Genomic DNA, 43,009 nt, shown 5'->3' on the forward strand with positions numbered 1-43,009 from the left:
TTTTCACTTTTGTTAACTTTAAGTTACTGTGAAACTTCTATCCGAAGCTTGTTTTTCAAACATACTAACTCTATGCTATACCGAGCGGATTTGCTTATTGGGGATTGCTTCGTACCTCGCAATGACGCGTGGAGAGGAAGTGTAGTAGCTGATGAGAGGGTACCCGCACCTAGCAACGGGCGGGTGAGTCGACACCGCGTGAAAATTTAAAATGCGCCCTACATCAACGTACCTTTTAACCTAAATTTTAGAATTGTAACTTCGCGAAAAATTTAAAACTGATGCCAGCAAAAAATAAAGCCGTTTTTTTAGATCGTGATGGGGTACTTAACCAGGAAATGGGCGACTATGTGCGCCGCCTGGAGGATTTTCATATACTCGACAATTTTGAAGCCCTGAAAACCCTGCAGGATCGCGGGTACCTGTTACTGGTGGCTACTAACCAGGGCGGCCTGGCCAAAGGCTGGTATACCGAAGAGGAGCTGGCTAAAATGCACGCTCTGCTGAAACAAACCTACCACGAACACGGTGTAGAGATAACCGACTTTTTTTATTGCCCGCACCACCCCCTGTTTACCGGAGATTGCGATTGCCGCAAACCAAAACCGGGACTATTATTACAGGGCATTACCAAATATGATATCGACCCGGCAAAATCATACTTCATTGGTGATCGCGAACGTGATGTAGAGGCAGGAACCGCAGCGGGCGTTAAAGGTATATTAATAAACAGCGACCAGCCGATAAGTACAGTATTGGATTTGATTGATTAAATAATTAATCAAAGATGTCATAAAAAATAAAACGCGTCATTTGCGAGCGTAGCGTGGCAATCCCCGATTAGCAGGGCAAATATGCAAAGTCGCTCTGTAGAGTTAGGGATTGCCACGCTACGCTCGCAATGACGTGTTATGAAATGTATATTTTTAAAACATTTTCGCCCTGTACAACTTTTATCCCTATTAACCAGTAAAACATCACATGCAACTAAACCGCTACTTAAAAAATTACGATACTTTTATAGCCGCGCTACTTGGTTTTTTTGCCGTGCGTATATTTTGCAGTTATAGTGGTATAGGGATCTCGCCCGATTCGATCATGTACGTGAGCGCCGCCCGGAGTTTGAATACCAACGGCACGTTGCAAACCTTTAACCACCTGCCTATAGTTGATTTCCCGGTGTTTTACCCTATTTTCCTGGGTTGCATCAAATTCATCACCCGTACTGATCCGGTTATTTTCGGCTCGGTATTGAACGGGTTGATGTTTGCTACCCTAATATATATGAGCGGTTGGATCATGCACCGTTTTGTACCCACATCACGGGTTTATAAATGGTTAATACTGGTGGCTATTGTACTGAGCCCGGCGCTTTTACAAGTATACTCCTATTTATGGTCAGAGACCTTGTTTATTTTTGAAACGCTTTTGTTTCTCGTCGCTTTCCGGCAATATCTTTTAAAACATACCCTTCAACCCTTATTAGTAGCTGCTATTATTGCCGCTATAAGCTGCATCACCCGTTATGCCGCGGTTACCATTGTAGGTACGGGTGGCTTATTGTTACTGCTTGATAGGGTTTTACCACTTAAAAAGAAGATCGTTCATATTATTATATACGGCTTTGTTTGCATATCGCTGCTGGTGAGCAATCTGTTGTTCAACGCGTTTATGTCGGGTACTACAACCGGGCCGCGTGAGCCTTCTATCACCCCGTTCGGTAAAAACCTATATTATTTTGGCACTGTGATGTGCGACTGGGTGGGCTTTACTCCAAACCAATACTACCTGGCTACTCCCATTGCTACGGTGATGTTATTGGGCTTTATAGCAGCGCTGGCCTATAATTACTATCGCCGCAGGCTGGACAGTTTTGAGAACCTGGCCATTACCTTTGCCTTGGTTTATGGTTTATTTATCATTATTTCCTCTACCTTTTCTCGTTATGAACGCATCAATCACCGTTTACTGGCGCCTATTTTCATACCCGCGCTTTGGGGTTATACCAGCTGGGGGCTATTGATCCTGAAAAAGATCAGTAATATCACAACCCGCCGCATGGTAGCCGCCGTATTTATAGTGATGATGCTGGGCTTTGTAACCAAGGAGTTTTTTATAGATAAGCAGCGCTACAGCGAGCAAATAGCCGATGATTACGGCGTACCCGGCTATACTTCTGACGATTGGCTGGAATCGCCCTTTGCGGCTTATTTGAAACATATTGATAAAAGTATGTTTAAGCCCAAGGTTACCATTTATACCGATGCGCATGAGGCGGTTTATTTCTTCTCGGGCATGTCCTCATACCTGGTGCCGCACCGGTTCTTCAAAAAGGATATCGCCAGTTTTTATAAAAAGAAACATTTTTATCTTATCTGGTTCAACGTACTCGAAAATCCGGAATTGATCAATCTAAAAGATATCCAAAAAGTAAAAACACTCAAGCTGATCAAAGATTTTGGCGAAGAAGGTGGTATTTATGAATGTGAGGAGTAATCTTAACTCGAATTACGAGAATTAAAGAATGAACAGAATTAAAACGCCATAATCCAGAATTAAAAAATTCTGGGCATTCAATAATTCGTTTAATTCGAGTTAAGACAATTTCACATTAAATTTTGATTTAAAAAACATCTGTCTATATTTGCGGCAGCTAATCTATAGTTTTACTATATAAAAATGAACGGTATCGCACTACATCATCTTCATCTGCATCACCACCTTGTGGTGATCAGCTAATATGTATGTTTCTACGCGAAATAACAACCTCCGTTTATACTCTTTTTTATCATAGTTTCTTAAATTCAATCTTTTGAAAACACTTAAAATAGCGATCCAGAAATCTGGTCGTCTCAACGAAAAATCTGTTGAATTACTAAAAAATTGCGGCTTAAATTTCGAAAATTACAAAAGCTCGCTTATCTCCCCCGTTTCCAACTTCCCTTTAGAGATCCTTTTTTTGCGCGATGATGACATTCCCGAATATGTTCAGGATGGCATTGCCGATTTGGGTATTGTAGGCGAAAACGTGATACAGGAAACCGAAGTTGAGGTAAGCTACCTGCAACGTTTAGGCTTTGGCAAATGCTCGCTAAAAATAGCCGTACCCAACAACAACGATATTCAAAGCCTGAGCGACCTGAACGGTAAAGCCATCGCTACCACCTACCCGGTTATTTTAGGTAAATTCCTGAAACAGCAAGGTATCCAATCAGATATCCGTACCATTTCGGGTTCAGTGGAGATTTCTCCAGGCCTGGGCCTGAGCGATGCCATCTGCGATTTGGTTTCGACAGGCGGTACACTAAAAAGCAACGGATTGAAACCATTTGCCGATGTAATGTCGTCAGAGGCGGTATTGATCGGCTGTAAAACAATAGAAGGCAACCACCTGGTACAGGAATTGATCCAACGGATTCAGTCTGTTTTACGCGCCAAAGAAACTAAGTACGTGGTACTTAACGTTCATGTAGGTAACCTTGAAGCAGTAACCGCTTTATTACCAGGCGTAAAAAGCCCATCGGTAGTAAACCTGGCCGAACCGGAATGGGTGGCGGTACATACCGTGATCCCTGAGCGCGATTTCTGGGACAGGATAAGTCAGCTGAAACAAGCCGGCGCCCAGGGCATTGTAGTCATGCCGATTGAGAAGATAATTTTATAGTTAGTGTGCAGTTGGCGGTTTGCAGTTAGCATTTTGAAACTGTAAATAAAGCAAACTGCCAACTGAAAACTGCAAACCGAAATGAAGACATATAATTATTCAGATTTAAGTAGCACCGATATTCAGAAACTGGTTCAGCGCAATGTTGATCCGGCTAATGAGATCCGCACTATTGTTGAAGAGGTTATCGATAACGTGCAGCAACATGGCGACCGTGCCTTGTATGATTATGCCCGCAAATTCGACAAGGTTGAATTAAGCAACCTGTACCTTGACAAAACCGATCTGGAAGAACTGGCCGGATCGGTATCTGCAGAGCAAAAATCCGCGTTGGAAACCGCCTATAACAATATCTATAAATTCCATCGCACACAGGTAAAAACCGAAGATAAAGTAGAGACCATGCCCGGCGTTACCTGCTGGCGCGAGTTAAGACCGATTGAAAAAGTTGGCCTGTACATCCCAGGCGGAACAGCTGTTTTGCCAAGCACTTTTTTAATGTTGGGCATCCCCGCACGCATAGCAGGCTGTCATGAAATTGTGGTGTGTTCGCCGCCGCAAAAAAACGGCAAGGTAAACGCTTTTATAGCCTATGTAGCCTTGCTATTAGGTATCGATAAAATATACCTGGCCGGTGGTTCACAGGCTATTGCAGCCATGGCCTACGGAACTGAAAGTATTACTAAAGTTGATAAGATATTTGGACCTGGAAATCAATTTGTTACAAAATCAAAAACCATTATCCAGTCGACCACCACAACGGCTATTGATATGCCTGCGGGTCCATCAGAAGTATTGGTGATTGCCGATGAAACCGCTACCCCGGCCTACATTGCTGCCGACCTTTTGGCGCAGGCCGAACATGGTATCGACAGCCAATCGGTATTGGTATGTACCTCTGCTAAAATAGCGCAGGAAACCCTGGCCGAAGTAGAAAAACAACTACCTACTCTGCCACGTGCCGAGATAGCTAAACTGGCCATAGATAACTCGTACATCGTGGTTACTTCCAATCTGGAGCAAGCTATGGATTTCAGCAATCAATACGCACCCGAGCATTTAATCCTGGCAACCGAAAGGTGGAAAGAGATCACTGGTTACATCATCAACGCAGGCTCAGTATTCCTGGGTAATTTAACCCCAGAGAGCGCCGGAGACTATGCCTCAGGCACCAACCACACCCTGCCAACCAGCAGCTATGCGCGGGCCTATTCAGGTGTATCCGTTGACTCTTTTGTCAAAAAGATCACTTTCCAGCATATCACCCGTGAAGGGATTACCAACATAGGTCCAACGGTGCAAACGCTGGCTGAATTAGAGGGCTTGCATGCACATGCTAATGCAGTATCAATAAGGAATAAAAATTAAAATATAATTAAAGAACAGCGTTTCTCTATCAAATATGTCATTGCGAGGAGGAACGACGAAGCAATCTCATCGTATACATAGACGCGAGGAGATTGCCACGCTACGCTCGCAATGACATGATTAATATTACAATGTATAACATCAACAATATACTCCGCGAAAACATCAAAAACCTAACTCCCTACTCTTCCGCACGTGACGAGTACCAGGGTGAGGCCAGTGTTTTTCTGGATGCTAATGAAAACGCGTTCGGGTCGCCGTTGAACCAGCAGTTTAACCGCTATCCTGATCCATTGCAGTATCAGTTAAAAAAACGCATTACCGAAATTAAAGGGGTACCGCCCCGCAATATTTTTATAGGTAATGGCAGCGATGAAGCTATCGACATCCTTTTTCGCAGTTTCTGCAATCCGGGCGTTGATAATGTGATCATCGTGCCCCCCACTTATGGCATGTACCAGGTATCGGCCAATATTAATGATGTGGAGGCACGCAAGGTTTTGCTTACTGAGGATTACCAACTTAACCTGGAAGGCATTGCCGAAGCTATCGACGAGCATACCAAGCTCATCTTTATCTGCTCGCCCAACAACCCTACCGGCAATTCTATCAATCGAGCGGATGTGGAAACCCTGCTGGCCAATTTTAACGGACTGGTGATTGTTGATGAAGCTTATATCAATTTCAGTCGCCAGAAAACTTTCATACAGGAGTTAACCGAATATGCCAACCTGGTGGTTTTACAAACTCTGTCAAAAGCCTGGGGGTTAGCTGGTTTACGAGTGGGCATGGCCTTTGCCAGCGAAGAGATCATTGAGGTAATGAACAAAGTAAAACCACCTTATAATGTGAACGAAGCCTCTCAGCAACTAGCATTGGAAGCGCTGGCCAATATCGACCAGATCAATAGCTGGATCAAAGAAACATTGACACAGCGCGACAGGCTGGTGCTTGAACTTAAAAACTTTGATTTTGTACTGGATATTTATCCATCGGATGCTAACTTTATCCTCGTGAAAACAACCGATGCCAACCGTATTTACGACTATCTGGTGAGCAAGGGCATCATTATACGCAACCGCTCCAAAGTGGAGCTTTGCGAAGGCTGCCTGCGCATTACTGTCGGGACACCCGATGAAAATACTACACTACTTCAAACGCTACAAAACTTTAAATGAAACGGAAAATATTGTTTGTTGACCGCGACGGTACACTGATCAAAGAACCTGCCGATGAGCAGATAGACTCTTTTGAAAAGCTGGAGTTTTACCCCGGCGCGTTAACTTATCTGCCTAAAATTGCCAAGGAGCTTGATTTTGAACTGGTGATGATCACCAATCAGGATGGTTTGGGTACAGCTTCTTACCCGGAAGATACCTTTTGGCCGGTGCATAATTTCATCCTGAAAACATTTGAGGCCGAAGGGGTAAAATTTGATAACATTGTGATCGACCGTACCTTCCCGGCCGAAAAAGCGCCGACGCGCAAACCGGGCACTGCACTGCTTACGCAATACTTTGATACCGAAAAGTATGATCTGCCAGGTTCATTTACCATCGGCGACCGTAAAAACGATGTGCTGCTGGCTCGTAATTTAGATGCAAAGGCCATCTGGATCAACAATGAATCGGGTTTAGGTGGCGCTGAGTTTACCGAAGCCGACCATCTCGGCGATACCATTGCCCTGGAAACAACCGACTGGCAAAAGATCTACGAGTTTCTGAAACTGGGTCAGCGTGTGGTTGAACACCGCCGCGCCACTAAAGAAACCGACATCTATATCAAAATAAATCTGGATGGTACCGGCGAGGCCAAAGTATCAACCGGTCTGCATTTTTTTGATCACATGCTGGATCAGATCGCACGCCACGGCAGTATCGACCTGGAAGTAATTGCCAAGGGCGATCTGCATATTGACGAGCATCATACCATTGAAGATACCGGCATAGCTTTAGGCGAGGTTTTTGCGGAAGCTTTAGGTAATAAAAAAGGTATTGAACGTTACGGTTTTTGCCTGCCTATGGACGACTGTCTGGCACAGGCGGCCATTGATTTTGGCGGCCGTAACTGGATAGTTTGGGAAGCAGAATTTAACCGCGAAAAAGTGGGCGATGTACCAACAGAAATGTTTTATCATTTCTTCAAATCGTTCTCAGACGCGGCCAAATGCAATCTGAACGTAAAAGCCGAAGGACAAAACGAACATCACAAAATTGAGGCTATATTTAAAGCCTTCGCCAAGGCAATAAAAATGGCCGTAAAGCGTGATGTAGATAAGATGGTTTTACCAAGTACTAAAGGGGTACTATAACCCCCCCGCCCCCTGAAGGGGGAGTAAGTAAACAATATGCAAACTAACGATCAAAATACAGCCGCTACTTCAAAAGCTCCCCCTTTAGGGGGCGGGGGGGTCGGCATTATTTTATACGGCGCTGGCAATATATTTTCTTTAACGGCGGCTTTGGAGCGGCTGGGTATTCCTTATGGCTTTATCAATAGTCAGGAGGATTTTGAAAAGTTCGACCGTTATATCATTCCCGGGGTTGGGCACGCAGGCGCGGCTATGGACAAACTGGAGAAAACCGGCTTGGTTCCAGCTATTAAAGCGCTTAAAAAGCCTACTTTGGGTATTTGCGTAGGTATGCAATTGCTTACCTCCTACTCCGAAGAAGGCGATTCTGATCTGTTAAATATCTTCCCGATCAAAACTTTAAGGTTCCAGGATAGTGCCGAATATAAGGTACCTCATACAGGCTGGAACCAGGTGTATCCTGAAAAAGACAACCCTTTATTTAAAAATATACCGTCAGGTTCACATTTTTACTTTGTACATTCATACTTTATTGAGTATGACAAAACATATACTTTACTATCAGCAAATTACAGCACCGAATTTTCGGCATCAATTTGGCATGATAATTTTTACGGCGTACAATTTCACCCCGAAAAATCTGGGGTGTACGGCGAAACGCTATTAACTAATTTTTCAAAACTATAAAAGACATGTACATTATCCCTGCTATTGACATATTGAACAAAAAGGTAGTGCGTTTGCGTGAAGGCGATTACGGTCAGGTTACAGAATACGATGTTACATTGGAAGAAATGATTGAGCGCTATCAGAGCAATGGTACCAATTTTATCCATGTTATTGATCTTAATGGTGCCAAAAACGATTTCAGCAACCAGCAATACCTGTTTGATGTAATCCGTAAAACCGACATGAAGGTGCAATACGGCGGCGGTATCCGCAGCATTGATAAAGTGAAAGAGCTGATAGATGCAGGTGTTCACCGCGTTATTGTAGGCACACAAGCCCTCACTAACCCAAGCTTTTTACCCGAACTGGGTTCTGAAATTTGCGGTAAAGATAAATGCTCAGACCAGGTAGTTATTGCCATCGATGTGTTGGATGAAGTGATCAAATACTCCGGCTGGATGGAAAGCTCCCCTATTAAACTGATGGATTACGTTGATAAATGCCTTTCCTTAGGCTTTTTCCGTTTCCTATGTACCGACATCAATAAAGACGGTAAACTGGGTGGTGCAGGTATTGAGCTGTATGAAAAGCTGCTGGATCATTCGCCTTTTATTAAATTGATCGCTTCGGGTGGTGTAAGTTCTATGAAGGATATCGAACAGTTGAGCCGTCTTAAGGTTGAGTCATGCGTAGTGGGCAAAGCCATTTACGAAGGTCATATCACTATAGAAGACGTAAAAAACTGGAACCTGGAATCTTTGATCTCCATTTAACCCCCCAGCCCCCTGAAGAGGGAGCTTATATGCATACGTAACTTTAGATTGATGAAAAAAAAGTTATTTCTTGGGGCCAATGCTGAAATATTTGCAAATGCTAAAGCACTAAGATACAGCATGACCCCTGCTGAAAACTTTTTATGGAGCCAGCTAAATGTTTATTTGAGCGATACAAAATTCAGAAGACAACATCCTCTCGGAAGTTACATAGCTGATTTTTATAGTCATCAGCATAAGTTGGTAATCGAAGTAGACGGAAGTATTCATGCTCTTCCAGAAGTGAAAGTAAATGACTTTGAAAAACAAACATTTCTTGAAAGTCAGGGACTAAAAGTATTAAGATTCACAAACGAACAAGTATTCAACAACCTAAATAAAGTATTGGAAGATATAACCAAGCAAATCAAAAGCACCCCCTTTAGGGGGCGGGGGGGGTTATCAAAGCGCATTATACCTTGTCTTGATGTTAAAGACGGTCGTACGGTAAAAGGTGTAAACTTTGTCGACCTGCGCGATGCCGGCGACCCGGTTGAACTGGCCTGGAACTACTCGCGCCAGGGTGCCGACGAACTCGTTTTCCTGGACATTACCGCTACCGTGGAGCGCCGCAAAACCATGGTTGAGCTGGTAAAATCAGTAGCAAGGCAGATCAATATACCCTTTACCATAGGTGGTGGCATCAATGAAATTGCCGACGCCGATGCCTTATTAAATGCAGGAGCAGATAAAATATCTATCAATTCTGCCGCGGTCCGCAACCCGGCCCTCATCGATGAACTGGCCAAAGCATTCGGCGTGCAGTTTGTGGTAATAGCGGTTGATACCCGCCTCATTGATGATAAAAATATAGTACACCTGAACGGCGGTCGTCTCCCAACAGAACGTCAAACTTTAGAATGGATAAAAGAGGCCGAAAGCCGTGGAGCAGGTGAAATACTGCTAACCTCCATGGATCATGACGGCACCAAAAATGGTTTCGACAACGGACTGCTAAAAATTATTAACGATGCCGTGCATATCCCGGTCATAGCGTCGGGCGGTGCGGGCGCGGTGCAGCATTTTGTTGATGTTTTTGAAAAAACAAATGTAGATGCGGCACTGGCGGCATCCGTATTCCATTATGGCGAGATACTGATACCCGATTTGAAAGCGGTGTTAAAAAGTAATAATATTGAGGTAAGGATATGATTAAGTGCGGGTGTGCAGTGTGAAGAGCGAGAGTAGAATAGTTACATACAAATTGCTAATCCACTCTGGCTTCTTGCACTTCGCACACTCACACCTCATAACAGGTAATAAAAAATGAATATAGATTTCAACAAAACCGACGGATTGGTTCCGGTGATCATACAGGATGAGCAAACACTTGAAGTGCTGATGCTGGGCTATATGAACCAGGAAGCCTATGAAAAAACCATACAGGAAAATATCGTAACTTTCTTTTCCCGTTCCAAACAACGTTTGTGGACAAAAGGCGAAACCAGCAGCAACTTTCTGCATGTAAAAAACATCAGCATTGATTGCGATAACGATACCCTGCTCATCAAAGTTAAAGCCGATGGCCCAACCTGTCACACCGGTTCGCGCAGCTGCTTTAAAACGGAGTTTAATCAGAACTTTATCCTGGAGCTGGAAAATATTATTGCTGATAGGTACGAGAACCCGGTTGAAGGCTCGTATGTAAATAAACTGCGCAACAAGGGCCTCAACAAAATAGCCCAAAAAGTAGGTGAAGAAGGCGTTGAAACCGTTATAGCGGCCCTTGCCGAAACCGAAACAGACCTGATCAATGAATCGTCAGACCTTGTATTTCATTTATTAGTGCTGCTTCGTGAAAAAGGACTCGACCTGAAAACAATAGCCAAAAACCTGGAATCAAGACATAAATAGTTTTTTTAGTTCATGGTTCATAGATAATAGTTCATGGTAAAACTTTGATTACTAATTTTCATCTATGATCCATGAACTATTAACCATGAACTAAAACAATGACCGCAGAAAAAATAGCAGAATTGACCGGGCATGGCAACCCCATTTTCACATTAGAACTTTCGCAAAAACCGGGTATATTATTTACCGGCGGCAACGATAAAGGCCTGGTGGAATGGAACCTGGAAAGTTTCTCGTTCATTAAAGTGATGTTCCCGGTTAGGGCTTCTATTTATGCTATACATGGCCCTGTAGGCTATCCTATATTATTGACGGGCCTACGCAGCGGCGAGGTGCTGGTGTTTGACTTTATACAGCAAAAACTTCTGAAATCGCTTGCCCATCATCTTAAGCCGATCTTCGATATCAAGTCGGTAAGTACTAAGAACGAATTACTGATAGCCTCCGAAGATGGTACAGTTTCGGTATGGAGCCTGGCCAGTTTAGAGATGGTGCACAGTATCAAAGTATCTGCCGATACAGTACGCTGCATAGCCATATCGCCAGATGAAACACAAGTAGCTTTTGGCTGCAGGGATAATTCCATCAAAATTTACGATCTGCATGATTATACCTTACTTAAATCGTTACATGGCCATACTATGTCGGTTTTTGCATTGGCTTATAGTCCCGATGGTACTTACCTTGCATCGGGTGGCCGCGACGCGCAGATCAAGATCTGGGATAGTGTCACTTATCAGCCTGTCAAAAATATTCCGGCGCATTTATTTGCCATAAATCACATCCTGTTTCATCCTACAAAGCCCTACTTTGCCACCGCCAGTATGGATAAGGGCATCAAGATCTGGGGAGCCGATGATTTTAAATTATATAAGATCATCAGCCGTGAAAAAGGCCATCCGGGTCATGTATTATCAGTCAATAAACTGGCCTGGAACGGAGATCAGCTGCTATCTGTAAGCGATGATAAAAGTGTGCTGGTGTGGGATATTAAGTTTGATTGAGGGAACTGCAGGACAAATTCAAGAGACACATGTAATGTGTCTCTACAAAAACAAACCGTAGAGACGCATTACATGCGTCTTTTTCATTTACATAAACCTTTTGATACTATGCAATTTATGTGTATGCCGTTTCTGTTCTTTCGAGTAAATACCCTCTGTATCTATCGCATCAATTTTAACTTTTCCTGAGGCATGGATAATGTGTTCATTGTTCAGCATAATACCTACATGGGTTACCTTGCCAGCCTCATTGTTAAAAAAGGCCAGGTCGCCCAAGCGGGCTTGTGCAATATTTTCAACCAGGATACCTTCCTCCACCTGCTGACTGGCATCACGTTTGATTTTAATATTGTTAAGGCTAAACACCACCTGTGTAAACCCCGAACAATCAATACCAAAATGAGTTCGCCCTCCCCATAAATAGGGCGAATTTAAAAATGATTTGGCTGTGGTAGCTATATCTTCCCGTTCACCTATTTCACCGATGATCTCAAAACGCTCGGTGCCTATGCGGCAGGTGGTACCTTCCAAAAAGGCTAAAGAGCTACCTGCTGGCAGGTAAACAACACTGTTGTCGGCAACTTTCCAGGCTTGTGTTACCGCCCGGTAGGTAAGCGGTGGTTTTACATGCTTGAAACTTTTGTAAGCGATATGACCCAGCATAGTAAACTGCAGGCGACCGATCCAACCTTCATAGCCATCATTCTCGGTGATGATCCTTATCCAGCGGTCAGTCCATTCTATGATCTCAAATGCTTCGCCAAACAATAGCTGCGACACCTGTTCGCTGCGGTCATTAGCCTCGGCACGCAGCGGAATAACCGCCAGATTACAAATACCGTATTCCATTGATAATAGTGAAAAACAAATATAGAAATAAAAATAATTTATATATTTGTAAGTACTTACGTAAGTAATATGAGTTTAATAGATGATTTAGGAGAACTGGCTGTTGGAGCAAGGCTCAAACGGTTATATGAATACTTTGCAAAGGATGTGGTTTTGATATATAAAGATGAAGAGCTAAACTTTGAGCCTAAGTATTTTACCCTTTACTACCTGATCAGTAAGCAGGGCGAAGCAGCCGTAACCGAAATTGCCGAAGAACTGGGTTGTACTCATCCGGGTGTCATCCATTTGGCCAAAGAGCTCGAAGAACTGGGCTTCATCGAGTCGGTAAAATCGGCTACCGACAGCCGCAAGCGTATACTGCACTTATCAGAAAAAGGCAAAGCCTCCCTGCCAAAATTTGAGCGGGTATGGGCCAAGATCCTGGCCCTCAATAAATCTTTATTTAATAGTCAGCAAAATAATTTACTAAGCGCCATTATGGAAACAGAAGCACAATTGAACGAAAAACCGTACTACCAGCGTTTTCAGGAAATGTTTAATCCGCAGGGCAACAATCCGGTAAGAGTTACTACTTACGATCCCCAATATGCCCGTCATTTTAAAAACCTCAACATAGAGTGGATCAATACCTATTTCACGGTTGAGGAACACGACCTGGAGCAATTAAACCATCCTGAAGATCATATCCTGGCCGATGGCGGAGAGATCCTTTTCGCACATATTGATGACGATGTTGTGGGTACCTGCGCGGTCATCAAAACAGGTCCGGCAGAATACGAGTTGGCCAAAATGGCGGTAAGCCCCAAATACCAAGGGCGTAAAATTGGCAATGCCCTGATGGACGCGGCTATAGCTAAAACCAAAGATTTGGGGGGTACTCGTATTTGGCTGGGTTCAAACACCAAACTTACGCCTGCCATCACCTTGTATAAAAAATACGGCTTTAAAGAGTTCCAGGCGGTCGCATCACCTTATACCCGTGCCAATATCCATATGGAAATGGATCTGTAATAGATATAAGATATAAAAAAAAGGAACAGCAAGCTGTTCCTTTTTTTTTATATCTGTGTTTTTTTCTCAAATCTCACATCTCATATCTCACATCTAAAAATATACTACTCATTCATGTGCAGCCAGTCCTTCTTGGCTAACAGTTCTTCTTTGCTTTCGCGGATATCCTCATCATCCACACAACAATCTACAGGGCATACTGCAGCACATTGTGGTTCGTCATGAAAACCAACACATTCTGTACATTTATCAGGTACAATGTAATATATATCATCAGAAAGGGCAGCCTGTGATTCTTCGGCATTTAATGTGTTACCATCGCCAAAATCAATAACCCCTTTAAGTCCGGTACCGTCACTAAAGCGCCATGCCGCGCCGGCATCATAAATGGCATTATTGGGACACTCCGGTTCGCAGGCTCCGCAGTTTATGCATTCATCGGTGATTTTAATCGCCATATTTCTAAATATCTAATATTCTCAATTAACTTTGCCTGAAATTAACAAGCGTACAAATATAACAAAAAAAGGGTTTCGGGGTTTAAAACCTTACCATATATATGTCAAAAATTAATATAAAAAACGCAATAAATTCATTTTCAGCCTTAGGAGAGCAGTTAGCTAAGCCCGATGAGCAGTTAATAGCCATTATTAACGACGAACAGTACCACAACGCCTGGTTTACGCCCGAAAGTGTTTTACGCGCCGTTACCGCCATTGGCCAGATGCTTAACAAGACCGATTTAACTACCTGGCTCTCCGGATACAACCTTTCGAGCGATGCCCAACCCAAAAAAGTGGGATTAATCCTGGCCGGTAACATTCCGCTGGTGGGTTTTCATGATGTACTTTGCGTACTGGCCACAGGCAACCACGCGCTCATTAAAACCTCATCGCAGGATGCTTATCTCATCAAACATGTACTGCAACGATTAGTTGATATCAATAGTAGTTTTGCCGCTCAGTTCAGTTTTGTTGAACGATTAACTGATTTTGACGCCATTATAGCCACCGGCAGCAATAACAGCTCCCGTTATTTTGATTATTATTTTGGTAAAGTACCCAATATCATCCGCAAAAACCGCAACAGTATTGCCCTGCTTACCGGCAACGAAACTGCGGAAGACCTGTTTAACCTGGGTCATGATATTTTTGATTATTATGGACTGGGCTGCCGTAACGTATCAAAATTACTGGTGCCTGAAGGGTATGTTTTCAATTTCTTTTTTGAATCGATAGAGGAATTTAAAACCATCATCCATCACCACAAATACAGCAACAATTACGATTACAACAAATCCATTTACCTGGTAAACAGCGACAAACATTTTGACAATGGTTTTTTGATGGCTAAGGAAGACGAACGGATAGCATCGCCCCTGGCAGTAGTATATTATAGCCATTATACTGATCTGCAGGCAGCGCAGCAATTGCTCACAGATCAAAGCGAAAACCTGCAATGTATTGTAACCAAAGCTCCCATTGAGGTACAAAGCCAGGTGGTGGGTTTTGGCCAAAGCCAGCAACCCGCTTTATGGGATTATGCCGATGGGATTGATACAATGGATTTCTTGGCAAATCTTTAAAATAACAATACCTTTGGTCTTGAGCTGAAAGCTTAATGCCAAAAGCGCAAAGCCAACATCCTGTGATTAATAAAAATTTAGCTTTTAGCTTTGAGCTTTGAGCCTTAAGCTTAAAAAATGTATATTATAAAAGTAAAAGGCGTTGCCAAAATACCCGATTACGTACAGCTGCGTGATGATAAGTTTACGCTGCTGGCTTATTTCAGGGTCGACAGGCCTGATAAATCACTGGATAAGGTTGGGCTGGCAGATAAAGCCGAATATATTATGAATATAATCAAGGACCTGCCGTTTGGACAGATCCTAAAATTAGAGCTATAAAAAAGATGATCGGAAATTCTATTATTAAGCTAAACAATGTCGATATTTTTCAGCAGTCGCACCTGGTACTGTCAAACGTTAACCTGCATATTGATAAAGGCGATTTTGTATGGCTCATTGGCCAAACCGGATCGGGCAAGAGCAGTTTGCTTAAAGTAATTTACGGCGATCTGATTCCCAAGGCCGGTACCGGTCATGCCTGCGGATATGAACTGAGCAAACTGCCCAGCCGCGATGTGCCCTATTTGCGCCGTAAACTGGGTATTGTTTTCCAGGATTTCCAGTTGCTTACTGATCGCTCCATCGAACAAAACCTGTTATTTGTAATGCGCGCCACCGGCTGGACAGATAAAAAACTGATAGCCGACCGTACCCTGGATGTGTTGGAAAAAGTAGGCCTGCGTTCTAAATTAAAGAAAATGCCGCATGAATTATCAGGCGGCGAGCAGCAACGCGTGGTAATTGCCCGCGCCCTGTTGAATGACCCCGAAATTATCCTGGCCGATGAGCCAACTGGTAATCTTGACCCTGAAACATCCGAAGAAATTGTGCTGCTGCTGAAACAGATCAGCCAGTCGGGCACCGCTGTATTGGTAGCTACGCACGATTATCATATCATCCGCGCTTTCCCCTCACGCATTATTAAATGCGAAAACGGCAAAGTTCTGGAAGACGCGGAAATATAACCGCTGATATTGTCTGAATCAGAATTTACAGAATTAGAAAATTAACAGAATGATACATTTATCCTGAAAATCCTTTAATTCTGTAAATTCTGCTTCAGACAAAATCAACGGTCATCCTGTCACCCCTGCATAAAACGTGTCACTCCTTCCTGATATTAAAACATACCACTGACAGCTTGTCGGCTTTATGCTAATGGCAGGATACTTGATTGGCACTATCAGCTATGAAATTTAACGATATGTTGAAGAAAAAGAAGAAAGAAAATACGGACACCACAGAAAATATGAATACGGCAGAACAGGAAAATTTAAACGAGAATGGGCAGGAACAAGCCCAGCCTGAAACTACTGAAGCAACAACAGCAGAAGTTGTATCTGCCGAAGACAAATTGAAAGAAGAATTGGCACAGGCAAATGACAAGTACCTGCGCTTATATGCCGAATTTGACAACTTCAGAAGACGTACCATCAAAGAGCGCGCGGAAGCCCGTGAAACAGAAGGTAAAGAGCTGTTAGTAGCTTTGTTGCCTGTTTTGGACGATTTTGAGCGTGCACAACGTTCTATGGAAAACGCTGTTGATGTTGCCCCGGTTAAAGAGGGTGTTACACTGATACAGAACAAACTAAAAAACATACTGGGTCAAAAAGGCCTGAAGGAAATGACAGCAATAGGCGAACCTTTTGATGCCGACCTGCATGAGGCCATTACCAATATACCAGCCCCTACCGATGACCTTAAAGGTAAAGTGATGGATGAAATGGAAAAAGGTTATTACCTGAAAGACAGAGTAATACGTTTTGCCAAAGTAATTGTAGGAGCATAAATTAATTAGTGAATTATTGAATTAGTGATTTAGTGAATTTTTTCACTCCTTGACTACAGTTCAATTATTCAGCTATTAATATGATTAAGTAAAAGAATGGAATTATTGGTTACTCTTCGTCAATCACTAATTCACTAAATCAATAATTCAACAATAAAATAAAGTGGTTGAATTATCCGGGTAAGTGTTTTTTATAATTCACTAACTCACTAATTCAATAATTCAACATTAAAAATATGGCTAAGAGAGATTATTACGATATCCTGGGAGTCGCCAAAGGTGCCGATGCCGACGAGATAAAAAAGGCATATCGTAAAATGGCTATTAAATATCACCCGGATAAAAACCAGGGCGATAAAGAGGCCGAAGAAAAATTCAAGGAAGCTGCCGAAGCTTATGAAGTATTAAGCAGTCCAGAAAAACGCCAGCGTTATGATCAGTTTGGTCATGCGGCCAATGCTTCATCACCAAATGGTGGTGGCGGTTATGGCGGCAGCATGAATATGGACGACATATTTAGCCAGTTTGGTGACATTTTTGGCGGTGGCAGTCCGTTTGAAGGCTTTTTTGGCGGCGGTCGTCAAAGTGGCGGTGGTGGCAGACGTGTGGCACGTGGCAGTAACCTGCGCATCAAGGTACGCTTAACCTTGGAAGAAATAGCTAATGGCGCCGAAAAGAAGATCAAAGTAAACAAACAGATAGTTTGTAAAACCTGCGATGGCTCGGGCGCTAAAGATAAATCATCGTTCCAAACCTGTAAAACATGTGGTGGCTCGGGCGCGGTGCGTAGGGTAACCAATACCATACTGGGCCAGATGCAAACTACCAGTACCTGCCCTACCTGTAACGGCGAAGGCTCAACCATACTGTCAAAATGTACCGTTTGTCATGGCGATGGCGTGGTTCGCGGCGAAGAACTGATCACCATTAACGTGCCTGCCGGTGTAAGCGAAGGTATGCAACTGAGCATGAGCGGCAAAGGTAATGCTGCCCCACGTGGCGGTGTACCGGGCGATCTGATCATCCTGATTGAAGAGATCCCGCACGAAACATTAAAACGCGACGGCAATAATATAATATACGACCTGCATGTAAACTTTGTTGATGCCGCCTTAGGTACCACAGTTGAAGTGCCTACCATTGATGGTAAAGCCAAGATCAAAATTGATCCGGGAACCCAGGGGGGTAAAATCCTGCGCCTGAAAGGCAAAGGTGTACCCGAAGTGAACTCTTATCACCGCGGCGACCAATTGGTACACATCAACATCTGGACACCAAAAGCACTAAGCCGCGAAGAGCGCGAACTGCTGGAGAAATTACAGGACTCACCAAACTTTAAACCCAATCCGGGCAAAAACGAAAAAAGCTTTTTTGAACGGATGAAGGAATATTTTGAATAACCTTTGGAGGTAAAAGGATAAAGGCGAAAGCCGAAAGGTTTTTAAAAGCCCGGAGTTTATACTTCGGGCTTTTTGTTTATCTATATTTTGTTTTAAATTTAGGCTGGCGAACCCTCTATGAAAATCAGCACTAAAACCACCTTGTTAGCAATAGTCGTTACTTTAGTTTATAGTGTTTGTTTAGTTATAAGTATCTTCTGTGCCCTTAATAAAATTCAACTTAGTCGGCCTTTTATTATCCTGAGCGAAGTAGCTTACATAACGCCTATTATCTATATGACGATGATCCTGAATCATTTAAAGGAGAACAAGTCGATAAGAGTAGCCTACTGGGCCTATATTGTTTGTGATATTGGTGTGATTGTATTTTATATGATGGCTAAACCATCTGCGCATTCTATAGGTACCTTTCTATTTTCCAGAATTTTAGCCCTTAGTATAACCCTTATTTTAATAATCCAGTCGTTCCGGATCAAAAACCCAATATTGGTTTATCCATTTAGCCTTTATTGGATCATTTTACTCATTATTTTGTTTATAAAACTCATAGGCTGGATTACTATGATCCAAAAATGGACTGTCAAAATATTCCAGTTCAGTATGATTGCCGAGATATTGTTACCTGCATCTATGTTATACATATTATTCCAAACGTTAAAATACCTGGCCAGCGAAAAGGTTATCGAATCACCCCTTTTTAAAACAGATAATGAAATGGGCGAATATTGACCCAAGTTATCTTTTTAACGTATTTTATTCTGATTTAACTCGTATATTCCATAATATGAAAAGACCTAAACGAATAATCTTAGTTATTGTATTATCTACATTAATGTTATCTTGGACAAGTTTCCAAAAAGCAATATTTGACTTACCAGCGCTAAAAAACAAGAATATCGATCAAGTGACAAAGGCTTTAGGCAAGCCCAGTGAAGAACTTAAACCGACTAAATTGGAAGTTGAAAATCATATTACTGGTTTGAAGTTTTTTACAAAAGGCAAATATGTCTTGACCGTTGAATATTATGCTGATTCAAAAAAGGTAGAGAGTTACTTCCTCGGAGAAAAAGATATTGTTGCAAATTACAAACCCTTAATAGCCATTGGAAATTTAGTTAATTCTCTGGACTATTATATAGAACCCGTAAGAGCTCATAAAGATCATGCGAAGTTTACAGGAATTAATATTACACCCAAATAAAATGCTCATCAAACATAAATGTCCCTTTCTTCTGTTGACTTTCCTTTTTTCACTGAATAACCTGTCTGCCCAAGCCCCCGCCATCCGCAACAACTACCAAACCGAAGCCGGTGTACCCCGCTTAAAAATTGAGCGGAGCATGATCTACTCGCCCGATAAGGAATGGCTGTATAACCACCACCCTGCTATCATTCATTTTAAGGATCGATTTGTAGCCATATGGAGTAATGGCCTGATTGATGAGGATTCACCGGGCCAGCGCGTGGTTTATGCTACCTCTGCCGATTTTGTACACTGGTCGAAACCCGAAGTACTGGCATCTCCGGTAAAAGTAAATGATACCTTAACCGTGCTAACGGCTGCGGGATTATATCAATACAAGGGTACACTGGTGGCCTATTATGGCGAATACACCAAACACCGCCAGAACACGCACTTGTGGGCCAAAACCAGCACTGATGGCATCCATTGGAGCAATGCCATAGACATGCACGTACCGCTGATCCCCAATCATGGCCCAGAGGCTACCAAAAGCGGCAGACTTATCATCAGCGGTAATTTTATGTTTCCGTATACTGATGATCCTAAGGGTATTTCGGGCTGGAAACTAAGCAGTTTTTACCCCGACTCGTTATACACCCAGGATAACTCTGCCGCCTTTTACGCTCCTGCAGCCAAACTAGGCTTTCCTCCGTTATGTGAGGGCTCATTTTTTGAAACCGAGGACCACATACTGCACATGCTGTTGCGAGTTACTGGTAAAGGCTGGAAAGGCCGCCTGTGGCTCACCGAAAGCAAAGATAACGGCCAAAGTTGGTCGCGCCCGATGGAAACTGCCTTTTCCGATAATGACAGCAAATTCCATTTCGGCAGATTGCCCGATAAGCGCTTTTATTATGTTGGCATCCCGGATACGCTGCATCATTATGATCGCAACCCGCTGGTACTATCATTATCCAAAAACGGTGAAGCATTTGACAAGAACTACATTATTGCCGATGAACTGTACCATCTGAAAAAAGAGGGTTTATGGAAAGGTGGCCAGTACGGTTATCCGCATACCATTATTTACAAAGGCTATATGTACGTGATCATCTCACGGCAAAAAGAAGCTATTGAGGTACTGAGATTTAACATCGATCAGTTAAAATGACATTCCTGTAACATTTTGAAACTGCCCGTATCTAAAGCGTACTATTAACATCATAAACCAATTAAATGTTAAGCATACGCAATATTGTTAAACAGTACGCAGGCCACCGGGCGCTGGACGATGTAAGTCTGGAAGTGGAAAGCGGGCAAATATTCGGGCTTTTAGGCCCGAATGGTGCGGGTAAAACTTCCCTCATCCGCATAGTGAACCAGATCACGGCACCCGATTCGGGCGAGGTTTGGTTCAATGGCCAAAAGCTCAATCCGTCCCACATTGAACGCATAGGTTACCTGCCCGAAGAGCGGGGTTTGTATAAAAAAATGGAGATCGGCGAGCAGATGATCTATTTGGCGCGGTTGAAAGGCCTGAGCCGTGATGAAGCCAACAAACGCCTCAAATTCTGGTTCAAAAAACTGGATATGGAGAGCTGGTGGAAAAAGAAAATAGAAGAACTATCCAAAGGCATGCAGCAAAAAGCTCAGTTTGTGGCCACGGTACTGCATGAGCCCGATCTGATCATCCTCGATGAGCCCTTCAGCGGGTTTGATCCGGTAAATGCCGAAGTGATCAAGGATGAGATTCTGGAGCTTAACAAAAAAGGAGCTACCATCCTGTTCTCTACCCACCGTATGGAATCCGTAGAGGAACTTTGCGATTCGATAGCGCTTATCCATAAATCGCACAAAATACTGGATGGCAAGGTAAAACACATCCGTAACTCCTACCGCAATGATGTTTACCTGGTGGAATATTCTGGCCAATCATTACATTTTAACGGCGCACAACCTTTTGACCAGATCGGCGAAACCATCAGCGACGACGACAGGCACACCATCAGAATCAAACTCCATGACGGCCGCAGCTCCAATGATGTGCTGCAATACCTCATCCCCCAAACCCGCATCAATATGCTGCAGGAAGTAATACCCAGCATGAACGAGATATTTATTGAAAAAGTAAACTTAATACCTTAACCATGAATAAAGTTTTGCTCATTATACAACGAGAATACCTCACCAGGGTAAGGAAGAAATCGTTCATCATCATGATATTCGTGGTGCCCTTGCTTATACTGGCTATGGGCGCAGTTGTTGGCATGATAGCTAAAAGCAGTAATCAATTAACCAACCTGCAGGTGGTCAATGTGGTTGACAATACCGGCGTTTTCGCGAAAAAACTGCACGACGTTCCCAATATAAAATTCACCATCACCAATCTGGATATAAATACGGCCAAGGCACTATCAAAGAAAGAAGAGAATATCTCTACATTGTACATCCCGGCTGGTTATCCCCAAAAAGGAGCCATTCAATTATTTGCCAAAAAGAAATCTCCTATCCAGCTTACGGATGAGATTCAGAAGCAGATGAACGATATTGATTTCAATAACAAGATGATCCAGCATCATATTGATACCGCGGTTATTCATTCTATCAAAAAAACGGACGTTTCTGTTAACGCTGTGGAAATTACCGACAAAGGCGATAAGGATGCCAACATTGGCCCCAATATAGCCGTTAGTATTGCCTGTGCCATATTCATTTACCTGGCGCTTTTCATTTACGGCGGACAGGTAATGCGTGGCGTTATTGAAGAAAAAACCAGTCGTATCATCGAAGTTGTGATATCCTCGGTTAAACCATTTCAGTTAATGCTGGGTAAAATTATTGGTGTGGGCCTGGTAGGTTTAACCCAATTTAGCGCCTGGATCATTTTATCTATTATATCATCAAAAATAGCAGGACATGTTTTTAATACGCCACAAAGCCCTATGGTGAGCGCCATGGCCGTAATTCAAACCATCCCTTTCGGATATATACTGGGTTGCTTCCTGTTTTACTTTTTAACCGGGTACCTGTTGTATAGCGCCTTATTTGCGGCAGTAGGTTCGGCAGTAGATAGCGAGACAGAAACACAGCAGTTCATGTTTCCCATCACTATGCCGCTATTATTCACGTATATTTTGTCGGTATCTGTTTTGTTCAGGGCTCCCGATAGCGCGCTGGCGGTTTGGCTTTCCATTATACCATTCACTGCCCCTGTGGCCATGATGGTACGGCTACCTTTTGATCCGCCGGGCTGGCAATTAGCCTTATCTATGTGTTTAATGGTGGTTGGTTTCCTGTTCACCACCTACGTAGCCGCCCGCATTTATCGCGTTGGTATTTTGATGTACGGCAAAAAAGCAAGCTTTAAAGAACTGGGCAAATGGTTTTTTTATAAGGAGTGAGGAAGCTGAAAGCCCAAGGCCGAAAGCTCAAAGCAAAAGCATTTCAAAAAAGCTTTCGGCTTTGAGCTTTCGGCTTTTAGCTTTATTTTAGCCCCATGAGTAAACGCGTTGCCGTAATGGATTTGGGTACCAATACCTTTCACCTGTTGATTGCCGAGGGTACCATACACAACTATCAGGAAATTGCACACTACCAGGAGCCTGTAAAACTGGGCGCAGGCGGCATTAACAAAGGTTATATTTTATCCGAAGCCTTTGAGCGCGGTATAAAAACCATGCAACAATTTCAGGAGCAGATCAGCGCCAACCAGGTACAGCAGGTGCGAGCTCTGGCTACGTCGGCATTACGCAGCGCATCAAACGGCAAGGATTTTATTAACGAAGTAAAAGCCAAAACCGGTATCAGTATCGAGATTATTAATGGCGAACAGGAAGCTGGTTTTATTTATGAAGGCGTAAAGATCAGCGGTTGCTTATCGGCTAAAAATTCCCTCATTATGGATATTGGCGGAGGCAGTGTGGAATTTATCCTGGGCAATGCCGATCATATCATCTGGAAACAAAGCTTTGAAATTGGCGCGGCCCGACTGATGGATCTTTTTCATCGTACCGACCCTATCCCACCCGCATCTATTGAAGCGCTGGATGTGTATCTCGAAGACAATCTTACAGATCTGTTTGCAGCAGTCGATGGTCATGAACTGGATACATTGATCGGTTCATCCGGTGTATTTGAATCATTCGCCGCAATCATCGAAACAGAAAAAGGCCATTCCTTTGATCTTAAAACCACCCCAACCTACAGCTTTGATCATGAAGAACTTCTGATCGAAACCAATAAAATTGTACAATCAACCCATCTGCAAAGAGCAGCGAATGAGAATATTATTCCAGTACGGGTAGATATGATCGTGGTTGCATCGCTTATTACGCGGTTCATTATACACAAACTCGGCATCCAGAAAGTATTAATGTGTACTAACTCTTTAAAAGAGGGAGTTTTGGCAGGGATGCTGGATTAAAAAATGTGTTTTATTTTATACCAGATTCTTTCCACAAATGACATCCGCCTTCCAACAACAACCTTACCCAGCATATCAACTTTTGTAGAATCAGCACGGGAACATAGATTGGTAATTTTATCCTGAAAAGCAATTTGTTTATCGGCGCTAACGGATGATACCACCTTGCCTATTTTTATATCATCATCATAAGGTATTTGTCTACCGCGTGTAGCGTTCGTTTGTTCAGTCTTTATCGGTTTGGTTTGTGCCAAAGCTTTATAAAGCATGGTTTGGCTCAGCAACCCAACGACCATCACCCACCTTCGCCACCTGTTCGGTTCCAGATTTTCTATATCAAGCCGATTATTAAGGCTGCTTAGTTGCTCCCTGTCAAACCTCCCACAAACATCATGGGTTGTTGACAAGTAAGCGATGATCTCTTGATTGCTCATTACCGTAAAATCGGTTACTGTTTTGCAACATTGCTGGCAGTGCCGTCCCTGTTCAACGGGTGTCATTTGCTGCCATGATGCGTGGCAGGCTTCGGGAATGCTGATGTTTTGGATTGGTGTCATGGTATTTATCTTTTATACCATGATGCCATTAATCATCGCATTCCATAAAGAAATTATTTTTTATGCCTTTAACCTATACTTCCCAAACCTACGCAAGTTGAAAAACCAATAACCAGCACCAATATACCAGATAGCAACCAAGCCCAGCTTTTGTTGATAATAGCCGCAATGATACAAACAAACACATGCACAACTATGATAAACGCGTCGAAAATAAGACCAACTTCATTCCCCCCAAGCCTGCATAATAGTGTATATATAATCAAGGCCAATATATTGTAGCCCACTATTTTCATATTGACATTCTGGCTTTCAGGCTGTTCTGACGGCGGATTGCTCCCTCTTGCAGCCAAATCTTTATCTATATTATCGTCTTCCATCATATTGCCATTTCGTTTCTTAGCTGTTCCAGGTATTCCCGTTTATCATCGCGGTAAAAAATGTTCATGGTTTCAAAGGGAATGATCTGCATATCCTTATTCACGATATGTACACATGATTTTTTGATAGCGCGCACATCAAAGTTCTGTGCGTCGATAAACTGCATAATGATCACCCTGAACAAATTATCATAGCTCAAACTCGGCGCGTCAATCTCCGGCAGGCAGCATAACAACGAATGCAGATGCTCCTTTGCTTTATCCACCGAATTACCGGTACTGAACATATTGAGCAGATGCCCTTTCAGACGTTCGTCCTGTTCGTAAACGATGGTGTTTTTGGAGTTATCCAGCAAATCGTCCGGATTGATCATTCGGGTTAGTGGTATTACTTCACCGCCCAGTTTCAACGCGTAGCCCATCACCAGCGCATCGGGATTGCAGGGTACCGGGATCAGGTCGTTATGGTTAAATACCTTAGTTTGCTCCAATATGGCGCTACGTACTTCGGTTAGGGTATAGCGGTCGGTTTTTTCATTAAAGTTTTCCAAACGGCCTGCCTGCTGCGTAGGCTGAAACGTTACACCACGTACACACGGTTGTTGCAGGGCGTATTCTATAATTTTGCCTATCTCATCGGTATTTAATCCTTTTTGCAGGGTCACTACCAGCGTAGTCGATAGGTTATACTTGTTCAAATGTTCCAGTGCTTTAAGCCTTACCTCGCGCAGGTCTTCCCCCCGCAATTGCTCCAGGGCTTCTTTTTTGAACGAATCAAACTGCAGGTAAATCTCAAAGTCGGGCATATAGGTAGCCAGGCGTTTTACAAACTGCTCATCTTTAGCTATGCGAATGCCATTGGTATTCACCATCAGGTGTTTGATGGGTTTGGTTTTGGCAATATCCAGGATCTCAAAAAACTGCGGGTGCACGGTGGGTTCGCCGCCGCTTATCTGCACCACATCGGGGTTTCCTTCGTTGGCCACCACTACATCAAGCATTTGCTCAATTTCGGTCAAGGTGCGGTGCCTTCCGTAACTTGGCGACGACATGGCATAGCACGTGGGGCAGCTTAAATTACACCTATCGGTAACTTCCACCACGGTAAGGCAGGAATGCTGCTCATGATCCTGGCACAAACCACAATCATACGGACAGCCATAATGGGTTTTGGTATTAAATTTCAGCGGCATTTCACTGCGCTTGGCGTAGTTGCGGCAGTTTTTATAATAGGCTATATCAGTAGCTATCAATACTTTTTCGAAACCATGCCGACGGCAGTTTTTAAGCATGTACACTTTATCGTCCTCAAAAACTATCTTGGCATCAACCCTGCGCAAACAGGTGGAGCAAATGCTCTGTGTAAAATCATAATAAACATACGGGCGTTCAGGCATGGTTTTTCAGGAGTTTGGCTGGATACAGAAATACTTTATAATAATACAAAATCCCGCCGATACAAACCAACTGAATTACCGATAAACCAAAGCTAAAGAAATAGTCGGGCTTAATAAACTCAACCAACAGCCTGAACAGCAGATAGCTTACCATAAATAATTTAAAACGGGCACCATCGGCAAAGGGGTGCTTTTTTTCAACCAGCTGCAGTACAATCCAAAGCAGCAGCCAAAAAACAATCTCGTATAAATTGGTAGGATGCCTGCGGATACCATCGCCAAAGTTAATGGCCCAGGGCAGATTGGAGGCGATGCCATAGGTGCCATCTTCTAACCCGGCAAGGAAACAGCCGGTACGCCCGATGATCATGGCCAGTATAAGCGGGTAAACCATCATATCGCCGGAGGATATGGTTACTCCTATCTGTTTTTTGGTGAGCTCTACTCCTATCAATCCACCCAGCATACCGCCAACAATGGTTTTATTACCCATAAAATAGATTAACCCAAAGTGCGACAATAACGTGGGGTTCTCCAATACACCCACCACATGCGAACCGATAAAAGCCCCGAAAGCCGCACCTATAAATATCAGCAGCCGGTTATGATCGCTGATCTGGTCGACCGTGTGGCGGCGCAGATACACATAATACCGGTAACCCACAAAATAGCTCAGGGTTTCGCACACAAAATGTACGGGAATGGACGATGAATGACCTATGGGGATGTTGACGGGAAAGTGCAAGATGTGTAAATGTTATAGCAAGAGCAATGTACCAATTCATGGTATCATTTTAAAATGCTCGCCGATTTTATTGTCCGGAATAGACTCACCCCGGCATCGCTGCGCTTGCCGACCCTCTCTACACCTGCGGTGCAAAGAGGGTAAAGACCTTTTTATTCTTTTATATTTTCTTTGTATTTTTCCCCAACCCTCTTTGCGACGAAGTCGTAGAGAGGGTGACCGAGCGCAGCGATGGTCGGGTGAGTCTTTTCTGAAACTATTTTTTAACTTTAAAAATGCCATCCATAATCGATCTTTGCCGCGAATTAAGACGACGTGAAACCGAAGCAGAGAAGCTATTATGGCAACATCTCAGGAATAGAAAATTGTGCGAAAGGAAGTTTTTCCGCCAGCATCCTCTTTTGATACAATCAATCTTAGGCAGAAACTTATATTATATTCCAGATTTTTATTGTGCAGAAGCAAAATTAGTAATCGAAGCCGATGGCCCGGTTCATCTGTATAAAAAAGATTATGATAAAAACAGGGACGAAGTGATGACCACATTGGGATTACGCATTCTAAGATTTGAAAATAAGATGGTATTAAATAATGTTGATGGGGTTTTAAATTCTATAAAAGAAGTCTTATTGTCCTGAAAAGACTCACCCCAGCATCGCTTCGCTCGCCGACCCTCTCTACGACTTCGTCGCAAAGAGGGTAAGCCGCTTTTATTCTCATATATTTTCTTAACTTTTCTTCCTAAACCCTCTTTATGGCAAAGCCATAGAGAGGGTGACCGAGCGCAGCGATGGTCGGGTGAGTCTCTTCATGAACTTTTTTTTTCAAAACCCTCTTTGCGACGAAGTCGTAGAGAGGGTGACCAAGCGCAGCGATGGTCGGGTGAGTCTCTTCATGAACTTTTTTTCCAAAAACCCTCTTTGCGACGAAGTCGTAGAGAGGGTGACCGAGCGAAGCGATGGTCGGGTGAGTCTCTTCATGAACTTTTTTTCCAAAAACCCTCTTTGCGACGAAGTCGTAGAGAGGGTGACCGAGCGAAGCGATGGTCGGGTGAGTCTCCTCATGAACTTTTTTTCCAAAAACCCTCTTTGCGACGAAGTCGTAGAGAGGGTGACCAAGCGCAGCGATGGTCGGGTGAGTCTTCTGCACCTTTTTAAAACTCCCTCAAAAAATACCGCTATCCTTTGTATATTGTGGCCTTAAAATCCCTACATGAAATTAAAATTTACCGGCTTTGCCTTGTTGGCCCTATTTGCCGTTTCGGCACAGGCGCAGCAACGAAAGATCAACCCTAACGATACCACCTCCAACTACAATCCTGCCGAAGCATTTTCACCGCAGTTTTATACCGATAAGGGTACTGATTTTCATTCGGCCAGTGGCAATCCGGGTCCGCGGTACTGGCAAAACCGGGCAAATTATACCTTAAACGTAAAACTGGATACCGCAGCCAAAACCATTGGCGGTACCGAAACTATCGATTATATTAATAACAGTCCGGATGCGCTGCCTTTCCTGTGGCTGCAACTGGATCAAAACACCTATAAAAAAGATGCACGCTCCAATTTCGTGACTGGTTTTGCGCCCAAACCGGCCGATCATACCGATGGCTATCAAATTGAATCGGTTGCTGTTGAAGAAGGCGGTATAAGCAAAGAAGTAAAATATGTGATCACTGACACGCGTATGCAGATCCGCCTGCCCAAAGCGGTCTCAGTTAAAGGGAATATCCGCCTCAAAATTAAATACCATTATACTATTCCCGGAGCTTTTGGCGGTCGTACCGATTATACCGATACCAAAAACGGCAAGATCTTTGAAATTGCCCAATGGTTCCCGCGTATGTGCGTGTATGATGATAGTCGCGGCTGGGATACCTTGCCATTTTTGGGCAGCGGCGAGTTTTACCTGGATTATGGCGATATCGACTATAGCGTAAACGTACCCTGGGACATGATCGTGGCCGGATCGGGCGAGTTACAGAACCCAAGGGAAGTATTGACTGCCAAACAATTAGCGCGACTGGAAACTGCCCGCAACAGCGATAAAACCATTATGATCCGCGATCTGGGCGAGGTGAACGATCCGGCAAGTCGCCCGGTACAAAAAGGCACGCTTACCTGGCATTTTAAAATGCTCAACACCCGCGATGTGGCCTTTGGCGCATCCAAAGCTTTTATATGGGATGCCGCGCGTGTGAACTTGCCCGAAGGCAAAAAATCGCTGGCTATGAGCGTTTATCCTGCCGAAAGTTATGGTAACGATGCCTGGGGCCGTGCAACCGAATACCTCAAAAAATCAATCGAATATTTTTCAGAGAAATGGTTTGTTTATCCATATCCCGTTGCTGTTAACGAGGCTGGTATTGCCGGTGGCATGGAATACCCAGGCATTGTGTTTGACGGTATTACCGATAAGGGTGCTGTATTGTATTGGGTAACCGCGCATGAGATCGGCCATAACTGGTTCCCGATGATCGTAGGATCTGACGAGCGCCGCTTTGGCTGGATGGACGAAGGTTTGAACACATTTATTGATATTTACGCTTCTGACGCCTTTAACAAAGGCGAATTTGCCCCTAAACGCGACAGCGAGTATGCCGAAAAAGGCGGTAACCCTGCCGATGAGATCATTCCATTTATCACTGCCCCGGGATCACCAAGTATCATGACCGCGGCTGATGGCCTTGCCGAAAAATACCGTCACCCTCTCACCTATTTTAAACCAGCTTTCGGTCTGGTTTTGCTGCGCGAGCAGATCCTGGGTAAAGACAAATTTGACTATGCTTTCCGTAACTACATCCATCAGTGGGCATACAAACACCCACAACCCGATGACTTTTTCCGCTCCATAGAAAACGGTGCCGGCGAAGATCTGAGCTGGTTTTGGAAAGGCTGGTTCTACAACAACTGGACGTTCGACCTGGCCCTGATTGATGCCAAACAGGTAGATAATAAAGGCGTAAGCATCACCGTAGTGAATAAAGAAAAACTGCCCATGCCATTCACTATCGAAGTAAAATATAAAGACGGCAGCAAAAACCGCACCTACCTGCCGGTTGAAACCTGGCTGCAAAACAAACAGATCACCCTTACCCTGCACGGCACCCAGGAAGCCGAAAGCGTAACTGTTGATCCGGATAATGCACTACCTGATTTGAACAGGAGCAATAATACATTGAAGGTGAAGTAGTGAGTAATCAGTTGGGAGTGGTGAGTATTAAGTATTAATCTCCGCTGTCATCTCGAACGAGGTACGAGGAGAGATCTTTAAGCGGGATTACTAAAACATTAGTCGACTCACCGACCATCGCTACGCTTGGTCACCTCTCTTCGCCTGCGGCGGAAAGAGGGAATTTAAAAAATGGGGGTTGTTTTGTCATCCTGAGGAACGAAGGATCTATTCTTGAATTGATAAACTACAGAACAGCTGCTTCGCTCCGTTCAGTATGACAAATATTTTCGCCAGCCCTCTTTCTAGCGAAGCTGAAAGAGGGTCGGCAAGCGCAGCGATGCTGGGGTGAGTCGTCTTCAGCGTGCAGGTTTCCATCACCATACTTATCCATAAATTTTCGTACATTGTATAAAACAACAGCCCGGTTCTCCAATCCAAGAGAACCGGGCTGTTTGGTTAAGGATAAAAAGGCCTAAAAACAGGCCATTTGGTATTCAGTTATTTGACAATCAAAAAGTTAATACTTCTTAAAGTTTTAAAAACACCTCAAAACCGTGTTGAAATTTGTTAAAAAGTGTTAAATAAAAAGTGTTAAAATCGATGGTTTTGAATGAATTTTGAGCGGTTTCCAGGCCGTTTTTGAATCGAAAAATGTTAAAATCTGGGGTTTAAAAAGGTTTCTTTTGAGGAAATTTTTTTAGCCGATTTAGAATCCTAAAAATAAGTTTCAAAAAGCAACCTCATTAATTTGTCAATCTTACAATCCACATGAAACTATTCATCATCTAAAGTTTTATCTTTGTTAAATGAACACAGCCGATCTGTTGCAACGCGCTTTGCGGTTTGATTTTTTAACCCAGGACGAAGGGGTTTATCTATATAACAATGCCTCTACTGCCGATTTGATGTACACTGCCAACGAACTGCGTAAAAAGCAGGTTCCGCATGGCAAGGTTACCTGGCAGATAGACCGTAACGTGAACACCACCAATGTTTGTATAGCCAATTGCAAGTTCTGTAACTTTTTCCGCAGGCCTGGCCATGAGGATAGCTATATTACTGATATTGAGACTTATAAAAAGAAGATCGAGGAAACTTTCCGCTATGGCGGCGATCAGTTGCTGCTGCAAGGCGGTCATCACCCCGATTTGGGTCTTCAATTTTATACCGATTTGTTCAGGGAGCTGAAACAGTTGTATCCTAAGTTAAAACTGCACTCCTTAGGTCCGCCGGAGATAGCCCACGTAGCCAAACTGGAAGGTATGGCCCATATTGACGTACTCAGGGCTATGAAAGAAGCTGGCCTGGATTCATTACCAGGTGCCGGCGCCGAGATTCTGAATGACCGTGTTCGCCGACTGATATCAAAAGGTAAATGCGGTGGTAAAGAGTGGCTCGATGTAATGCGCGCGGCACACCAACTTAACCTGCCTACATCCGCTACCATGATGTTTGGGCATATTGAAACTATCGAGGAGCGCTTTGAACACCTGGTTTGGATCCGCGAAGTACAAGCCGAAAAACCGGAAGGTGCCCATGGCTTTGTAGCCTTTATCCCCTGGCCTTTCCAGGACGATGGCACCCTGTTACGTAAAGTAAGAGGCATTACCAACAACGTAACCGGCGACGAATATATCCGTATGATAGCGCTGAGCCGTATCATGCTGCCCAATATCAAAAACATACAGGCATCATGGCTCACCGTAGGTAAACAGGTGGCACAGATCTGTTTACATGCCGGTGCTAATGACTTTGGATCTATCATGATCGAAGAAAATGTGGTATCCGCAGCTGGGGCACCACATAGGTTTACCGCCAAAGGCATCCAGGACTCTATCAAAGAAGCTGGTTTTGAGCCACAACTGCGTACACAGAAATACGACTGGCGCGATATCCCCGCCGAAATTGAAGAACAGATTATAAACTATTAAAGTGAGTGGTGAATAGGGAGTGGTGAGTGAAAAATGGGGAGTTATCTAACCATTCACAGCTCACTATTCACCACTCACTATTCACCACTCACCACTCACAAAAATGGAGCATCATATAGAGGCATTAATTTTCGCGTCGGAACAGGGTATTCGCATGGAGGAGATCATGTATTGCCTGCAAGCTGCCTTTGAGCGCGATTTCACTGCCGACGAGGTCAATGAAAGTTTAACTGCTATCAAAAACAAATATAGTAATGATAGCCTGGCTATTGAGTTGGTTAAAATTAACAATGGATACCAGTTTCTAACCAAAAAACAGTATCACCCGGTTATCAATTTATTACAGCTGCAGCGCTCTAAAAAAAGGCTTAGTCAGGCGGCTTTAGAAACACTGGCTATTATTGCTTATAAGCAGCCGGTAACCAAAACTGATGTTGAACAGATACGCGGTGTAAATTGCGATTACTCAATACAAAAATTACTGGAAAAAGAACTGATAGCCATAACCGGGAAGTCTGAAAGCGTTGGAAAACCCATTCTATATGGTACCAGCAACATGTTTATGGACTATTTTGGCATAAATAGCATAGATGAATTACCTCAAATTAAGGATTTTACAACGAACACAGCATCCATAGGCGAACAAACAGAATAATTTTAAAAGATATTTTTAATAAAAATGATTTTAATTATTTTTACTACTGAATTAGCCGCCAGAAGTAAAAAAACAACCTAAGGCCGATTTAAATTATATTGATAAAGTTTTACTAAAAAAATCCGTTACAATGGGAACGCCAAAAAAACCGAGCACTAAAAAGATCGACAACTCAGAAGACGAAAATGATGACGACGATGATCTATCGCTTACTCCGAAAAAGAAAAAAGTGGTTGATGAGGATGAGGACGATTATGATCAACCCTTAGATGATGATTTGGGCAGAGCAGGGTATGAGTCTTTTGACGATGATGACGACGACGACTTTTAATTTTTAAGATACACATTTTTACAAAAGCATTCAGTGGCATGCCCTGAATGCTTTTTTTTATATTTGGCCGTGAGCAACATCCCTATGACCACTACAGAAGTAAAAGACACCACCACCCAAAAAGCATTTTTAAACGTAGCCCGTGTTATTTATAAAGATGATAAAACCTGGGTTTGTCCGCTTGATAATGATATTGAAGCCGTATTTGATCCAACAAAAAATAACTTTCACCAGGATGGAAAATGCTCACGCTGGATACTCACCGATAATAATAACCGGTTAATTGGCCGCGTTGCGGCATTTATTAATAACAAAAAGGCCTATCATTATGAACAGCCAACAGGCGGCATGGGCTTTTTTGAATGTATTAATAACCAGGACGCCGCCTTTTTACTGTTTGATACCGCTAAAAAGTGGCTGCAGGATAACGGCATGCAAGCCATGGACGGCCCTATCAATTTTGGTGAAAATGATAATTTTTGGGGACTGTTGGTTGAAGGCTTTACCCATCCCTCTTATGGGATGAATTATAATCCCCCCTATTATCGGGCTTTTTTTGAGGCTTACGGTTTTAAAACACTTTACGAACAGATAACCAATCATTTAGATGTGCACAAGCCATTTTCAGAGAGGTTTACCAAAATTGCCAATTGGGTGATCAAGAAACCGGGATATGATTTCCGGCATTTCAGGGTAAAGGAAATGGAAAAGTTTGCTGCCGATTTCATAGAAATATACAATGACGCCTGGCAAGATTTCGAAAATTTTGTCCCCATTACGCATGCGACTATAGCCGAAAGTTTTGAGAAAATGAAACCATTGATGGATGAAAAACTGATATGGTTTGCTTATATAGATGATGAACCTGCATCATTTATCATCATTTTGCCAGACGCTAATCAGATGCTCAAACCGCTTAACGGAAAATTAAATTTAATAGGCAAACTTAAATTTTTGTATTACCGCTGGAAGGGCGTATCCCGCATGCGAGCCATTGTTATGGGTACCAAACAAAAGTTTCAGAAGCATGGTTTGGAGTCAGCCATATTTATCAAATTAAAGGAATATGTTTTGCCTTTAAAGCAATATGACGAATTGGAATTATCCTGGGTTGGTGATTTTAATGAGAAAATGATTGCCATACACAGTGCAGTTGGGGCTACATTTGGCAAAAAGCATTTAACAATGCGTTACATTTTTTAACTAAGCCCGGCATTACACCGGGCCTTAAATTATGCAGTAGCTTTTGAGTGTCTTAATTCTTCAAAAAGTTCGATCACCTTTTTTTGCAGATCAATAACTTCTGTTTCCCGATCCATTAACCGCTTGTTAACGGTTTCAAGTTCATTTACAAATTTTTGATCCTGTTCGGCATCGTTAAACGTAAGAAGCTGAACTACAGACATTTCGAACAAAGTTGCGATTTGCTCAAGCCTCGATAAATTGATGTCGGTTATTCCAGTTTCAATCTTCGAAAAGGCTGGAATAGAGATATCCAAACGTTTTGCAACATCTTCCTGGCTCCACCCTTTTTGATGACGTAACAGTCTGATTTTTTTCCCAAGTGTTTTCATGTAAGTTTAATAATAGTAATAGTTAGGTTTCGCGAAAGTTAATTACTTTACAATAGTATTTATTATTACGCTAATTATCAACTAATTTGCACTTTTTTTTATTTAAAAGTGAAACTTTTTTAAACATTCTTCGTTTAACGTTTTTTTTACCGCGCAAAGAGTATTCTTAACAATCATTAAATCAGCGCATTAATTCTTAATTAAGTTATTATTCATCATTGAAAAGTAATTTAATGTTAAAATAATCAAAATTTACCTGGTTATAAAATATATATTTTACTTTTGTACTGTAACTTTTTTAATTACAGATGAACGGGCAATTTCAGATAGCTATTCACATTCTCACTCTGCTTGAACAGGCCAATGGCGAGCTTTTATCGTCTGAATATATTGCTGGCAGCATCAACATTAATCCGGCATTAGTACGTAAAGAGATACGCAACCTGCGCAATTATGGATTGATTAACAGTAAAGAAGGAAAAACAGGCGGTTATAGCCTCGGTAAAGCTCCGGATAACATTGCCTTGGCTGATGTATATAAGGCTGTAAAAAGCCATCCGGCACTTGGACAGGCCAAAAATCTACCCAATCCTGCCTGCGCTATTGGCAGGCAGATCAACCAGCATCTGGATGCTTTAGCCACAGAAGTAGACACGGCTATCATCGGTAAATTAACAAAAATCACTCTGGCAGATTTTAGTCAAAAATTTAAATAATTTTTTTTAAACAAAACTGTAACAAATTTAATTACAATATAAAAATAAATCCATTATGAAATTAGCACTGATAGGCGCCACAGGTAACGTAGGACAAACCATTTTAAACGAAGCGCTATTACGAGGTCATGAAGTAACAGCCATTGCCCGCGATCCAAAAAAATTGGATATAACCAATGATAAACTAACATTGAAAGCTGTTGATGTATTCAACATTGATAGTCTGGCTGATGTGCTTAAAGGTCACGATGCAGTAGTAAGCGCTTACAATTCAGGTTGGACAAACCCTAACATTTATGATGACTTTATTGCTGGTTCTAAAGCTATTCAGCAGGCAGTAAAACAAGCAGGTGTTAAGCGCTTATTGGTTATTGGCGGTGCCGGAAGCCTGGAAATTACGCCTGGTGTTCAATTGGTTGACTCTCCAAACTTTCCGGCAGCCTACAAGCCAGGTGCTTCGGCCGCCCGTGATTATTTGAATATTCTTCGTAGAGAAGAAGATCTGGATTGGACATTTTTAAGTCCGGCCATAAACATGCATCCCGACGCGCATGGCGAACCGTTAAGAAAATTCCGCTTAGGTACCGATCAGCCGGTATTTAATGAAAAAGGAGAAAACAATATTCTTATTGAAGACCTGGCTGTGGCTGTTATTGATGAACTGGAAAACAATCAGTTTATAAAACGCAGGTTTACCGTAGGCTATTAATACAGCAATGCCGCTGTTAAGTACTACTATGCGACCAACAGCGGCATTTAAATATCTAATAACTACTTTACAAATTTAGCAGCTACCCAATCATTCGTTTTTTTATGCGAGATATATTTTAAACCATATTTTCTCGCCTCATCGGTAATGATTTCCAGGTCAGGAGATTCATAGAAACCGCTGAAATAAATCTCTCCTCCGGGCTTTAATGTCGCGGCATAGCGCTCCATTTGGTCAAGCAGGATATTGCGGTTAATATTAGCCAGTATAGTATCATACTGTTCATTCGGGATCGCCTCTTTTGAACCGCACAGCGGAATGATATTGGTTACATGATTGAGGGCCGAGTTTTCAATTGTGCTGTCATAGCATACCGGGTCATAATCAATCGCGGTAACTTCTGCGGCGTTTAGTTTTGCAGCCATAATGGCGAGGATACCTGTGCCACAACCCATATCAAGCACTTTTTTACCTGAAAAATCATTTTCTAATATGAATTCCAGCATCATGGATGTGGTTTGGTGATGACCTGTGCCAAAAGCCATTTTCGGATCGATCACGATCTCATATGGAAACTCAGGTTTGGCCGGATGAAATGTTGCACGCACATAAATCTTATTCCCTATCTCAATGGGTTCAAAATTACTTTCCCATACTTCGTTCCAGTTTTTTTGTGGTATAAAGTTTATCTCATAGCTAAAAGTGAACATGTCCTGATATGGTAGCAGATGCTCTTTTAATTGTTGTTCATCAAAATCATTTGTAGGGATATATGCCTTAAAGCCAAATTCAACCTCTTCAAAAGTATCAAAACCTATCTCGCCCAAAGCATTGATCAGCAAGTCCTGCTGGTAATCTTCGGTGGTTATGGTAGTAAAAAGTAGTTCGTAATAATTCATTTATTATTAATAAGTCATTATGTAGCCTATTCCTATGCCGGAATCTCCACTTCTGCAGGCGCCGGTGGCTTAACAAACCTGCGCCGGTCGATCAAAAACAGGATAACAAAGGTAAAAACCCAGTAAAAAAGCTGAATTTCGGACATATACCACCAAAAGCTGTAAAATGGCGCCGTCCCTTCGGTTTGATCCCATATGATATAACTGATACCCCCCGCGAAAGCTATACAAACCGCCGCAATACAGCCCCCGATAATCAAACGGGCTTTAAAGCTTTTTATAGCATAATTATCCCATAATGGCACCACAATAATGTATTGAGTTAAAATACCAACCGCAAGCAGCAGGGGCCAGAATAGATGAAAGTAAGCCATTAAACTATATAAGTTACCCTCGCCTATCTCAATCAGCTTCATGGGATGGGTAGGCATATTGTACTCCACCACGGCCCAATAAATGCCGAAATCAATTAAAATGGGTAAAATAACTTTTAATAGCTTCCTCATGATTAGATATGAGTATGGAGATATTGAGATCTGAAATTATTTTTATCTAACATCACAAATCTGTTTCTGTTTGCCATCAGCATAAGTGCATTGTTATCTCAATACTCATACCTCAATCTAATTAATTGAATACTTTTACAATGTCCACAAAATCGCGCGATTTAAGGGAAGCGCCGCCTATTAAACCACCATCAATATCAGGTTGAGCAAACAACTCAGGTGCGTTTTTAGGGGTGCAGCTGCCTCCATATAAAATAGTGGTATTATCAGCTACTTCCTGGTTGTATTTAGCAGCAATCTCTTTCCGGATAAACGCATGTATTTCCTGTGCCTGCTCTGATGACGCAGTTACACCTGTACCAATAGCCCAAACCGGCTCGTAAGCGATAACTAACTTTGAAAAGTGCGCCGCATCCAGGTGAAATACGCCTTCAGCAAGCTGGCTTTTGATCACATCAAAATGCTTGTTAGCTTCGCGTTCCTGTAAAGTTTCGCCGATACAGAATATAGGGCGAAGATCATTTGCCAGTACCGTATCTGTTTTTTTTGCAAGCAGTTCATTACTTTCACCAAAATACTGGCGACGCTCTGAGTGACCAAGGATCACATAAGCAGCGCCTATTGATTTGATCATTTTGGCAGATATTTCGCCGGTATATGCCCCTGATTCTGCCTGATGTGCATTCTGAGCTCCTAACGAAACTTTAGTATATCCTTTTGCCAATTGTACCAGGCTATGCAGGTGGATAAATGGACTGCAGATAACCGCTTCCTGTGTACCGGTAGCTTCATCTTTTATCATGTTGATGATTTCAGAAAATACGCCTAAACCTTCGTTATAGTCAAGATTCATTTTCCAGTTACCGGCAACAATTTTTTTTCTCATGATGGTGTTTTTTATGATTGTTTTTATTGAGTTGATAAATTATTGAGAGACGCAAATATTCGTCTTTACAGATATATCCGCTTAAAATTTCCTGTATTCTTCGGTTAATTCAAATATTCGCTTCAACAAATCTTTCTCCATTTGGTTAAACTGGCGATGCTCCCGGCGTTCAAAAACCTTCTGAGCAGTTTCGAGCATTTTGTTGAGCTCGTAAACCTCAAGACCTGCCGCTCCGCCCCAGGAAAAGTCGGGGATAAAGTTACGCGGAAAACCCGCGCCAAAAACATTGCACCCTACCCCTACTACGCTTCCGGTATTGAACATGGTATTAATGCCGCATTTAGCATGATCGGCCATAATCAGACCACAAAATTGCAGACCTGTTTTACGGAAGCCCTTCGTAGTATAATCCCACAACTTAACCTCGGCATAGTTATTTTTGAGGTTGGAGTTATTGGAATCGGCTCCAATATTGCACCACTCGCCCAGTACAGAATTACCCAGGTAACCCTCATGTCCTTTGGATGAATAACCCCACATTACCGCATTGTTTATCTCACCTCCCACACGCGAATATGGCCCAACCGTTGTAGCGCCGTAGATCTTTGTGCCCATTTTCACCTGTGAATGTTCGCAAATAGCAAAAGCGCCGCGAATGTGGGTACCTTCCCAAACTTCGGTATCGTTTGACAAGTATATAGGGCCATTCGTGGTATTGAATGTTGAACATTCGGCAACTGCACCTTCTTCGGCAAAAAAATCGTTACCAATAATAACGTTTGTGGCGCTTATGGTTGTGCTGGTACGGCCTTTGGTAAGTAGCTGAAAATCCTTACGCAGTTCGATGTCATTTTTCCGGAAAACATCCTCGGGATAACGAATAGCGACAAAAAGATTTGGGTAATTAACAATACTGTCAAATTTAGCTTCCGGATCAAAACTACCTGCATTGGTTTGGTTTAGTTTTACTGCCAGTAATTGATCATTATATTTAAGCGCTTCACCCGTTTTTAATTTATCAATAGCTTCCAGCAGGCTCTCGTCAGGGCAAACAGCTCCGTTTATAAATAAATTATCGGTGTCGATCTTAGCTGGATACTTTGTCTGTAAATAATCAGCAGTATGAAAAGAATGATCTGTATTTAAATGCTTTGCCCATTTCTCGGCTATGGTTAATATACCTATCCGCAGATCGGCAACAGGCCGGGTATAAGTAAGGGGCAGTAGCGTTTGGCGTGCGTTATCGTCAAAAAGGATAATAGACATGGAGCAAAAATAAAAAAAGTCGCCCGATGTATCGGGCGACTTTTAAATATTTAATTCAACAAGTAATTATTTCTTGTTGTAACGTGAGCGGAATTTATCGATACGTCCTGCAGTATCAACCAGTTTCATTTTACCGGTATAAAAAGGGTGAGATGTATGCGAAATTTCTAATTTCACTAATGGATACTCATTACCGTCTTCCCATTTTACGGATTCACGGGTATCGATGCAGGATTTAGTTATGAAAGAATAGTCGTTTGACATGTCTTTGAATACAACTAATCTATAGTTTGATGGATGCAGATCTTTTTTCATTATATATAAACTTATACCTTCTGTACTTTTTAAAAGAGGCGCAAATATAATCAAAAATTCAAAATTAAAAAGTCAAAAAGCTAAAAGTTTTATTTGATATTAAAATCAGCTAACAAAATTGGAGAACTGTCTGTGATTGAGCGCAAACCATTATCCAATCTTATGCTATTTTTATTTCCTGGCACAATTCTACCAGTACCCCACCCGCGCTTTTTGGATGCACAAAACATACCAGTTTGTTATCGGCACCGGGTTTTGGTTTATCGCTTAAGAGCACAAAGCCTTCATTTTTCAGCCTTAACATTTCTGCCTCAATATCATCAACCTCAAAAGCGATGTGGTGTATCCCTTCGCCCTTTTTTGCTATAAATTTAGCTATCGGGCTATCGGCGTGTGTAGCTTGCAACAATTCTATTTTATTAGGACCGGTTTTCAAAAAAGCGGTCTCCACCCCTTCCTGTTCCACCAATTCTGTTTTATAAATGCCGGTATTTAGCAACTTTTCATATATATCACTCGCTGTTTTAATATCACTTACCGCAATACCGATATGTTCAACTTTGTTCATGTCCAAATATTGTAAATTAATGGTCAGGATTAATAATTTGCCGTTTGTTTTGAATGAATTTAAATAAAAACTTGCGTATCTTTGTTCTGTTAATATACTTAAGATATGAATATCCCAATTTATTTAGATAATAATGCAACAACTCCGATGGATCCGCGGGTCCTGGAAGCTATGTTACCTTATTTTAACGAAAAATTCGGTAATGCGGCAAGCCGTAACCATGCTTTTGGCTGGGTGGCTGAAGAGGCTGTTGATTATGCACGTGAGCAGGTAGCCAAATTAATTGGCGCATCTGATAAGGAGATCATTTTCACTTCGGGCGCTACTGAATCAGATAACCTTGCAATTAAAGGCGTATTTGAAATGTATAAAGATAAAGGTAACCACATTATCACTGCTGTTACAGAACATAAAGCTGTGCTTGATGCCTGTAAACACGTAGAAAAATTGGGAGGAAAGGTTACCTATCTGCCGGTAAAAGAAGATGGATTGATTGATCTGGCTGAACTGGAAAAAAATATGACACCAGAAACCATCCTGGTATCGATCATGTACGGCAACAATGAGATCGGTGTAATTCAGCCGGTTAAAGAAATTGCTGCTATTGCACACAAACATGGCGCATTGTTTATGACAGATGCTACCCAGGCTGTTGGTAAAATACCGGTTGACGTTAATGCTGATGGCATTGACCTGCTGGCTTTATCGGCACACAAAATATACGGTCCTAAAGGTGTTGGCGCCTTATACGTACGTCGTAAAGGCCCGCGTGTTAAAGTTACCGCTCAAATGGACGGTGGAGGCCATGAACGTGGTATGCGTTCAGGCACCTTGAACGTTCCTGGTATTGTTGGTTTAGGTAAAGCCTGTGAGCTTTGCGCTCTGGAAATGGAAAGCGAAGCAAAACGTCTTTCAGCTTTACGCGACAAACTGCAATCAGCGTTAACCGTACTGGAAGAAAGCTATGTAAACGGGAATGTAGAACATCGCCTGCCGCATGTAGCCAATATCTCCTTTAAATATGTTGAAGGTGAAGGCTTAATGATGGCTATGAAAGATCTTGCTGTATCATCCGGATCAGCCTGTACATCAGCTTCACTGGAGCCGTCATACGTACTGAAAAGCTTAGGTTTATCAGATGATCTGGCACACTCGTCTATCCGTTTTGGCTTAGGCAGGTTCACTACCGAAGAAGAAGTTGATTACGCCGTTGAAGTAACCAAAAAAGCGGTTACCCACCTGCGTGAACTATCACCGCTTTGGGAAATGTTTAAAGAAGGCATCGACCTTAACTCTATTGAGTGGGCAGAACATTAATAAAATATGCAGATGTGCAGATTCCAAATGTGCAGATGCTTTAAAAGATAAAATATTACGAGTTCAGATTATTCAATAATTCATTAACTCACTAATTCAATAATTAAAAGAAAATGGCATATTCAGATAAAGTAATCGATCATTATACTAATCCCCGCAATGTGGGAACTTTGGATAAAAGCAGCCACAAAGTTGGTACCGGCTTAGTAGGTGCACCTGAGTGCGGCGACGTAATGCGCCTGCAAATACAGGTGGATGATAACAATGTTATCACCGATGCAAAATTTAAAACTTTCGGATGCGGTTCGGCTATCGCTTCTTCATCTTTAGCCACGGAGTGGTTAAAAGGTAAAAGCATCGACGACGCGATGAAAATTGACAACATGGATATCGTTGAAGAGTTGGCTCTGCCACCTGTTAAAATCCACTGTTCAGTATTAGCAGAAGATGCTATCAAAGCTGCGATCAATGATTTCCGTGTAAAAAACGGCTTAGCGCCAATTGAAAGCGAAAAAGTACATCATTAATTAGATTTGAGATATTAGATATGAGATTTGAGATTTTGTGCTAACCCGGAAAATATTTTTTAAGTCTAATATCTAACATCTCATATCTCACATCTAAAACAATATGGTAACTGTAACTGATAAAGCAAAAAGCAAAATAGAACACCTGATACAGGATTCAGGGCTTGATGCCTCTTATTTCCTGCGTGTATCTGTTCAGGGTGGTGGCTGCTCAGGTTTATCTTATAATCTTGATTTTGATAACGAAGAGAAAAAAGGCGACCAGTTTTTTGAAGATAAAGGTGTTCGTTTCGCACTTGATATGAAGTCATTCCTGTACCTTGCCGGTACCGAACTTGATTTTTCTGATGGTTTGAACGGAAAGGGCTTTGCATTCAATAACCCTAACGCAAGCCGTACATGTGGTTGCGGCGAAAGCTTCTCTGTATAAAAATTACTATAAATGATATTAAAAGAGGCTCCAAATTGGAGCCTCTTTTGTTTTTATGGTTAGCTTTATATTCATAATTAACATGTCATTGCTGTAAGGGTTTAGTAATTCGAGGACAAACTAGGGGGTTTATTTTTGGTTGTTTAGGGTGATCATATC

General features: G+C 42.4%; 48 protein-coding genes and 1 pseudogene. 35 read left to right on the forward strand and 14 right to left on the reverse strand.

Annotated features, from left to right (window positions below; all coding sequences use genetic code 11):
* The first annotated feature begins 281 nt into the window (after positions 1–281).
* The 12 genes and pseudogenes from AB6735_RS26195 to AB6735_RS26250 all read left to right on the forward strand — a co-directional run bounded on the left by AB6735_RS26195 (position 282) and on the right by AB6735_RS26250 (position 11,682).
* Positions 282–773 (forward strand): D-glycero-alpha-D-manno-heptose-1,7-bisphosphate 7-phosphatase, encoded by a 492-nt coding sequence (locus AB6735_RS26195; RefSeq protein ID WP_370999152.1) that lies wholly within the window; start codon positions 282–284, stop codon positions 771–773.
* Between the two features lie 208 nt (positions 774–981).
* Positions 982–2,496, forward strand: a complete 1,515-nt coding sequence (locus AB6735_RS26200; RefSeq protein WP_370999153.1) for a hypothetical protein — start codon at positions 982–984, stop codon at positions 2,494–2,496.
* A gap of 316 nt (positions 2,497–2,812) precedes the next feature.
* Complete coding sequence (gene hisG / locus AB6735_RS26205; RefSeq protein ID WP_370999154.1) at positions 2,813–3,664, forward strand: ATP phosphoribosyltransferase; 852 nt, start codon at positions 2,813–2,815, stop codon at positions 3,662–3,664.
* Positions 3,665–3,745: 81 nt separating this feature from the next.
* Positions 3,746–5,032 carry a histidinol dehydrogenase gene (hisD, locus tag AB6735_RS26210; RefSeq protein ID WP_370999155.1) on the forward strand — a complete coding sequence of 429 codons (1,287 nt, stop codon included), beginning with the start codon at positions 3,746–3,748 and terminating at the stop codon, positions 5,030–5,032.
* Between the two features lie 116 nt (positions 5,033–5,148).
* Positions 5,149–6,210, forward strand: coding sequence for a histidinol-phosphate transaminase (gene hisC / locus AB6735_RS26215; RefSeq protein ID WP_370999156.1), 1,062 nt, complete (start codon positions 5,149–5,151; stop codon positions 6,208–6,210).
* On the forward strand, positions 6,207–7,343 hold the full coding sequence (hisB, locus tag AB6735_RS26220; protein WP_370999157.1) for a bifunctional histidinol-phosphatase/imidazoleglycerol-phosphate dehydratase HisB: 1,137 nt from the start codon (positions 6,207–6,209) through the stop codon (positions 7,341–7,343). Before hisC ends, hisB begins: the two co-directional genes overlap by 4 nt.
* 36 nt (positions 7,344–7,379) lie before the next feature.
* Positions 7,380–8,030 carry an imidazole glycerol phosphate synthase subunit HisH gene (gene hisH / locus AB6735_RS26225; RefSeq protein ID WP_370999158.1) on the forward strand — a complete coding sequence of 217 codons (651 nt, stop codon included), beginning with the start codon at positions 7,380–7,382 and terminating at the stop codon, positions 8,028–8,030.
* Between the two features lie 5 nt (positions 8,031–8,035).
* The gene (locus tag AB6735_RS26230; protein WP_370999159.1) at positions 8,036–8,785 is read left to right on the forward strand and encodes a HisA/HisF-related TIM barrel protein; all 750 of its coding nucleotides are present in this window, start codon (positions 8,036–8,038) and stop codon (positions 8,783–8,785) included.
* Positions 8,786–8,836: 51 nt separating this feature from the next.
* A pseudogene (locus AB6735_RS26235) lies at positions 8,837–9,181 on the forward strand (endonuclease domain-containing protein); the annotation flags it as partial.
* Between the two features lie 9 nt (positions 9,182–9,190).
* Positions 9,191–9,976, forward strand: coding sequence for an imidazole glycerol phosphate synthase subunit HisF (hisF, locus tag AB6735_RS26240; protein ID WP_370999195.1), 786 nt, complete (start codon positions 9,191–9,193; stop codon positions 9,974–9,976).
* 114 nt (positions 9,977–10,090) lie between these two features.
* Positions 10,091–10,678, forward strand: coding sequence for a bifunctional phosphoribosyl-AMP cyclohydrolase/phosphoribosyl-ATP diphosphatase HisIE (hisIE, locus tag AB6735_RS26245; protein WP_370999160.1), 588 nt, complete (start codon positions 10,091–10,093; stop codon positions 10,676–10,678).
* A 98-nt stretch (positions 10,679–10,776) separates the two neighbouring features.
* Entirely contained in the window at positions 10,777–11,682 is a 906-nt protein-coding gene (locus AB6735_RS26250) for a WD40 repeat domain-containing protein (protein ID WP_370999161.1), read from the forward strand.
* Between the two features lie 87 nt (positions 11,683–11,769).
* Here AB6735_RS26250 and AB6735_RS26255 read toward each other — a convergent pair whose 3' ends face one another.
* Positions 11,770–12,531 carry an NlpC/P60 family protein gene (locus AB6735_RS26255; RefSeq protein ID WP_370999162.1) on the reverse strand — a complete coding sequence of 254 codons (762 nt, stop codon included), beginning with the start codon at positions 12,529–12,531 and terminating at the stop codon, positions 11,770–11,772.
* Positions 12,532–12,600: 69 nt separating this feature from the next.
* On the opposite strand from AB6735_RS26255, the gene AB6735_RS26260 reads away from it, so the two are divergent.
* Positions 12,601–13,545: a GNAT family N-acetyltransferase gene (locus AB6735_RS26260; protein WP_370999163.1), complete on the forward strand. Its 945-nt coding sequence runs from the start codon at positions 12,601–12,603 to the stop codon at positions 13,543–13,545.
* 104 nt (positions 13,546–13,649) lie between these two features.
* On the opposite strand, the gene AB6735_RS26265 is transcribed toward AB6735_RS26260, so the two are convergent.
* Positions 13,650–14,003: a 4Fe-4S dicluster domain-containing protein gene (locus AB6735_RS26265; protein ID WP_370999164.1), complete on the reverse strand. Its 354-nt coding sequence runs from the start codon at positions 14,001–14,003 to the stop codon at positions 13,650–13,652.
* Between the two features lie 101 nt (positions 14,004–14,104).
* Here AB6735_RS26265 and AB6735_RS26270 point away from each other — a divergent pair, with 101 nt between their 5' ends.
* The 11 genes from AB6735_RS26270 to AB6735_RS26320 all read left to right on the forward strand — a co-directional run bounded on the left by AB6735_RS26270 (position 14,105) and on the right by AB6735_RS26320 (position 23,967).
* Positions 14,105–15,130: an acyl-CoA reductase gene (locus AB6735_RS26270; protein ID WP_370999165.1), complete on the forward strand. Its 1,026-nt coding sequence runs from the start codon at positions 14,105–14,107 to the stop codon at positions 15,128–15,130.
* 117 nt (positions 15,131–15,247) lie between these two features.
* Positions 15,248–15,451, forward strand: a complete 204-nt coding sequence (locus tag AB6735_RS26275; RefSeq protein WP_076378137.1) for a fructose-6-phosphate aldolase — start codon at positions 15,248–15,250, stop codon at positions 15,449–15,451.
* 5 nt (positions 15,452–15,456) lie between these two features.
* Positions 15,457–16,137: a cell division ATP-binding protein FtsE gene (locus AB6735_RS26280; protein ID WP_370999166.1), complete on the forward strand. Its 681-nt coding sequence runs from the start codon at positions 15,457–15,459 to the stop codon at positions 16,135–16,137.
* Positions 16,138–16,361: 224 nt separating this feature from the next.
* Entirely contained in the window at positions 16,362–16,961 is a 600-nt protein-coding gene (locus AB6735_RS26285; protein ID WP_370999167.1) for a nucleotide exchange factor GrpE, read from the forward strand.
* A 236-nt stretch (positions 16,962–17,197) separates the two neighbouring features.
* Positions 17,198–18,361 carry a molecular chaperone DnaJ gene (gene dnaJ, locus AB6735_RS26290; protein ID WP_370999168.1) on the forward strand — a complete coding sequence of 388 codons (1,164 nt, stop codon included), beginning with the start codon at positions 17,198–17,200 and terminating at the stop codon, positions 18,359–18,361.
* A gap of 282 nt (positions 18,362–18,643) precedes the next feature.
* Positions 18,644–19,090: a hypothetical protein gene (locus tag AB6735_RS26295; protein WP_370999169.1), complete on the forward strand. Its 447-nt coding sequence runs from the start codon at positions 18,644–18,646 to the stop codon at positions 19,088–19,090.
* Between the two features lie 55 nt (positions 19,091–19,145).
* Positions 19,146–19,562 carry a hypothetical protein gene (locus AB6735_RS26300; RefSeq protein ID WP_370999170.1) on the forward strand — a complete coding sequence of 139 codons (417 nt, stop codon included), beginning with the start codon at positions 19,146–19,148 and terminating at the stop codon, positions 19,560–19,562.
* Position 19,563: 1 nt separating this feature from the next.
* Positions 19,564–20,715: an exo-alpha-sialidase gene (locus AB6735_RS26305; protein ID WP_370999171.1), complete on the forward strand. Its 1,152-nt coding sequence runs from the start codon at positions 19,564–19,566 to the stop codon at positions 20,713–20,715.
* Positions 20,716–20,780: 65 nt separating this feature from the next.
* Positions 20,781–21,689, forward strand: a complete 909-nt coding sequence (locus AB6735_RS26310) for an ABC transporter ATP-binding protein (RefSeq protein ID WP_370999172.1) — start codon at positions 20,781–20,783, stop codon at positions 21,687–21,689.
* Between the two features lie 2 nt (positions 21,690–21,691).
* Positions 21,692–22,945 (forward strand): ABC transporter permease, encoded by a 1,254-nt coding sequence (locus AB6735_RS26315; protein WP_370999173.1) that lies wholly within the window; start codon positions 21,692–21,694, stop codon positions 22,943–22,945.
* Positions 22,946–23,040: 95 nt separating this feature from the next.
* On the forward strand, positions 23,041–23,967 hold the full coding sequence (locus tag AB6735_RS26320; protein ID WP_370999174.1) for an exopolyphosphatase: 927 nt from the start codon (positions 23,041–23,043) through the stop codon (positions 23,965–23,967).
* Here the strand turns inward: AB6735_RS26320 and AB6735_RS26325 are convergent.
* The 4 genes from AB6735_RS26325 to AB6735_RS26340 form a co-directional block, all read right to left on the reverse strand.
* On the reverse strand, positions 23,964–24,524 hold the full coding sequence (locus tag AB6735_RS26325; RefSeq protein ID WP_370999175.1) for a hypothetical protein: 561 nt from the start codon (positions 24,522–24,524) through the stop codon (positions 23,964–23,966). The genes AB6735_RS26320 and AB6735_RS26325 overlap by 4 nt on opposite strands.
* 68 nt (positions 24,525–24,592) lie before the next feature.
* The gene (locus tag AB6735_RS26330; RefSeq protein ID WP_370999176.1) at positions 24,593–24,907 is read right to left on the reverse strand and encodes a hypothetical protein; all 315 of its coding nucleotides are present in this window, start codon (positions 24,905–24,907) and stop codon (positions 24,593–24,595) included.
* A complete protein-coding gene (locus tag AB6735_RS26335; protein WP_370999177.1) occupies positions 24,904–26,301 on the reverse strand; it encodes a radical SAM protein in 1,398 nt (465 codons plus the stop codon). The genes AB6735_RS26330 and AB6735_RS26335 overlap by 4 nt, the downstream gene beginning before the upstream one ends.
* A complete protein-coding gene (locus AB6735_RS26340; protein WP_370999178.1) occupies positions 26,294–27,046 on the reverse strand; it encodes a prolipoprotein diacylglyceryl transferase in 753 nt (250 codons plus the stop codon). The genes AB6735_RS26335 and AB6735_RS26340 overlap by 8 nt, the downstream gene beginning before the upstream one ends.
* 275 nt (positions 27,047–27,321) lie before the next feature.
* On the opposite strand from AB6735_RS26340, the gene AB6735_RS26345 reads away from it, so the two are divergent.
* Positions 27,322–27,684: an endonuclease domain-containing protein gene (locus AB6735_RS26345; protein WP_370999179.1), complete on the forward strand. Its 363-nt coding sequence runs from the start codon at positions 27,322–27,324 to the stop codon at positions 27,682–27,684.
* Positions 27,685–27,787: 103 nt separating this feature from the next.
* Here the strand turns inward: AB6735_RS26345 and AB6735_RS26350 are convergent, their stop codons facing one another.
* Positions 27,788–28,195: a hypothetical protein gene (locus AB6735_RS26350; RefSeq protein ID WP_370999180.1), complete on the reverse strand. Its 408-nt coding sequence runs from the start codon at positions 28,193–28,195 to the stop codon at positions 27,788–27,790.
* Between the two features lie 63 nt (positions 28,196–28,258).
* Between AB6735_RS26350 and AB6735_RS26355 the strand changes: the two genes are divergently transcribed.
* From AB6735_RS26355 to AB6735_RS26375, 5 genes are all read left to right on the forward strand, one after another.
* Complete coding sequence (locus AB6735_RS26355; RefSeq protein WP_370999181.1) at positions 28,259–30,238, forward strand: M1 family metallopeptidase; 1,980 nt, start codon at positions 28,259–28,261, stop codon at positions 30,236–30,238.
* A 788-nt stretch (positions 30,239–31,026) separates the two neighbouring features.
* The gene (mqnC, locus tag AB6735_RS26360) at positions 31,027–32,151 is read left to right on the forward strand and encodes a cyclic dehypoxanthinyl futalosine synthase (RefSeq protein WP_370999182.1); all 1,125 of its coding nucleotides are present in this window, start codon (positions 31,027–31,029) and stop codon (positions 32,149–32,151) included.
* 103 nt (positions 32,152–32,254) lie between these two features.
* The gene (gene scpB / locus AB6735_RS26365; protein WP_370999183.1) at positions 32,255–32,806 is read left to right on the forward strand and encodes an SMC-Scp complex subunit ScpB; all 552 of its coding nucleotides are present in this window, start codon (positions 32,255–32,257) and stop codon (positions 32,804–32,806) included.
* A 130-nt stretch (positions 32,807–32,936) separates the two neighbouring features.
* On the forward strand, positions 32,937–33,137 hold the full coding sequence (locus tag AB6735_RS26370) for a hypothetical protein (protein WP_370999184.1): 201 nt from the start codon (positions 32,937–32,939) through the stop codon (positions 33,135–33,137).
* 84 nt (positions 33,138–33,221) lie between these two features.
* On the forward strand, positions 33,222–34,340 hold the full coding sequence (locus AB6735_RS26375; protein WP_370999185.1) for a GNAT family N-acetyltransferase: 1,119 nt from the start codon (positions 33,222–33,224) through the stop codon (positions 34,338–34,340).
* A 29-nt stretch (positions 34,341–34,369) separates the two neighbouring features.
* Here the strand turns inward: AB6735_RS26375 and AB6735_RS26380 are convergent, their stop codons facing one another.
* On the reverse strand, positions 34,370–34,711 hold the full coding sequence (locus AB6735_RS26380) for a helix-turn-helix domain-containing protein (protein WP_076378169.1): 342 nt from the start codon (positions 34,709–34,711) through the stop codon (positions 34,370–34,372).
* Between the two features lie 308 nt (positions 34,712–35,019).
* Here AB6735_RS26380 and AB6735_RS26385 point away from each other — a divergent pair, with 308 nt between their 5' ends.
* Positions 35,020–35,427 (forward strand): Rrf2 family transcriptional regulator, encoded by a 408-nt coding sequence (locus AB6735_RS26385; RefSeq protein ID WP_370999186.1) that lies wholly within the window; start codon positions 35,020–35,022, stop codon positions 35,425–35,427.
* 55 nt (positions 35,428–35,482) lie between these two features.
* On the forward strand, positions 35,483–36,136 hold the full coding sequence (locus AB6735_RS26390; protein ID WP_370999187.1) for an NAD(P)-dependent oxidoreductase: 654 nt from the start codon (positions 35,483–35,485) through the stop codon (positions 36,134–36,136).
* A 62-nt stretch (positions 36,137–36,198) separates the two neighbouring features.
* Here AB6735_RS26390 and prmA read toward each other — a convergent pair whose 3' ends face one another.
* The 6 genes from prmA to mce all read right to left on the reverse strand — a co-directional run bounded on the left by prmA (position 36,199) and on the right by mce (position 40,576).
* Positions 36,199–37,035: a 50S ribosomal protein L11 methyltransferase gene (prmA, locus tag AB6735_RS26395; protein WP_370999188.1), complete on the reverse strand. Its 837-nt coding sequence runs from the start codon at positions 37,033–37,035 to the stop codon at positions 36,199–36,201.
* Positions 37,036–37,067: 32 nt separating this feature from the next.
* Positions 37,068–37,541 carry a hypothetical protein gene (locus AB6735_RS26400; protein ID WP_370999189.1) on the reverse strand — a complete coding sequence of 158 codons (474 nt, stop codon included), beginning with the start codon at positions 37,539–37,541 and terminating at the stop codon, positions 37,068–37,070.
* A gap of 121 nt (positions 37,542–37,662) precedes the next feature.
* A complete protein-coding gene (gene tpiA, locus AB6735_RS26405) occupies positions 37,663–38,427 on the reverse strand; it encodes a triose-phosphate isomerase (protein WP_370999190.1) in 765 nt (254 codons plus the stop codon).
* Positions 38,428–38,508: 81 nt separating this feature from the next.
* Entirely contained in the window at positions 38,509–39,693 is a 1,185-nt protein-coding gene (locus AB6735_RS26410) for a GlmU family protein (protein ID WP_370999191.1), read from the reverse strand.
* 66 nt (positions 39,694–39,759) lie between these two features.
* Positions 39,760–40,008, reverse strand: a complete 249-nt coding sequence (locus AB6735_RS26415; RefSeq protein WP_166087813.1) for a type B 50S ribosomal protein L31 — start codon at positions 40,006–40,008, stop codon at positions 39,760–39,762.
* A gap of 160 nt (positions 40,009–40,168) precedes the next feature.
* Positions 40,169–40,576, reverse strand: a complete 408-nt coding sequence (gene mce, locus AB6735_RS26420; protein WP_370999192.1) for a methylmalonyl-CoA epimerase — start codon at positions 40,574–40,576, stop codon at positions 40,169–40,171.
* 105 nt (positions 40,577–40,681) lie between these two features.
* On the opposite strand from mce, the gene AB6735_RS26425 reads away from it, so the two are divergent.
* The 3 genes from AB6735_RS26425 to AB6735_RS26435 all read left to right on the forward strand — a co-directional run bounded on the left by AB6735_RS26425 (position 40,682) and on the right by AB6735_RS26435 (position 42,850).
* On the forward strand, positions 40,682–41,893 hold the full coding sequence (locus tag AB6735_RS26425) for an IscS subfamily cysteine desulfurase (RefSeq protein WP_370999193.1): 1,212 nt from the start codon (positions 40,682–40,684) through the stop codon (positions 41,891–41,893).
* A gap of 113 nt (positions 41,894–42,006) precedes the next feature.
* Positions 42,007–42,420 carry a Fe-S cluster assembly scaffold IscU gene (iscU, locus tag AB6735_RS26430; RefSeq protein ID WP_076378185.1) on the forward strand — a complete coding sequence of 138 codons (414 nt, stop codon included), beginning with the start codon at positions 42,007–42,009 and terminating at the stop codon, positions 42,418–42,420.
* A gap of 103 nt (positions 42,421–42,523) precedes the next feature.
* The gene (locus tag AB6735_RS26435) at positions 42,524–42,850 is read left to right on the forward strand and encodes a HesB/IscA family protein (RefSeq protein WP_370999194.1); all 327 of its coding nucleotides are present in this window, start codon (positions 42,524–42,526) and stop codon (positions 42,848–42,850) included.
* Positions 42,851–43,009 lie beyond the last annotated feature (159 nt).

The sequence above is a fragment of the Mucilaginibacter sp. RCC_168 genome (assembly GCF_041355315.1).
Taxonomy (GTDB): Bacteria; Bacteroidota; Bacteroidia; order Sphingobacteriales; family Sphingobacteriaceae; genus Mucilaginibacter.

Bases quoted from the DNA above. Each gene is read 5' to 3' on its own strand.
- AB6735_RS26335 (WP_370999177.1), bottom strand. From the start codon at position 26,301: ATGCCTGAACGCCCGTATGTTTATTATGATTTTACACAGAGCATTTGC.
- AB6735_RS26380 (WP_076378169.1), bottom strand. From the start codon at position 34,711: ATGAAAACACTTGGGAAAAAAATCAGACTGTTACGTCATCAAAAAGGG.
- AB6735_RS26370 (WP_370999184.1), top strand. From the start codon at position 32,937: ATGGGAACGCCAAAAAAACCGAGCACTAAAAAGATCGACAACTCAGAA.
- AB6735_RS26410 (WP_370999191.1), bottom strand. From the start codon at position 39,693: ATGTCTATTATCCTTTTTGACGATAACGCACGCCAAACGCTACTGCCC.
- AB6735_RS26200 (WP_370999153.1), top strand. From the start codon at position 982: ATGCAACTAAACCGCTACTTAAAAAATTACGATACTTTTATAGCCGCG.
- AB6735_RS26295 (WP_370999169.1), top strand. From the start codon at position 18,644: ATGATCCTGAATCATTTAAAGGAGAACAAGTCGATAAGAGTAGCCTAC.
- AB6735_RS26355 (WP_370999181.1), top strand. From the start codon at position 28,259: ATGAAATTAAAATTTACCGGCTTTGCCTTGTTGGCCCTATTTGCCGTT.
- AB6735_RS26300 (WP_370999170.1), top strand. From the start codon at position 19,146: ATGAAAAGACCTAAACGAATAATCTTAGTTATTGTATTATCTACATTA.
- mce (WP_370999192.1), bottom strand. From the start codon at position 40,576: ATGAACAAAGTTGAACATATCGGTATTGCGGTAAGTGATATTAAAACA.
- AB6735_RS26265 (WP_370999164.1), bottom strand. From the start codon at position 14,003: ATGGCGATTAAAATCACCGATGAATGCATAAACTGCGGAGCCTGCGAA.
- tpiA (WP_370999190.1), bottom strand. From the start codon at position 38,427: ATGAGAAAAAAAATTGTTGCCGGTAACTGGAAAATGAATCTTGACTAT.
- AB6735_RS26230 (WP_370999159.1), top strand. From the start codon at position 8,036: ATGTACATTATCCCTGCTATTGACATATTGAACAAAAAGGTAGTGCGT.
- AB6735_RS26280 (WP_370999166.1), top strand. From the start codon at position 15,457: ATGATCGGAAATTCTATTATTAAGCTAAACAATGTCGATATTTTTCAG.
- hisH (WP_370999158.1), top strand. From the start codon at position 7,380: ATGCAAACTAACGATCAAAATACAGCCGCTACTTCAAAAGCTCCCCCT.
- mqnC (WP_370999182.1), top strand. From the start codon at position 31,027: ATGAACACAGCCGATCTGTTGCAACGCGCTTTGCGGTTTGATTTTTTA.
- AB6735_RS26310 (WP_370999172.1), top strand. From the start codon at position 20,781: ATGTTAAGCATACGCAATATTGTTAAACAGTACGCAGGCCACCGGGCG.
- hisC (WP_370999156.1), top strand. From the start codon at position 5,149: ATGATTAATATTACAATGTATAACATCAACAATATACTCCGCGAAAAC.
- AB6735_RS26250 (WP_370999161.1), top strand. From the start codon at position 10,777: ATGACCGCAGAAAAAATAGCAGAATTGACCGGGCATGGCAACCCCATT.
- AB6735_RS26285 (WP_370999167.1), top strand. From the start codon at position 16,362: ATGAAATTTAACGATATGTTGAAGAAAAAGAAGAAAGAAAATACGGAC.
- AB6735_RS26390 (WP_370999187.1), top strand. From the start codon at position 35,483: ATGAAATTAGCACTGATAGGCGCCACAGGTAACGTAGGACAAACCATT.
- AB6735_RS26435 (WP_370999194.1), top strand. From the start codon at position 42,524: ATGGTAACTGTAACTGATAAAGCAAAAAGCAAAATAGAACACCTGATA.
- AB6735_RS26255 (WP_370999162.1), bottom strand. From the start codon at position 12,531: ATGGAATACGGTATTTGTAATCTGGCGGTTATTCCGCTGCGTGCCGAG.
- hisB (WP_370999157.1), top strand. From the start codon at position 6,207: ATGAAACGGAAAATATTGTTTGTTGACCGCGACGGTACACTGATCAAA.
- AB6735_RS26400 (WP_370999189.1), bottom strand. From the start codon at position 37,541: ATGAGGAAGCTATTAAAAGTTATTTTACCCATTTTAATTGATTTCGGC.
- hisD (WP_370999155.1), top strand. From the start codon at position 3,746: ATGAAGACATATAATTATTCAGATTTAAGTAGCACCGATATTCAGAAA.
- AB6735_RS26345 (WP_370999179.1), top strand. From the start codon at position 27,322: ATGCCATCCATAATCGATCTTTGCCGCGAATTAAGACGACGTGAAACC.
- AB6735_RS26330 (WP_370999176.1), bottom strand. From the start codon at position 24,907: ATGATGGAAGACGATAATATAGATAAAGATTTGGCTGCAAGAGGGAGC.
- hisIE (WP_370999160.1), top strand. From the start codon at position 10,091: ATGAATATAGATTTCAACAAAACCGACGGATTGGTTCCGGTGATCATA.
- dnaJ (WP_370999168.1), top strand. From the start codon at position 17,198: ATGGCTAAGAGAGATTATTACGATATCCTGGGAGTCGCCAAAGGTGCC.
- AB6735_RS26305 (WP_370999171.1), top strand. From the start codon at position 19,564: ATGCTCATCAAACATAAATGTCCCTTTCTTCTGTTGACTTTCCTTTTT.
- AB6735_RS26275 (WP_076378137.1), top strand. From the start codon at position 15,248: ATGTATATTATAAAAGTAAAAGGCGTTGCCAAAATACCCGATTACGTA.
- iscU (WP_076378185.1), top strand. From the start codon at position 42,007: ATGGCATATTCAGATAAAGTAATCGATCATTATACTAATCCCCGCAAT.
- AB6735_RS26375 (WP_370999185.1), top strand. From the start codon at position 33,222: ATGACCACTACAGAAGTAAAAGACACCACCACCCAAAAAGCATTTTTA.
- prmA (WP_370999188.1), bottom strand. From the start codon at position 37,035: ATGAATTATTACGAACTACTTTTTACTACCATAACCACCGAAGATTAC.
- AB6735_RS26195 (WP_370999152.1), top strand. From the start codon at position 282: ATGCCAGCAAAAAATAAAGCCGTTTTTTTAGATCGTGATGGGGTACTT.
- AB6735_RS26320 (WP_370999174.1), top strand. From the start codon at position 23,041: ATGAGTAAACGCGTTGCCGTAATGGATTTGGGTACCAATACCTTTCAC.
- AB6735_RS26270 (WP_370999165.1), top strand. From the start codon at position 14,105: ATGTCAAAAATTAATATAAAAAACGCAATAAATTCATTTTCAGCCTTA.
- AB6735_RS26425 (WP_370999193.1), top strand. From the start codon at position 40,682: ATGAATATCCCAATTTATTTAGATAATAATGCAACAACTCCGATGGAT.
- AB6735_RS26385 (WP_370999186.1), top strand. From the start codon at position 35,020: ATGAACGGGCAATTTCAGATAGCTATTCACATTCTCACTCTGCTTGAA.
- scpB (WP_370999183.1), top strand. From the start codon at position 32,255: ATGGAGCATCATATAGAGGCATTAATTTTCGCGTCGGAACAGGGTATT.
- AB6735_RS26260 (WP_370999163.1), top strand. From the start codon at position 12,601: ATGAGTTTAATAGATGATTTAGGAGAACTGGCTGTTGGAGCAAGGCTC.
- AB6735_RS26325 (WP_370999175.1), bottom strand. From the start codon at position 24,524: ATGACACCAATCCAAAACATCAGCATTCCCGAAGCCTGCCACGCATCA.
- AB6735_RS26315 (WP_370999173.1), top strand. From the start codon at position 21,692: ATGAATAAAGTTTTGCTCATTATACAACGAGAATACCTCACCAGGGTA.
- AB6735_RS26415 (WP_166087813.1), bottom strand. From the start codon at position 40,008: ATGAAAAAAGATCTGCATCCATCAAACTATAGATTAGTTGTATTCAAA.